The following is a 57,671-nucleotide window of genomic DNA, read 5'->3' as shown; positions in this document are numbered from 1 at the left end:
ATCGAGATCGCCCGATCCGCGCGCAGGTGATCCAGCCGCCGGCAGTCGAGGGCGGGTTTTCAATATCGTTGCGGTTCTTCTCCTCCCTGCCGCTGGAGGCAATCCGGCTCGGCTTCCTCTATGGAAAGGAGCGCAGCCTCGAATGTCTGCGGCGCGAACGAAACGCCGCGCTGCGCAATGTGGTTGCCTCCGGCGACATCGACGCCGCGCTGCGCTTCTGCGTCGAGAACAAGCTCAACATGATCGTTTCGGGCGGTACATCGACCGGCAAGACGGTCGCGGCGCGCAAGATCCTTTCACTGATCCCGCCCGAAGAGCGGATCATCACCATCGAGGAGGCGGCCGAGCTGCGCCCCGAGCAGCCCAATGCCGTGACGTTGATCGCGGACCGGGACACGGATGCCCGCGGTGCCGATGTGCTCTTGGCCTCAACGCTTCGCATGCGACCTGACCGGATCGTCCTAGGCGAAGTCCGCGGGCGCGAGGCGATGACGTTTCTCGAGGCAATCAACACCGGCCACGGTGGATCGCTGACTACGCTCCATGCCGAGACTCCACAACTTGCTGTTCGCCGCCTCGCCATCGCCGCCCTGAAAACCGATGTGCCGATGACCTATGCCGACATGATCGATTATATCGAGGGCTCAATCGACGTGATCATTCAGGCAGGCCGCCATGAAGGCGCGCGCGGAATCACCGAGTTCTTCCTGCCGGGTCAAACCACAGATTTGAACCTCGACACGGTCGACGGCAGAGGCAACAAGAGCCCCTCCGTTGCCGCTGAGTAAAAAAGGACCCCCCCAGATGCGAAAACCAATCCTCGCAGTTATGCTTGCCGCCCTTGCGGGCCCACTTGTGGCGCAGACTTCGCCTCCGATCTCAAACGATCTCACGGTCGATATGTCGCCTCAACAGTACCGGATCTGCAACGATCGTCCGGCGCGCCCGACTTGGATGGACGAAATCAATCCGCGGGAAGCCTACAAGGCGCTGACGTTGATGCGTCTCTACGAGTTGCGGTCATGGGAGGCGATCAACGAAAGTGGCGATTGCGGCTGTGATGTGCGCTTCCCGTCTTGGGATGCCGCTTCGACCGAGTACGAGGAACAGTTCGCGAGCAACACCCAAGCGGAGCACACTCAAGCCCAATTGGCCCTCCGCAACGAACAGAACCAGATCGCCCGCGCCGTCCAGGATATCTGCGAAGCGCAAGGCAACTGGTAATGAGCATCGTCAGCTGGATGGTTGGAACCGCCGACGGCTTCCTCGCCGATGCGGCCGAGTCCCAGTTCGGGGCCGTGGCGAGCAATACCGGCACGATCGTCCTGCTGATGGTCACGCTTTCGCTGATCGGCGTCTGCATCAACATGGCATTCCAGTTCCGCAGCATGGATGGGGCAAGTTTCTTCTGGTACCTGATCAAGCTGATGCTGATAGGGGTCTTCGCTTTCAACTGGGCCAACTTCAACGCTGTCGCAAATGCAGTCATTGGTGGGCTCGACTATGTGGCGGGCGCACTGATTTCATCAGTCGGGGGCGGCGGGGCGGGCGCTACCTATTTCGCAGCCGAATTCGACCGACTGATTACAGAGTTCAGCCAATACCTTAACGCTATCGGCAACAACCTCAACTGGATGACCGGAGCGATCCTCGGCGGCATTGGCCTGGTGCTCCTCAGCCTTCTCGGCTTCATGACCGGCATCGTACTCATCTTCGCCAAGATGATGCTGACACTCATGCTTGGCCTCGCTCCGATCATGATCGCACTGTCGCTCTTTGACGCGACCAAGGATTTCTTCCACAGATGGGTCTCGACGACAGTCAGCTATGCCTTCTACCCCATCGTAATCGCAGCAATGTTCTCTACCGTCGTCGGCATGGCGAATTCGCTGCTAGCCCAGCTCGGTGATCCGAACTCGGCAACCAACATCGGATCGCTCGTGCCGTTCTTCGTCATGGTTTTCCTGGCCAAAGGATTTGTAGCAGCAACACCCCTGATCGTTCGCGGCATCTCGGGAAACCTAATGGTGGTGGCGGCACCGGCGATCGTCAGCGGGTCCGCAGGGGTACTGCGAGGGCTGGCTAACACATCTGGTGTCCAGGGCAGGGCGCGGATAGGGGCGCTCACGACGGGTGAGGCGATTGGACGTGGAACTGTACACGCTCCTGCTGCGGTAAAGAGCGCCGCGGCGACGGCGAGCGCGCAGGTGGTCAGGATGGCCGAGAGGGCAAAGCGATTGGGAAGATAAGCATAGAGAGAATTGCTCTAGTTCTGTGCTTTGCGACGGCTATTCCCAGTCATCGTTTTCACCTCCAAAGTCGAAGTGATTTCGCGCGACAACTTTCGCCTGGATCGCCTTCATTCCCCATTTCCCACGCTTCTTATCGAAACTTGCAACAGCCACGCCTTCCACAAGATCGCCCGCCTGTACCCCTTCAGCAGTGATCATGTGAGGAGGAATGAAGATATCTCCAAGTGTGAACCCCAGCCCGCTCGGCGTCACGTTCGTTGCCTCGCGGAATGGGCGACAGACATCAGGAGAAGGTGATTGTTCGGTGGGTTCAATTTCGAGTATACGCGTGCGAAGGCCGTTCTTCGAATGGTGCTGGGAAAGACGAACTGCCACGGTGGTTCCAATCTCCACCTGCCCCGGGCAAAGTGAGATTGGGCAAGTTCCATCCACGCCGCGTGCTACGATGACGTGAAGCAGAGACTTTCCATGGTTGATGTGGTCGATGACACCAACCCGAAAGGGCATGATGTCCATGGGTGTGCCGTCTTCCCGGCGGCTGATCCGGTGAATTATTGTGCGCTTTGGCTCGGCCTTTGATGTCTCTAATTGCAACTTGATCGGCGTTCCTTCGGCCAACCTGCGGATGTCCGGATGGCTGTCGGGCAGGCTCAGCTCGAGTGCGAACGGATTCCCCTTCAAATAGATTCTGCGGCGCCTTCGAGGCTTCTGACCATCTCGCCCCTCGATCGCGAAAACGTCCCCGAGGCACGCATCGGTCCACGGGAGGTGCGAGAAAAGCAAAGCTTCCGCCGCATCGCTCAGGCTGCCATAGAAGGCGCGATCAGTCGTGTTTGGCGTCACCGCAGAAAGTCTTTCAACAAGACTCTGTGCTTCGCGGGGTATCGCGTATCCGGCGCGGGCGCGGTGTGCAATCATTCGCTCTGCCTCGAACCGGGCTTCGGCAGGGTGGCTTTCTCCCAACAGAGCGGCGAACTTGAGGCGGACCTTCCCTACGAAGTTATCGTCCTGTGAACAGCTCAGGGCCTTGGCATAGCACGAGCGCCGCAGATCGATATCGTTTGGCACCAGGTCACCGATCAGTTCCCAAGCCCAATACTCAGAAGCCTTCTCGCGCGCAAATTCGACGGCCAGCTTGAGCGCTTCATCAATACGCCCAATGCCCCGCAGTAGTTTCGTGAGATTGAACTTGAGCCAGATGTTATCCGGGAAGCGCTTCATCGCGGCCTGCACATGCGGCAAAATGAATTGGCAGTCATCCACGCGATCGCTCTGGGCTGCCTCGGCCGACGCGGCCTGGATCACCTGCTCGACGAGGGACGGGTAGGTCTTTCCGTCCTTTCCCTTCTGCCGGTCGAAGTCCTCGTCGTTGAACTGATCCGGGTTCCAGAGGCGAAGAAAAGGAAGAAGCTTGAGCTGTTCGCCCTTTGTCAGGCGCAACGCTTGCCGCAGCATGAGGCTGTGCAAAAGGTCGGGGCCGCCAATCGCTAGCTTCAGATAGGTGTTCAGGTTCCTCTTCACGCGCTGAACAACTGGCGGAGACAGTTTCTCGTCCTGCGTCTGTTCGAGTTCGACTTTGATTAGGCGGTAGAGTTCCCACCCCCACGCCTTCCGATCCTCTGGTGCCAGCTTTCCGTTCGCATCAAGGTCGGCGTAGATCCTTGCGGCCTCCTCGTGCTTTCCCTGCTTGCTCAGAATGCGAGCTGACTGCATGGCACGGCGGTCGGGGTTCGCGAGGTCCAGAGCCTTCGCGCGATGCTCCGCCAGCATTGCGTCTGAGGCCGGGACTTCGAAGCGCCGTAACTGGTCCAGATAGTCGGACAGCGCCACGTGATTACCATCGGCTGAATGCTGTTTCACGAGCGCAATCAAACACCATGCATAGGCGGCGCGGTCGTAGTCATCGGCCTCGGAATCAGCGATGCGCTCCAGTGAGAGTGCATGTGCAGCAGCAAGCTGGCCACCTTTCCTAAGTTCGGTGACCTCTTTGGAGCGATGGTTCCAATTTCCCGCCCCCAAACTCCTATTTGGCCGGCTCCCGCTAAAGATGCTCACGGGACGACCTCGTCGGTCAGAACGGTTCCGACATCATCCTGCAGCGCGATGAGTGATGGCTCAGGGTTCAGGGACGGATTGACAGGCATGAACTTGGTTAACTGGTTTTTACCGTTGTAAAAGATGTCTACCGTGACTGTGTCCAGACCGCGCGCGAGAGTGTAGCGCTGGCTCCATTGCTGCTCCTTGAAGTTGGCGACCGTAATGCCCTTCTTCGACAGCGCAGCAATCAACCGGTCATGGAAATCCCGCAGGAACGGGCGGTCAGGCGCGCCCACGCTGGCCGAGCTCAAAGTGCCGGTTCCTGGTTTCTGGCCCGACAATCCAGCGATGCGAGCCATGATTTCCTCCGCGAAGCCGTCAGGCCTCGGGCAGGTCACGCTAGAGACAGTCCAGTTTCCCTTGTAGCCGATGTCGATCCGAACAGCATCAGCACCTCGCTTTAAGAAATACGCCTCTCGATACTGGTGGTGAGCGACGTCCTCGATCTCGACCCCAGTGTCGGCCAGCCTGTTGCGGATTTCCGTTTGAAGCCAAGTGCGGAACAGGGATTGCGGGGACAAAGCCGGGGAGGGGGCCCCTCCATCTGGTTCAGGGGCCATCGCTCGCTGGTCGGGAGGGCCGGACTCCGGGCTTTGTGGGCCGGGTTGTCTGGTAGACGGCGTAACCCATCCGGTTCCCGCCGCTTTCAGCCTGATCTCCGGCGGATCGACAAGATACAGCTTGCTGCTGGTCCGGGTCATGGCCGTGTAGAGCCAGCGAAAATAGTCCGATGACCGCGGGTTCTGCCGGGTTGCGCAACTGACGATCACATGGCTCCACTCGCCGCCCTGCGCCTTGTGGCAGGTAATGGCATAGCCAAACCTGAGGCGAAGAGCGTTGAAATACGGATCCGAACGCAGGGCCAACTGGAATGCATCACGATCTTTGTTCCGGTCGATATGCTTGTGGCGCTTGAGGAAATCGACGTAGAGGGCGCGCTGCTGCGCAGATGCCAAGCTAGCATCGTCGCCGTGCAGAAAATCGTCGAGTATCTTTGCCTTCAGGATGAGATCGTCACCTTCCGATTGCGGCAGCGCAACCATGACGTCTCGAAAATTCAGCGCGACATTAATGGGTTCCGATACGTCGCTATTGCCGATCTTCTGAAGCAACTGCACAGACCGTCGCTCGACCGTCGCTTCAGCCGCGTCGATCTGCAGGATTTCACCATTGGCGACGTAATGAGGACCGCAAAAGCCATTGGCCGCAACAATCACGCTGTCACCGGCCGCCACTGTCGCCTTGCCCGGAAACAGTACTGCCCGGATCGCGCGGTTGAAATTGGCGGCTTCGGTATTCGAGTGGGTAACGATGATCGGCGCCTGGGGGCCGCGTCCTTCGCGGATCTTCATATAGAGAGGTGTGACACTGTCCTTGGGCAGTTGGATGACGTCATCGTCGAAAGAGAACGTCAGGCTGCTGAAGCGTCCACTGGTAACGCCTTCGCGCAGGGGCATGACATTGCGGATTACCGCGCTTTCAGCTTTCTGGCGGACGATTTCAGTCAACTCGTAGCTGGTTGCATCAAGCCCAAAGGTCTCACGCAGGTAATCCGCGTCCAGGGCAGGAGAGGTCGACATGCCGACCGGAGGCAGCTGCGCAGGATCGCCGATGAAGATGATCTTTCGGGCGTTGCCTGAATGCGTTGAACCCACGTGCTCGATCAGATCCCGCAACAGATGTCCGCTGCCAAACCGGAAGAATTCACTTTCGGAATACACGTTCGATACGAGCGACGCCTCGTCGATGATGGCAACGGCATCGACCGGGTCATCATTGTTCCGGACCTTGGCAATCATCTTGAAGGTGGCCGACCCATCGCCGTCATCTTCGGTCTGCTCGGTCATCTCGCTATAGTCGTAGATCAGGCTGTGGATCGTTCGCGCTGACTGCCCGGTTTTCTTTGTGATGACTTTGGCTGCCCGCCCTGTCGGGGCCGCAAGCGAGAACATCCGCCCTTGGGCAAGCAAGAACTCGGTCAGACCACCCGCAAGGAAGGTTTTCCCCGTTCCCGCATAGCCTTTCAGCAGAAATACCCGCTGGGTGTCGTCTGCGAGGAATCCATCGAGCGCCGAAATGCCCCTCTGCTGGTCGGCCGTGAGATCCTCTTCGAACATGTCCCACAACGAGATCCGCGTCTGCGGTGGCCCGACCAGGGTCTCTAGGCCAGCGTCGCGGTTTTGGACAATGTTCTCCCTCGCGTCGGCTGGGCACATGTCCTGCGAGGTCTCATGACATGCTGAAGGCGTTATGGACGCGGCACGTCCCCGCGCTTGCCAGTCAATATCCGGGCGCATTTCGAGGCAGAACCAAGCGGTCAGCGAGAGGGCGTCATCGAGCAGATCGCGGGCTTCAGCCACCGATACAGGACGCTTTCCGTGTGCGGCGATGTTTCCGAGTTTCCGGATGGTGTGCAAAAGCCCAAGAATCCGCCGATCCAGAAGATCATTATGCTGAAGCAGTTGCAGGCGGTCGAACTGCTTCTCTTCATCGTTCAATTGCAAACCATGGTGCCGAAAAAGGTGGCAAACCATTGCCTCCGAAAAGCTGCGTAGGCGGATGGTCGAAAAATCAGGGAGCTTGTCGGCATTCTGCTCTGCTTCGGTCGCTAGGGTATGCAGGTCCGGCCAGAGAGGCAGCAACACGCCAAAGCGCTCTGGATTTCCCGTCATATCCATGGTGTCCCCCTTTACTGGCAAACGGCATCTCTTGCGGAAATAGTCTCCAGGCTTCTGCGCTAGATCACCCTGGAATCGTATGCCTTTGAAATCGGGCCGAAATAGGGGGTAAGCATGACATTCCACCAGCTGAATTGGAGGCTAGACAAGCCTCGCTTTGAGGGCAACCTCTCGATCGTCGAAGAGCGGGACTTGCCGCGCGGCACTGGGGCTGCTGGGATGTGAACTGCGTTACCTGCATCATTAGAGCAGCCGCCCGCCAGATCCCAAATACATGCCATCCGATAAATAAATCGGCGCGCCCTCGGCAATGCACAGGTCGTCATATAGATCGCGAAGATCGCTGCAGCCGGCGGTGTGGTCGACCTCTGCCGGCTGCCCCAGATATCGGGCCATTTCATCGGCCAGTAGAGTAAGGGCTTCGAACAACTGATCCCTCGTGCCGGACAGGCAGATCTCGGCGAACCTGCGGCCTTTGCCATCGCTGTCGATGCAAAGGTCCACCTCGCCCCCGGCAAGGTTCTGGATCCCGACCTGCAGGGCGTTGATCAACGCTTCGCGGTCCCGGTAGATCGGCGGGGCGCCAAAATCGCTAGCGGTGGCCGTCTTGATGGCCCCGCCTTGGTGGCCGCCGATGCTGCCAATGGTCAGGCGGAGCAACGTGTGCTCTCCTGCTACGGCATAATACTGTTCGCGCGCATGGTAGAATTTTGTGGATTGATAGATAATAGCGGACATGTTGCATCCTTCGCTTGCATGGTCTTGAGATAAGCGCGCAGCGGTATCTTTCGTGGGCGTACCACTCACACGACGCGCATTCTGCGGTCCCTTGAAAAATCACATGTACTTGGTGTTCCGAAGGCAGGAATTGCTGCGGAACGGTCGTGATCGGCCTTTGCGCTGGTGATAACAGGTCACGACATTACCTGCGGCGTCGACAATCGCCCTCACCTTGGTCGCAGCTGCAATCATCTCCTCATCGAGGCCAGCGGCTGTCAGGTGCCGGACGGTCCGTCCTGACAAGATGTACTCCTCGCAATCATGCCGCGCCTTGACCCGTGTCCCATGCAGAAGGACAAGTTCGAGACTGTCGTGCCGAATACTCCGTTGGGCCATACGCGTTGCCGCGTGGTTGCTGAGGACGAAAGAGGCGTCTGCACACACAGCCATCATGCCCACTCCTCCTCGAACTGCTTTTTGAGCTTGGAGCGGTGACGCTGGAGTTCTTCAAAGCGGCGATAGATCGGATCTTCGAACGGGAAAACCAAGGCAATTTTGCCGCCTTCAGAGGCCGCAGCTTTGCGGCTCTGATACTCAGAAAGCGTATCTTCGTTGAGATGCAAATCTTCCTGGAACGGGTTCACCCAGCTTTGAACACGGTCATCATCCGTATACCGCTCAGGGTACCAACCTTCTTCATGGCAATGCTTCGCCACGAGGTCATCATACTCCGCGGCCAGTTCCGGATGGCGTTCGGAATAGAACGCGCGCCAGGCCTTCAGCTTCTTGAGACCTGCCTTCCGCTGATCCTCCATGCCCTGCTCATGCGCTTCCCGAATGGCCTTAGAAAACTCTTCAATCGAGAGGCCACCGCCCTTGGCTTCCTTGGCCTGATGCAAGACCGAGGACAGCCGAATGCGTCCTTTCGCGATGGCCTCAGCCAGCTGCGGTTGCCCCCCAGAGAGAGCCTCTACGAGCTCAATGTCCGATATAAATCCGGCCGCATTCGGGGCCTCTTCGGTCGCTGCCCCCACGAACCACTTTGTGTCGACATGGTCTGAAATCTGCGCCGACAGCCGAACGATTGCCTCGCTGAACAGATTCCGCGACGTTTCGGTGCCAGGGTGTAACGTCTCGATTCCGAAACATTTTTTGAGCTTGCTGGCTTGGTCCTCAAGGTGCCCCCCTTGCAGACGCGGATCGGAGAGGCCGTTTTCAAAGGCAAGGCGAGCTACTTCGTCGTCCTGCACCGGCACTTTCAGTGCATGTCCGGCCACAATCGAAAAGAGAACGGGTGCCAGTTCCATGATCTGCTTCTGGCTGACCCCATAACGCCAACGCATGAGTTCGTAGGCATTGTGGGACGCAGCAGAAACATGGGCCTGGATGGACACTTCTCCCAAGTCCACGTCGGCAAAGAACGGATCGAAATCCTGAGGCTTGCAGTTCAGAACGCGGGCAATCGCCTCCAGATCCTTGGGCTTGGGCGGATTGGTTCCCGCCAGCCAGCGACTCACTGTGCGCTTATGCTTCTTGATCGCCGCGGCGAGTTCGTCGCGCGATTTCCCCTCTGCTTTCAGCTTCTTCTTGAGAAGTTCTGCCTTGAACGCCATCGGTGCCTCCCTTGTGTCCATGACATCAAGGTAGGTGCCATTTTATCCTATGTAAATTTGGCATTTTCTGTCACACATCGGGGAAAGTTGGCTGATAATGCTCTCCTTTTCGACTGCATTTGTTTTGATATGACAAAATGAGTGCCATTTTTGCCGAGATGAATGCTCAAGTCGGCGCAACCAAATCAAGCAATGTACGTCAGCAATCGCTTAGATTGTATCTTGGCGGGCCGCATGCCTTCCTCACAAAATACGGCGGCGGCTTCGGTCGCTTTCACACCGATGGCCATGTCGAAAGCGATAACAACATTGTCGAATGCGTGTTCCGTCCGATCCCCTGAACCGCAAGAACAACGTCCTCGCATCACGCATATTCTGCAATGATGGCCCGTGTCGTCTGGACCGCAGCTACCAGTTCTGCTCTATCCGGCTCCTTGAGCCCCAGCCCCACCGGATCAAATGACAACTGCACTGGCCCACCTCCACTAGCTCCCGCGCGAGCTGCTCGACCCCGCGCGCGATTTGACCGCGAAGGCGTGGAACTCTGCGTATTCGATGCGGGCATCTCCGCCGTTGCCGGTGAGGTCGCTACCCCAGAACCATTTGCGCCTGCGGCCGCCCGCACTTCCTGCAGCTCTTGCTTCAGCTTCTCGACCGTCTCGCGAGTCTCGGACATCTGTCGGTCCCGCCGAAGGCCGTCCTCGTCCGGATATGGGAAGCTTCCCGATTGACCGGCGTGCAGAACCTTCAACACCGGGTCCTCGAAATACTTCACCCTTCTTGCGCGGATGGGCATCTGCGCGTCGATCACAAGGATGACCTCGTCGAGGTCCATGCGCCGGGCCTCATCCTCTGTCAGAAGCGGGGTATCTTCTGTCCTCTCCGAAACGCTGCGCCCCTCGAATGGATTGCGTCCAACAGCGCGGGAGCGGGTCACCACACGCTTGGTGGTCTTGCCGACGGCCTGGCTCAACTCCTCGATTGTCTTCTGCTCGGATGGGGTGAGGTAGAGCTTCACTCCGGCGCCGCCCTGAAGCGACCGGCGGGTGTTCTCACCATAGATCTCGTCCAGCGCCGGAATGGTCTGGGTGACAATGGCGAGGTTGCCGCCGAAGGAGCGCAGAGTTTTGATGCTCTCGGCGACGATCGGCATTTTGCCGAGCCGGTCGAACTCGTCGAGCAAGATCATGACCGGCCACGGCTCGTCATCGCCGGGTTCCCGCGCCTGCAGCGAGGCAATCAGGTCCGAAAAGAAGAGGCGGATCAGCGGGGCAAGCGGGCGGATCATCTCGGATTCGACCACAAGATAGATCGCATGTGGGCGGCGGCGGATATCCCGGAATGAGAAGTCAGAGGTCGCGGTGGCCGCGTCGATCGCGCGGTTGTCCCAAGTGTCGAGACCCGATGTCATCAGGAGGGAGAGGTAAGAAGTGAGGGTGTCGTTGTTGGTCGATGCCATACGCTCGAAGATCAGTTTGGCCGACTTGTTCTTCACCTCCTGCGAACGCTTCAGGTATTCCTTCTGCTTGTCGCCCCCCGAGGCTGTGATGCGGTAAATCTCGCCGATGGTCGGAACGCCGCGCTCGAAGGCCAGAAGACCGGCCGCTACGAAGAGGTCGATACCCCCGGCTAAAAGCCCGCTCAGCTTTTCATTGTCGGTCTGCAGGAAGAGCTTCGCGGTGAGTTTAAGCTCCATCTGCTGCCGGTCGGGGTTGGTCATGGCCGCGATGCGCGCCAGCGGATTATAGCGATGTGTCGGTCGGTCCCAGTCGGTCGGCGCGAAGCGGAAAACCTTGTCCCCCATGCTGGCGCGGAAGCGCGAGGTCTCGCGGAAGTTCTCACCTTTCACGTCGAGCACCACAGCCGAGCCCTTGTAGGTCAGAAGGTTCGGGATCACGAACCCTACGCCCTTGCCCCGGCCTGTAGGCGCCACGATCAGCGCGTGGGGGAAGGTTTTTGAGACTAGGAACGGGCGCTTGGATTTCGGGGAGCCGAGCTTGCCCAGAAGGAAGCCGCCGCCGGGCTTGGCAAAGAAACCGTTCCTCTTCATCTCGCTGCGAGTCTGCCAATGCGTCGTCCCGAAGCGGGTCAATGCATCCCCCAGAAGCGTGACGCTCAGCATCAGCGATGCCAGGCCGAAGCCGCCAAGGAAGAGGTTCACCCAGAGGAAGTCTTTTGGTGCGGACTGAGACAGACCCCGATATTCGCGGGCAAGCAGGGTGACGTCGAAACGCGTGGGAGAAAGCCCATAGCGGAACATGACAAAGCCGGTCGCCACGACATAGCCCATGGCGAGACCGACCAGCACGAGGCTCAACACTCCTAGGGCAATCTTGCCTTTATCCATGGGTGATCCCCTTCTCACCATGTGCCGCGGCGTGGCGCGCGCGCTGCGCCTCGATCTGCTCTTCGGCCAGAGCATCGAGAACGCGCTCCATGGCTGGGCCATGCGCGGTGACCTCGCTGCTTTGAAGATAGGTCTTGGCGAGTTCCAGCTGGCGCAGCGGATCCTCGGTGAATGTGTCCAGGACGTCCGCGTTACCGGCCCGCAGCGCGTCGATTGCGTCGGGGCTTAGTCGCTCGTTTATCTGCCGGACGATGTCCTGCTGCTCTGACTCGGAGAGCGGGCCCTCGACGTCGGCGTTTCGCACAAAGGCCATGACGGTTGGCGCTGTCTCTTCCAGATTCCGGCGCTCGGCGTAGTCTTGTCGCGCCTGGTCCTCGATCTCGAAACTGCGTTCGCTGATATAGGCACGCGACGCGCCGAGCGAACGAAGGTGATTGATTTCGCCCCTAACGGCCTGCCCGAACTCGTCATCCGGCATCTCCGTGCGATAGCGGGCGAGGGTGCGAAGCTCTTCGGTAATCGGACCGAGATGATCCGAAGGATCCCGCAAGGCGAGGTCCATGTCGCCAGCATGAAGCGTGCGGTCCTGCTCCGATACCGCATATTGCGGCGGCATTCGACTGTCAGTCATCTGTTCCCAAGCCATCGAGGCCAATTCGGCATGCTCCGGAGATCTCTGCGCATAGGCGTCGAACGCGACGCGGGCCTCTTCAACCTCCACGGCGCCGGCCCGCCTTACAGACGGGTCGTCGGAGAACGGGTGATCGAAATCCGTCCGGCGGAACTGCGCCACCAGCGCCCTGAACGCCTGCCGCTCCGATGGGGCAAAGATGTCGGACCCGTCTTGCGCGAGATCACTCCCAGGTGTCGTCAACCGCTTACCAAGCGCTGCCTCAGCGTCATCCACCTCGTCGACCTCGGTTGGCGCGCGCAGGACGCGTACATTGGTCAGAACATCGCCCAACCGAACATGCACAGCTTCCAGCCGGTCGAGCGCTTCTTCCCGGTCCGCAGGTTTCTCCAGATCGAGGTCGCTTGCTTTGGCAATCCCCTGCAGATCCTGTGCCAGCCACTGGCGTTCCAGTGCGGCATTGCCAGCCCCTTCCCGCAGGCGCGCGGCCACAGCCTCGGCATCGATGCCCGTGCCTTGCAACGCTTCGGCCAGCTTTGGTGCCACCTCTCCATCGTCAAGACGCGCGAGGTGATCTTCACTTGCGTTTGACCTTGCATAGATGCCGTCCCGGGACGGAGCATCGACCAGGGCGGCGGAGCGATCCCCGAGCGGGTTCAAATGCGCGACCGAGGCCAGAACGTCGGTCAGCTTGCGCTCGATCACCGGCCTCTCGGCCGCCGGCGCCCTGTCGATCGCCGCCTCGATCTGGCGAATGTTCTGAGAAAACTCGGTGATCAGCGTGTCGAACGCTGCATCGTCTTGGGACATGTAGATGGCTCCGTCAGATTGAATCTGACCGCCACTGGCAAGGATGGTGCTGGCCCTCTCGAGCGCCTCGGACACGTCTTCGAAATTCGAACGGGACGCCTCCGCCGCGAGCCCGCGATAGATCAAAGCGTTGTGCCGGACGGTTTCCAGAGCGGCCGCCAGGTCAGCGCCGGTTCTCTGGCGCTCGACAGGGGGACGGCCCTCGTCGCGGGCCTTGTAGATTTCATCGATCTCGGCGCGGTAGGTCGTGACGCCGCGATCCAGACGACGCGTCGCCTCAAGGCGGATCCCGTGTCCTCTGGCCGCTTCGACCATCGCCTCGCGAAAGGCGTCATAGTTGAAGTGATGATCCTTCCCGAGAAAGAACATTTCGCCATCCTTGCTGCGGCGGTTCAGAACGATATGCGCATGTGGATGCGCGCGATCTTGGTGTATTGCAGCAATATAGTCGAATTGCGAGCCCTCACCTTGAAAGAACTTCTCGCAGACTGCCTGGGTGATATCGCGCACCTCTTCACCCCTGGTCCCAACCGGGAATGCCATCAGCAGATGCGACGTATGGCCAAGCTTGGGGCTGTAGCGCTCGTTCCACTGGTTCTCGAACCGCCGCGCCACTCGGTTGATCTCGGCTTCTGAGAGCTGCTTCTTCCCGTCATGGGTGCCGCGGCTGTCGAGGATATGGGTCGACTTCGTCGTGAGATATGTGAGCTGCGCCCGTAGCTGCGCCCCGGTGTGACAGCCCCCTTTCGAGATAGCCTTGAAGATCGCTGGCGAATAGCCGCGCGCGGCCCGAACCATCTGCGCGCCCTTGGAAAGCCCCTGCCAGGATCCCGAAACTCGGCTCCAGCCGCGGTCAAATAGCGCCGGGTCGATGCCACGGACCCGGTCACTCCGCGCCATTCTCATTCCTCTCGGCGAGGCCCGCCAGGGCAGAGCTGATCTCAAGGTCCAGCACGCTGCGCCGCGCACGCGACATCTCCTGGACCTGGTCGGCCAGATCGAAGACCAGACCCGCAAGGGCGCGGACGTCACGGTGACTTGAGGCCGGGTAGGACAGTCTCTCGCCCCGCACCTTGGTCTCGTTCAGACGTCGCGCGATCTGGTTCACATTGTTGCCGACCCGGTTGAGCGCGGCGCCGAGGCTGCGCAACTCGTCGCACATCTCGTCGTCGGGCAGGAAGACACCTTCGGCCGCCAGCATCAGGCGGCGCATTGCATCCGAGCGGTGCGCAATCCCGCGCCGCAACAGCGCCGCGTCGAACCGGCGCAGGTCGTCGTCCGAGACCCGGATCCCCACAACCCGCGATCGGCTGCCGTTCGCTGTCTGACGCTCACCCCAGTGGTTCACCACGTTGTAGATCGTCTTCAGGCTGACATCGTAGCGCGCGGCCAATGACGCCGCGGAGACGCCGTTCCGGCGCTCCTGGGCGATGGTCGATCGCTCGATCTCTGACAGTCTGCTGCGGCGGGGCATTTTGAAGTTAACGTTCCTATTTCTTGCCAACTTCGTACAAGCCCGCCGACTCCCCAGGCAAGTGGAGTCGGCCATAAGGGCTTGTACTCAATGTAGAAAATCGCCCTGCAGGGGCGATTTCCCGTCCTTTGTCAAATGGATCGCGCGTCGCGCTCATTGCACCACGCGATGCGGTCTCCGCATCGCGCATCGCGTCTTTCGCGCCCCGTCTCTTGCACCCCGCAAGACGGGTTTTGCTGCGTGCTGACCGTCTCGCGTCACCCGCAGAACGACATACGCGAGACTGCCTCCCGTCGCCTGGAGCGCGCTATCCGTCACCTGCATTCCGTCCGCAGCACATCGCCAAGCGCATCCCGACATTTGGAGGGTGTGTCGTGCCCCACGACGAATGCTGAAGGCGCCACGGCAGACGTCGCACGGTCATCGCACAACGCCGCCCGCTGCATGCCAAAAGCGGGTCGCAGCCCGACTTCTGCTTGACCCCTCAGCCTCATGCGTTTAGCGACACTTTAGCATTATCGTTGCGTTTCACTATTTTTGCGGAGGATCAGAATGCCGAACGAAAATCTTGTGGTGATCGCAGCGATGGCCCGGAAAGGGGGCAGTGGAAAAACGACGCTTTCGCGCGCCTTGATCAGCGCTGCGATCGCCGCCGGACGCAGAGTGATGTTGATCGACACGGACAGCACGAGAGTACTCGGGGCCTGGCATGCTCGGGCGCAAGCCGGTGGGCTGAGTTCGCCGCTTCTCTGCTCGGCCACCGTCGAAAGCGTGGCGGGTGTCGAGGATCAGATCGATCAGGTCTACACGGCAGGCACAGCAGACTTCATCTTCATCGATACCGCAGGGGTCGGTGCCGAATGGTCAGACGGCATCGCGGTGCTTGCGGACCACATCGTGACGCCCGTCATGCTGTCGACGTCTGATTTCGATGTCGGAGTGCAGACTGCCGATTGGTTTGAGAAGCTGAAATCCCGTGTTGACGACCCCTCTAGCCTTCCGCGCCACCACGTCGTCCTCAACATGGTCGACCCGAAAACGACCCGTGCTGACGCCGCCCTGATTGAAGAGGCGCTCACCCGTTTTCCGGTGATTGAGACCGTCATGATGCGACGGAACACTTACAAGGAGTTGGACCAGAAGGGGCTTCTCCACGCCTTGGCGCTGGAAAAGCAATCCGATCCAAACCCTCTGATGCGTCCACATGTACGTCATGTCGTCGAGGCTCTTGAGGAGGCGACGGACATTCTCAACAACATTCTTGCTGCGTGAGGACAGTCGATTGCGCAAGAAGATCCCGACCATCACCAGGCCCGACCCAGCCTACGCCGCGACCCTGCAACAGGGTGACCGCGAGGTTCCCGGGAAGGAAGATGAGGCACAAGTCACAGCAACAAAGACAGGCACCCCAGTCGCTGACGTTGGCGCTGATCGGCACGAGTCGGAGCGTGCGCCGGAAAGTGCCGTGGCGCTGCACCAAGTCACCGCGGAAAGCTCTGACCCGCATACCAGCCTGAGAGCTCCCGTATCGGCGCGCGCTTTGAGCCCGACCCGGAAGATCGACATCAGGGTCAACGCACTCGAACGACAGGAAGCAGCGCTGGAAACTTGTGGTGTTGAGCCTGCACATGTGGTGCGTGCCGCCCTGCGCCGTGCAGTCAAAGGCTGGCAACTGTCGCCGGTCTTCGCCCCAGTCGCGGAGGAGCGACGCACTCGCAACACGCAGTGGCAGGCCCGTACATCTCTAGCAGTCGATGCGGCCAGCCTGGGTGTCCTCCTCCGAGACCACGACCCCCTCGACGTCTTGAGTAAATGGGCCCTGATCCGCGGCCAAGTGGAACCACGCATATGGGGCGAGATCGACAAGATCTTGGAAGAAATTGCTGCTCGTGCTGCATCGCCGCATGAGCAGCACACACCGCAAGAGACCTATCTGAAAAGATAACTTGCATTTCGCCGGTGGATTTTCGCCCAACGGCGGAAGCTCGCCTTGCAGTTGCGGAAAACGTGGCGCTAATGAGCGTCATATAGATTTTCAGACCTCAGTAGTGACGAGTTGCGAGGTCCATTTAGGAGGAACGCATTATGAATACGAAGCCCCGCCTGACTGGCGAACCGATCATGCGCATCCTCTGCAAGACATCTGAAAATCTGGTTGGCTACCTTTACCAATGGAACAATGGCGACGTGCAGCCTGCCTGGTTCGACCGCGCCATGGCGAACGTTCGCTATGAACCATTCATTCAAGCGCCGGAACAGAACCCAGTCGATCCGAAGACCCCCAGACCGCGGCAGCAAGATCTGACGCACCTTGAAAAGGCCTAGCTCAAGGCCTCGCGTCGGTTTGTGGGTCACCCCATCCCGCAGGTCCTTTGAGCGATAGAGTTGACTTCTATGCCTCAGAAGTGGTCTAGATATGAGTTATAGAAAGGATGTCTATAACTCATGGCTTGGAACTGGACGCTGCCCGATTGGCCGGATTTCCGGTATGACGCCTCCGCTCTGGAGCCGTTTGAGCAGACGTTCCTGCTGTCGTCCGGAGAAATCCTCGGCGCGGTCCATCATGTCAGCCAGCCGGAACGCGAGCAACTCCGCATCGAACTGCTCAGCGAGGAAGCGATGCAGACGAGCGCCATCGAGGGTGAAATCCTCGATCGGCTCAGTGTCCAGTCTTCGCTGCGCCGCCATCTGGGCCTCGATCCGGACAGCTACCCTGCCAAACCGCGCGAACAGGGCGTCGCGGAAATGATGGTCGACGTCTATTCCAGTTTTGCAGAGCCGCTGACCCATGAGACATTGTACCGCTGGCATCGGATGCTCCTGTCCCATGACCGTCGGTTGGAAACCATCGGGGCCTACCGACACCACGCCGAGGCGATGCAAATCGTTTCCGGCCGCCTTGACCGGCCCACGATCCATTTCGAAGCGCCGCCCTCGGAGCGGGTCATGCCCGAGATGGAGCGATACGCGGATTGGTTCAACAAGACCGGGCCGGGGGGAGCAGAGCCGCTTCCAGCGCTGACGCGCGCAGGGCTAAGCCACCTCTATTTCGAGAGTATCCACCCATTCGAAGACGGCAACGGCCGCTTGGGTCGCGCCCTCGCTGAAAAGTCGCTGGCGCAGAACATTGGCCAGCCGACCCTCATCTCGCTCGCCTTCACCATCGAGAAGGAGCGCAAGGGATACTACGATCAGCTCGAGCAGCATCAAAAAACACTCGACGTGACCGATTGGCTCGTCTGGTTCGCAGAAGTTGTCTTGAAGGCCCAACAGGCAACACTCGACCGCGTCGGCTTCTTCATCAGCAAGGCACACTTCTACGATCGTCACAGAGACCACTTGAACGAACGCCAGGCCAAGGCCATCGCTCGAATATTTCGGGAAGGCCCTGGCGGTTTCAAAGGCGGCCTCAGCGCCGACAACGTAACCGCCCGATTTGAACCGCCTGCTCGTGTGTCCTGGAGATTGCTAAGAGACGTCCATAAAGACGTCTTTAATGACGTCTCCTACAGGGAGGGAGGCAGCTGTGCGGGGCGAAATTCTTGGCTTGGAGCGTCGGCGCCGCTGGAGTGACGACGAGAAGTTGGCGATTGTGCTTTCGGTCGGGGTGAACGGCGCGACCGTGTCGCAGGTCGCACAGCGCCACGAGATCAGGCGGCAGCAGATCTATGCCTGGCGATACGAGCTGAGGAGGAAGGGGCTTCTGACGCCAGACGACGCGACGCTATTCCTGCCCGTCGATATTACGTCGCCGCCGGAACCGCCGGAAGCGTGCGCCCCTGAAGCGAGCTTGGCGTTGATTGAGGTGGTTCTGCGCAATGGTCGCAGCTTGCGGGTCGATGCCCATGTGGATGCGGCGGTGCTGACCCGTTTGATCCAGGCGGTGGAGGCGGCATGATCGGCCCGGGCACCGGCATTCGCGTTTACCTGGCCTGCGGTCACACTGATATGCGCAAAGGTATCGCGGGGCTTTCAGCGATCGCGCAGGATGTCTTGAGGCAGCGGCCATCGAACGGTGCCGTGTTCGCGTTTCGAGGGCGCCGCGGCGACAGGGTGAAGCTTCTGTATTGGGATGGCCAGGGCTTTTGCCTGTATTACAAAGTCCTGGAGAAGGGTCGTTTCCCATGGCCTGCGGCGACGGATGGCAGCGTGCGTCTGACCGCCGCTCAATTGGCCATGCTCTGGGAGGGGATCGACTGGCGCAGGCCGGATTGGGGCGCGCCACCAGCCCGGACGGGCTGATTTATCTCTCTGGAATTGTTTGTTTTTATGGCGTCCGATCTGGGAGAATGGTATCCACCACCATGTCCGTAGAAGCCACGCCTCTCCCCAATGATCCCGCCGTTCTGAAGGCGATGATCGCCGCGTTGCAGGCGGAAAACCAAAAGATGTCCGCCAGTTTGCGGGCGCATGATCTGCTGGTTCAGGCGCTGCGCGTCCGGATTGCCAGATTGCAGAAGCAGAAATTCGGCTCCAGTTCGGAAAAGATCGAGCGGGAGATCGAGCAACTGGAACTGGCGCTGGAGGACCTGCAGGTTGCGCTCGCCGAGGCGGATGAACTGCCGCCGGAGGGCGATGATGAGCCGGAGACGGACAACCAGACCCCGGAACCAGCCGAACCGCGGGAGTCGAGGCGCCGCCGTCCGAAGGTGTCGCAGGACACGCCGCGCGAACGCCGCGAGCTTGACCCCGGCGACAGTTGCCCGGATTGCGGGGGCGATCTGCGTGTGGTCGGGGAGGATGTCAGCGAGCTGATCGACATGATTGCAGCCCAGCTGAAGGTCATCGAGATCGCGCGTATCAAGAAATCCTGCCGGCGCTGCGAGCGTATGGTTCAAAGCCCGGCACCCAGCCGTCCGATCCCACGGAGCATGGCGGGCCCGAACCTTCTGGCTTATGTGCTGACCTCGAAGTTCGACGACCACGTGCCGTTGTATCGTCAGAACGAGATCTTCGCCCGCATGGGGGCAGACATCCCTGACACGACCCTGGTCGACTGGTGCGGCGGGGCAATGAAGACGCTGGCGCCGCTGATCGAGAAGATCGAGGCCGAGATCATGGCCAGCAATCTTCTGCACGCAGATGACACGCCCATCCGGGTTCTCGATCGCGGCCGCCGCGACAAGGGGCTCGGAAAGGGCGTCAAGAAAGGCCGGATCTGGGCCTATGTCCGGGATCAGCGCCCATGGGCGGGCACGGCCCCGCCGGGTGCGGTCTATCACTTTGCCCCGGACTGGAAGGAAGAGCATGTCCTCGCCCATCTTAGCGAGACCAGCGGCATTCTCCAGGCTGATGGCTACAAGGGGTATGCCAAGCTCTATGCCGCGGACCTGGACGGCAAGAGCCAGTTCCGGGAGGCCGCGTGCTGGGCGCATCTTCGCCGCGACTTTCACGATGTCTGGACCGCGACGAAATCCGCAATCGCGCGCGAGGCGCTCGACCGTATCGGCAAGCTCTACGACATCGAACGGGAAATCAGCGGCAAGCCTGCCGAACTGCGGCTGGCCGTGCGCCAAAAGGAAAGCAAGCCCAAGGTTGATGCGTTCCGGGACTGGGCCGAAAGGCAGCTCACCCGTATTCCCGGTAAGAGTGATCTGGCCAAGGCGTTCCGCTACGGGCTGAGCCGCTGGGCTTCATTCACGCTGTTTCTGGAGGACGGGCGCGTGGCCATCGACAACAATCCCGCCGAGCGCGCGCTGCGGCCCATTGGCGTTGGCAGGCGGAACTGGCTATTCGCGGGTTCGGATACCGGCGGTGAAACGCTCGCCCGCGCCATGACCGTCATCGAGACGGCAAAGATGAACGGCCTCGATCCGCAGGCCTACCTCGCAGATGTCTTGGACCGTATCCACGATCACATGGTCAACCGGCTGGCCGAATTACTCCCTTGGAACTGGAAGCCGGCAGATCAGAAACGCAGCGAGGCTGCGTGATGGCAGCGACGACCTACGTCTGCTCCATCGCCCATGTCGCCAGCCTGCTGGGCGAGGATCCTGGACTTCTCGAGGCCATCGTCAGCAACGACGACAACCTCTCCTACGGCAACATCGTCAGCGTCCACATCGGACGGGACGACTACATTACGGCGCTGACCGACGAGGGCATCGACGAATTGCGCGACATGCTGGCATCAGCACGAGTGTCCGTTGAGGCATGGCACAGCTTCCTCGAAGACTTCGTCGCTGAGCCCGACATCATCGCCCGCGTCAACAATCAACCGCTGCGGTAAAAATCGGGCGCTTACCCGACAACTATCTCAAGATCACCGGAACCTCACGCGCTACCGCAACCCGCGATCTGCAGGACCTAGTCGAGAAAGGTGCGCTCAGCCGAACTGGAGAACGACGCCATACGAGGTACTGGTTGAACCTGAATCCACGGGCGTCGAACCAACTACAATGATTTGCGTAGAAGTGAGGCAGCGCCATAGGCGTTGCCTATTCTCTGAGCGAGACAGATTGGTTTCCGGCACTATCCGCGCGCAGGTCAAGATCAGACGCAGATGAGAGGACAAAGCCAAGATTGTCGCCAAGGCCAAAGGGATAAATCACAGGTTGGGCCTCTAACGTTCCGAGTCCGACAGGACGACCTACAGCTTCCAAAACGGCGGTTGTCATCCAACGAACGAGGTCCGACCCCTCCAACGCACAGGCTTTCTTCCGGGTTAACGTTTTGCCGTTGTCGCTTCGATCAAGCAGCGCCCAGTCTATCTGAGACTGAAGGACCATATTGGTCATCCTTCTGGTCCCCTCACGTTCGCCATAGATTTCTGCCATCCGACGATGCACTTCAGCGGTCGTGCAGTCGCCTTGAAGCGAGGTCAATCTGCCAACGATCTCGGCCACTTTGGCGAAGAAGGGATATGTCACGATAGCCATGCCCCATGTCAGGGCCGCCGGCGAGGTAGAGGGTGCCGATTGGAACAGTTCCACGCCGCGTTGAGCAAAAGGCTCCAGATCCTTTCGCGGCTCCAACCAAAGGCGGTTTAGTACGGTTCTGGTCTTCTTCCTAGCCGCAGGCCCTGAATGGGCTTCGTCCAACAGAGCATCGAGCTCGCTGATGTCAGCGAGACCGGCCCTGACTTCCAGCGCTTTTTTCGCCCACTCGAGGCGGATGAAGCGGTCAAATCCTATCTGAGGTGCTGTCGCTCGCATGTTCTTCTTTCTTCATTCTTATCTTCACAAACGGCACAACCAGTTCCTCTAACGCCATTCCTCCGTGAGCAACGATCTTGTTCCCTCTTGGCACAAACGCGCCGCGTTCATTCGCGTAAACTGGCAAGAAGTCGGACGGAAGCCCTGGACCGCCAAACTGAAATGCATCGATATCGGGCGGAACGGATGCAGCAAGGTCCGCGCTGCGATAGGCCCTGACGCGCTCACCCTTCATCTCGGAGACAACGCCCTGGCTGAGCCGTCCAATGCCGTCGGCATCAACATTGCCATGGTCCGCAGTCAGGTAAATATGATAGCCGTGCTGAGCAAGCATGAGAAACAGCTTTTCAATGAAGCCGGTATCGCACCACTCGCGAATTTGGCCAGCAATCCCGCGTTTCCCAAGCATTGCTCCATGGACAATTTCATCGACCATATCAACGACAAGGCCCGCGACCTTGGTCGTCGGCTTTGAAAGTACGTCCTCGAGTAGAGCCAATTGGTCGGAACGTTTTAGCCCCTTTTGGTAAACGACCCCTGGCTTCCGGAGGCCGTTTTCTTGCCAGAACTTCGTCCAGAGAGACGGCTCTTGTGCCGTCGAATCCATTGAGCCTTGAAACTCCCGTGGCTTGAGGCCCGAAAAGAGTGCCTGGCGAGAGATTGACGTCAGCGTCGGCAGCCACGCAAAGCAGCCGCCCTCGTCGGCGGAAAAGTCGGGAAGCTTGGTCGACAGGTGGTCCCTGATCTGGGCCCACTGGTCCAATGCCAAACCATCAAAGACCAGAAGAGCAATTCGATCTTCGCCAAAGCCCCTGCGCATCGCGAGATAGCGCGGCACGTGATGTACCATCACCGGCGCTTTTGCGACGGGTAGGGAGGGCAAGTCTGCGAAATGCTGAAACACCCAATCCTTGAGGCGGGCATCGGCCTCTCTTTGCAAGCTCTGGAGCTGCCCCTGCAGGTTACCTGCGTCCGCCGCTTTCAGTTCGTTGAAGCGGTAGATGAGTTCTCCAAGGCGGCGCGCCGCCTCTACCCAATCTCGATGCGACGCCCCCTCCGAGGGTAGACTCGCTGCGTTCCTTTTCGCTCCCTCCGACACCAAATGCGCAAGTGCCTGAGGGTCATAGATCAGACCAACCTGTATCCAATCGGGAAGGTGCTCAGGACGGACACTTGCCTCAATAGGCTGAAGGGCTCCCTCGAGGAACATGGTATCTATGATCACCCTTACGTCGGGGTGATCAAAGGGCACGTCATACGCATGGCCTTCGACCGGCACCTGATCCCTGCCGCGGGCATCAGGTTCAACGCCATATTTTGCGACGAAACGCGCCCAAGATTCCTGTATTGCGCGGAGCATAAAGGGTTTTGAGGCGAGCAGTTCACTAATCGGAAGACTTCCAAGAGATGTGTCCCGAAGAACGGTTGCGACATGGTCTGCAAATAGGCTGGGAAGGCCAGCCCCGCGATAGTGAAGCCGCAGAGCTTCTCGCCAGAAATCCTCCGGTCGATTCAGCAGATAAGGGCTAAGCCTGAAGATGTGCGTGAGGACAAAATTCTTGGTCTCAGCCTCACCGAGCAGCTGCGTCACATGCTTCTGGTAGGCTTGGAACAGCCCTTCATGGTGTTCAGAGTCGAGCTTGCGGACGACACCATAATTCAGGTTGGGAAAAAGATCAGCCAAGCTCAGGCTGACTTGTCGTGCTGCCCTGATGTAGTCCCAAGGGATGGAATTGATGTCCGCGCCCCGCCACTGCAGGATGAGCGCCTTCGCGGTACCTTTCTGACCCACATCCCATGCGGATCGATAACGCTCTTCATACTCGGTTCTAAACGAAACAGAATCTTCGAACGGGAGAACCTCAAATTCGCGTTCGCGAAGCCCAAGCAGAATGGTCTCATCCAAGAGCAGGCCATCCGGATCCAAGGCGATCCAGAAGCGAGACAGATCTGCGGGAAACTCCCGCAGGATACGATCAGCCCAAATACTCATCGTGCACCAGCCACCGTTTCGCCAATTCGCAACACGAGGAGGGCATTGAGATCGGGCGAGTAAGATGCCGCAGCATCGAGCTGCGCCATACGAGCTTCGTGTTCTTTCTGCAGCCGCTTCCGTCGATAATCACGAACAGTCTGAAGCCCCACTCTGCCAATCGCCTGGTGGCGAGCTTCGAAAGCATAGAGTGCGCGTTCGCGTTCTTCCTCGATCCGAGCCTTGTGCTCTGTCACAAGATCGGAGAACACCCGCTCTCCTTGCGTGACCGCAGCCCTTTTCGATCTCTCGAACCAGTCGCGCGGCGCCTCGATCTGAGGCGCAGCAATCGGCTCGATCTGCTCCGTCAGAAGCACGTCCCAAATGCGTTTTGCCGTCGGTTGGAAGGCGCGCCCTTCATCATTGACGAAAACGGATAGGAAGCGGCGGCGGCTGAAATCGTCAGCTGCCAGACTGACTTCCCAAAGCGACCAAACGCCTTTCACACTATCAGGCAGGCCTGTTATGCGGACGGCCGAGACGGGTTGACCGGCGATGCAACGCGGAAGATCGGCAATCAAAGCCTGCGCTCTTGGATCTTCCAGCGTGACCCACTCTACTTCGGGCCGATCTCCCGCGGTGCGCGCATCAAAACACACCGAAGATGACTCTGTGCCATCGGCCCACCGTATCCGCCAGGTATCGCCTTCCTTCTTGGCTTCACCCCCCCGCGCAGGGAGGCCAGTTGTGATTGCCCGCTCCAGCCAAAACTGTGCCGGATGGTCTCGCCACTTGCGCGCATCATCGGCTTCTAGTTCATGGCCGTCGGCGAGCAGATCACTATTCTTCCGGTTCTCTGCCAACGAGGATCGAAGCTGCGTCAGAACGGCATCGCATTCTGTTTCGATCGATGCCGGGTCTTGGATCCCCTGTACAAAGAGTTCGTCGAACAGTGGCTCCGCCTCGACCGAATCCATCACATCGGCAACTTTGTCCACGCCGAATTCCTCGGCGATCACAGCGAGCTTTGTTTCGAGAACTTCGCGAACCCGATGCTCGACGGTGTCTTCGAGTACGAAATTGATAGCTCGCACAATATGCGGTTGCCCAATGCGATCCACGCGCCCAATACGCTGCTCGACCCTCATCGGGTTCCACGGCATGTCGAAGTTGATGATGACATGGCAGAATTGAAGATTGAGGCCCTCGCCGCCAGCGTCCGTCGAGATCAGGATACGCACATCTTTCGAGAATGCCCGCTGCGCGCGGCCACGCGCCTCAAGGTCCATGCTCCCATTGAGCGTTGCAACCGAGAACCCCCTGCTTTCGAGAAATTCCGCGAGCATGGCCTGGGTCGGAACAAACTCGGTGAAAACCAGAACCTTGAGTTCAGGATCGTTTTCCTCCTGCTGAATCTTGTAGATCTGCTCGAGTAGTGCTTCGGCTTTTGCGTCTGTTCCTTGCGCCTCTGTCTCACGAGCGAGGAACAAGAGTGCCTCAACATCTTTTCGCTCGTCATCCAAGGCATCGAAGGCCACGGCGATATCGATCTGGTCATCACCCGTTAGCTCATGCCAGTCTCCGACACCTTCGGTGGAAAAGAGCTGAAGCTGTCGCTGGTCGTCGTCCAGAGCGAGGAGGCGCTTTTCCAAGGTTGCACGGATAGCTGCAGTGCTGGACGTCACCAAACGCTGCATAAGGATCATCAAGAAGCCGATGTGCCGCTGCTTTGATGCCATGGCTTGGTTATAGCCGTGGCGAACATACTCAGTGATCGCTTCGTACAACCCTTGCTGTGCTTTGTGCCGGTCAAGCCAGGCGACAGCCTGAATGCGGGTCATTCGTGGCTTGAACAGAGGCTTGCCTTCAGCATCAATCGCAAGCCTCTTCTCTGTTCTAACAACGAACGGGCGCACGCGATCGCTCGAGACGCTGTTCTCATCGGGGAAAGAGTCCCGATCCAGCAGCTGCATCAGACGGTGGAATTGATCCGTTTTCCCTTGGTGCGGCGTTGCCGACAAAAGCAGAAGGTACGGAGCAGCTTCGGCAAGTGCCGCGCCCAACTTGTAGCGCGCAACCTGATCCGTGCTGCCTCCCATTCGGTGAGCCTCGTCGATGATCACAAGGTCCCAGTTGGCCGAAATTAGGTCTTCGAACCGTTCACGATTGTAGGTGCTGAGTTGCTCCGCGCTCCATCCGCGCCGCCCTTCGAGCGGTTTCACCGAATCCAGCGAACAGATCGCCTGATCGTGAAGTCGCCAGAGATTCTCCTCATCATCTCGGAACTGACGATATGCCGAAAGCTCTGACGGCTCGATGAACTGAAAGTTCTCACCAAAGTGCAGGCGCATCTCGGCCTGCCATTGCCGCACAAGACCCTTGGGCGCGACGACAAGGATCCGCTTGGCCATGCCGCGAAGCTTCAACTCCCGAAGGATCAGACCGGCTTCGATGGTCTTGCCGAGCCCCACCTCATCCGCAAGCAAATAACGAATCCGATCCCGGCTCATGGCGCGGTTCAGGGCGTAGAGCTGATGCGGCAAAGGAACGACGCTCGACTGGATCGGCGCCAGAAGCAGATTGTCTTCCAGCGCATCCAGGAGCTTTGCCGCGGCGGCCGTGTGCAGGATCTGGTCGACTGTCGTTCGGACAGCGTCGAGTGGTCCTAGCTCCCGAGACCTGGCACGGACAACGGCATCCTTGCCCGGGAGCCAGACGCGGTATGCGGTTTCGCCCCACATCTCCTCCCGGTCCACGACGCGGCAGGGTGCGGCATGTCGTTCATGCCAGCACCACGCGCCAATGCCAAAGTCTTGGGAGGCATGCGTCACGCATCAGCCTCCGTACGGGTCAGCGCCTGGTCGTACCAGAGCAGGAGCTTTTCATCCTCTTGCAGCGTCTCGTCCGGAAGCTTCTCGGCTATGCCAATGATCGTCTTGTAGTCCTTCGCAGCCCAGGCCGTCTTGAAACCAGCGCGCAACACCTCGAGGCGCGACTCCTTGAGCTGGCGCTTGTTCGCGGTCTTGTAGGCTTCGAACTCCTTCAGCAGAGACCTTTCGCGTTTTTGTTCCAGATCCTTCGCCTTGTTCGGATCAGGCACATACCAGCGGTCCTTTGCCTTGGCCTTCAGGCGCGGGTCTTCCTTCTCAAGACCCCGGAGGTCCTTGAAGTTGGTCGAGAGATAGCTGTGGATCTGGCTCGGCACGTCGCCGTTCCCATCAAAGCGTAGGAAGTTGTCTTCCAGCAAAGCCGAAAGCTCAGGCTTCTCTTCGTGCTTCTTCCATCCAGCGCCAACCAGGGTCGTGAACTCAGGATGCACTTCTTGGTAGGTGGAGGGTCGTTTGCGCAAGAAATCCGTCAGCCAATCGATCGCCGACCGCTCATCGGAAACGAATAGCTCCATCTGAGGAGCCTGTGCAGACTGGGCGCGCTTTCGGTCGTATTCCGCAACCTGCTCCGGAAGGAAAACCATACCATCTCGAAGAACAAAACGCTGTTGCAGGTCCGACTGAAACTCTTGGCTGGAAAGTGGGACCAACGCATTGTGCCGAATGAACCACGCAATCATTCTATCAAATAGGATTCGAGGATCTCGTTCTGTGACATAGTCCAGAACACCGCCCTTGGCCCGAGTAACCGGAAGCTGTTTCAGGTGGTTCTGCACAAAATCCCACGCTGTATCAGTGGTAGCGCCTGCTCTCCTGAATCGCTCTTCCAATCCGCCGTTCGGTTTGTAGGCTGAAATAATCAGATCTTGCTTCACCGATGTGGGGTTTGTCACAGCATTGAAGCTACCTTGCTTCTTGTTGAGCGCCGAGACGTTCGCCACGACCAAACCCGCTTCCTGAATAGCATTTTGAATGGAATTCCATACGCTTGCCTGCGTGTTTGAAAATTCAATCGTTGCCCAACGCCCTGGCTTTAGTATGCGAAAAACTTCCCCAAAACACCTGGCCATCAAGCGACGATAATCATCCAGCTGCTTTCCTTGCGTCTTGTTCTCTATGGCTTCGGCATCATCGGCAGTGAAAACCTTTAGCCATCCCTCCCAAAGAGAATTGAGTTCCGAGTACATCAAATTCGAACCAAAAGGCGGATCAATAAAGACATAGTCAATGGATGCGTCTGGGATTCCATCGAGTGCGGTGGACGACTGGGTAGTCACGATAGTTGGCGATTTTCTGAACCAAGCTTTGCTGTAGGCCTTTAGTCGGTCCCGAGCTTGATCCATTACATTCATTTCTACAGAAAGTGACGGCACATATAGCGTTCCGTTGATAACACCGACTGTAGCGCCGCCTTCGCCTTTCTTTGCTCCACCCAGGCGACTAGCAGCGATTCTGTGCATTCTGGTTGCTCTTGGTGTTAACGCGCTAAAAGGCGCCCAATGCGTCAGACCATGCGAACGGTAGAAAGAAAGGATCGTTAGTGATCTACCCGTATAAAAATGATGAGTATGCGTAATGCCTAGTTTAATTGGTTCGCCAGTCTTATCACCCTTCTTCAACGGAAATGCTGGATACCAATGCTCCGGTTTGGAGCCAGCGATCTTTTTTGCCAGTGCAATATCAACGGAATCCGCCTGCTTCTCATACCGACGACCGCCATAAGTGTATGAAATAAAGGCAGGCAACTGCACGCGATGCTTTACATCCGTGCTCAGCGCGCTGTCATGGCTCGTTTCCATCTTTGGTTCAAGATTGCGTTTCCCCAAATCGCTGTCACAATGCGGGCATTGAAATTGGTCGAGGACCTTTCCGTTCTCCCGATCGACCGCCACATCCCAAAAGATAATGTCACCAGCGCACTCAGGGCACACGAACATGTCTGACCAGACAATGTAGTTTATTCGCCCACAAGTCCCTGCACTGGACAAGTCAGGGTTTTCTTCGCTTCCCAAAATCGCAGTTGCGGCTTCGATTTCTCCGGACTCAGGTTGATGCAAGGTCTGAAACATCCACCCAAATTTTTCTTCAGCTTGAGCAAGGAGCGGCTCCACGCTTCTCGAGAAGTAATCCGGATCACAGTCCCGATTATAGTTATAGGATATGAAGGTTGCGGCAGGCGATAGGTCGTTTACTATAGCCCTGCGCGCACCAAGTTTTGACACTTCCTTCCATACGCGCCCCCCTACATCACTCTCTTGGGCATAGATTGTGCCTTTTTCGTCAACTCGATAACCAAGAGACTGAACTACAGATCGATCTGCGCATAGTTGAGCCGCGGCTCCCGTCATCCCTGTGCCACAGAAGCCGTCAAAAACGACGTCCCCTGGCTGTGTGTAATTGAGTAGGTAGCGAACAATGGCCCTTGGTGGGACCTTAGTATGATAGCTATGAGCGTTGTAAATCGCGTCATTCCGCCCCTCATTCACATCAGCAGCAAAGGGACCGCGAGAATAGACTTCGTCCGGGTTGTATTGCGTTCCGTACGATCGCACGAAGTCGCCTAGCCAAGGGTTAGGGCACGCCGTGTAGAAGGGTGGATCAGATAGCGCGAGGATCGCGTCATCAGATCCTTCCGGAAAGCCCTCTTGAGCACGGAACTCCGGCTCTTTCAGCTTCTCGGCCAAGAGCTTCAGGAAGTGCTCCCGACGCGCGTCATCGCTGGGGAACGTCATGCCCAGGCATTCGACCGGTCCGCCGTTCGTGCCGCCATCCATCTTCAGTTGTTCAGTCATCGGTTCGTCTCATCTCAATATCGGTTGGCGGAAGTTCACTCGACCACGAAGCGCAGCTTGGTGGTGTCCTTGCCCTTGCAGCGGTCGGTCAGGAATGCCTCGAACCGCTTGCGCAGGTCTTCGGGCGTCGCGGGCGATCCGCCCTGAAGCAGGGCCTGCCGGATGTCGCTGCCCGACACGACGACCTTGTCGAGGCCGGACAGCGCCTCTTGCACGGCGCTGATGAACTCGGGCGTGACGGGATCGGGCAATGACTTGCTGTCGACAAAGCCGGTGACGATCTTGCGCGACCCTTCCTTCAGAAGTTCAAAGTTGGACTGGATGATCGGATCCTCGAGGTTGTCGAGAAGCGTCTGCACCCACCCGTCAAGCAGCTGATCGAGCTCGTCATCGAGCTGCTTGAGCACATTGGCCGCGGGCAGCATGTCGCCCTGCTCATTCGCCGGGCGGAAGTTGCAGTGCGGGCAAACCGGACTGGCCGCCAGTTCGGAGTCGATCAAAGAGGCGCAACTCTTCAACTTGTCGAGCTTCTCCTCGAACGTGGTGAGCTGGCTTGTCGGCATCAGCGAGATATTCGCCAGAGCCCGCATGGCGACGAGCCGAGAGTCCTTGCGCAGCGCGGTCTTCGTCTTGTCTTCGGACACTCCGAGACGCGCCTTGCTGTGCAGGCTGACATACGCCGTCACATAGTCCTTTTTGAGCTTGGCCAGCGTCTGCCGGTGCTCGGATCCATTCTGTCCAGTTCGGCTCGCCGACAATGCATCGAGGACCTGCTTGCGCGTGTCCTGAGCCTGCTTCACCCAAGTGTGGTCAGACGGCAGCACCATCTCGGCCTGGCCAAGATAGCTTGCCGTGTTCCCGAGTTCGCCGATCAGGCTGATGAGCCCTTCCACGGAGTTCAGAACCTCAAGATTCTTTTTCTGGGCTGCGATATCGTCAGACCCAATGCGCAGATTCTTGAGCTTGCCGACCGTGTTGTAGGGCGACAGGCTTTCCGAGAAGGCCTTGAGTTCGTCGAGCTTCGATCTCCAGTCGCGGATTTCTTCCTCGCGCAGGAGAGGCTGGCCCCAAAAGCTAAGCCGGTTCGCCATGTCGGTGGAAGCTGCAAGCACACGTTTTGTGAGCTTGCTGACTTCCTCCTGAAGCGCCTTGACTGGCTCGTCCGAGCCTTGAGTGGCTTGCTGCGCCAGACCCGGCGGCAACTCCAGCATCTCGAAGAGTGACCGGAGCACGGCAACGTTGATCTCCTTAGGCGCTTCAACATGCTTGAACTGCTTCAACTCATCGAGCGGACGATCCGCGAGAAGCCCGATCTTGCCGGAGTCAATTTTGTCCCCGGTAATCGCGAGGACAATGTCACCGGAATAGACCAGTGACCCAAGCACCGTGACCAATAGGTCAGTCTCGAGCCGGTATTTGTCAGGACTGAAGTACTCGATATCCGCATTTCCAACGAGCAACTCACTGCGGTTAAGCACTTGCCCATGACCTTTGGCCTTCAGCCGCGCGAGAACCTCCTGAGCGTATCGAGATTGAACCGGATCGATGCGATCACCATCGAGCATTTCGAGGCCATCCAGGACGATCACAGCGTCTTTCGTACGGTTGCTCCCCGTGAGAGCACGAAGCGCATTTCCAATGAGCTGCTTTCGGTTGGACTCCGTCACGAGCGCCGAGAATGTTGGGTATTCGGGCGAAACATCGGCGAACCGGCTGCTTAGCGCGATCCCCGCGATCACGTTGACGACGTCGCGGAAGTTGATGCGCTCGTCCGGCCCCAAGCGCGCTTTGTCCCTGAGTGAAATACCTTTGGTCCAGTCACGAAGTGTCTTGGACTTGCCTTGGAACGTGACCTCGAATGCCTCCAGCTGTTTTTCCTGCAGCCATTTGCTCATTTCGCGCAGCGCATCGCGAGCGCGGTCGAGATACACGCCTTTCGCGCCACCACTTGCCGTGGAGGCCAGTTCCTGGGCGGCGGCGTAGAAGCTCAGCAATCGCTTGATGGTTTCGTCTGGTGATTTCAGACGGAAGAAGACCTCGTCGGGCTTCTGCTCATCACGGAAACGCGGGGGATCGAAGGGCTGGATGAAGTACAAATAGAAATCCCGCTCTGGCTGAGCGGTCGGCCGGTCGTTCGGCGCGCCAAAGAACAGATAGCCAATCCGTTCGACGCGACGCTCCTGCCACTCGATCTGGTATTGCCAAATCTGGTGTCCCGTCACGTAGCTGGACTCGTCCGTGCGCTCCATGAGTTGGCGAATGGCGCCGTAGTAAGCGCGATCGAGCGCATCGTCCGAAAGAGCCTCGGCCCGCTTCTCGATTTGCGCGTCGTAATCGACGTCCTTTTTCAGGTCGAGATAGTATTGCTCGGTGTCTGGCGCCTTGGAGATGAACTGACCGTTTACCGTCTTGAGGGTCTCTCGAAGCGTGGTCTGGACCGCGGTGAGTAGGTCGTCAGACGGGTCGCCACCCATGTCTTCAATACCCGGTTGAAACAGGCAAAGCGTGTCGCGCAGTTCCTCGGCCGTCGGTCCGACCGGCACATAGATGTCCCCGCCCGTCGTCAGGCGGTGGACCGAAAGGCCGTCAATGATGCGAAGCGCCATCGGCTTGTAGGCCGGCCGAGTGAACGCCTTGGAGACCCTCTCCGCAAGCACTTCTGAGACCTTGAGCACTGGCCCGATATTCGGATCTGAGCGCAAGACGGAGTTTGTTGCGACAGTGTCCCAAAACTTGTCGAAGCCGATTAGACCAGGCCGATCTGAAGGGACTTCATCGTCAAGGATTGCCTGGATCTGATCACGCAAGGTCACCAACGCGCCCCGCTTCTCGGTGAAGACCAGGCGCTCAAACGTCCCGATGTAGTCTGGGTGTACTGGGAACAAACGCACATACTCGTCCATCCGCTCATTCATTGAGCCATAGAATTTCGAGAATGGAGCAAGGTAAGCGCGGATCTTGTCCTGCTGGTCCGCGGACTTCTTCAAGAGACGTTCCGCGACAACGAAACTGACATCTTGTCTTGCCAGCAAAACCTGAGTGAAGCGGTCCTTCACCCTCCGCAGGCTATCCGCCACATGTTGAAAGCGGCTGCTATCGAAGATCGCTTCCTGAACGCCTGCAACGAAACGGAACCGGAGATGTTTGGTAACCTCTCCGATCTCGCGGAGGAAGGACAAGTCGAGTACCAGTTCGTGGTCTTTTCGCGACCGCAGGTATTCGAGAAACTCATCGACAACGAGGAGAACACCTTGATCAGGGTGCACCTCCGCAAAAGCCGACATCATCTCCTCGAACGCAGCCTTGTTATTGATAACTTTGTCGGCAGGCGGGAACGCATATGTCACGCCGTGCTTTTCCAGGAACACCTCAAGCTGTTGGGTGATGATGTCGCGCAATGACATCTGACTCGAGATCTCAATCCGATGCACTTTGAAGCGGCCCGCAATTGTCTTTGCAGCCTCGGCCACTTTGGGGTGCTGGATCATCGGCAGATATGCCTCATCTTCAGCGACAAGTGACAGCACCGACATCAAGTGCGACTTACCAGTGCCGTAGTTCCCGACCACCAAGACGCCTTTGTGGTCCACAGCCTCATCGAAGGAGAGCTGCGGGATCATGAGCTTGGCGATGCGGTCGGCCATGTCATCCGAGATGACATAGGTGGACACAAGCTTCTTGGCTTCATCAGGACGATCTGCATCGAGAAGCTGAATAACCGATTCAATGGGCTCAAATTGAATGAGATCGCCGTAACGCATTGCCATCTCGAGATTTCCTTTCAATTTACTCTGAACGGAACCACGCCATCACAGCTGTAGTCCTGATATTCTGGATGTCCTGTCGTTGCATACGACAGCCTGTTGTCTGTGAGCGTCCCCGGCCAAGCCGCAACAACGCGTCGCGCCTGAGAATGCCGCCGGAGCAAATCGAGCGGACTTAGCTTCAACTCCTGATCGAACAGGAGTTCGAGATTGTCCATGAGGAGAAGCCCTTCCCGCGAAAACTCATCCGCCAACCCTTTCAGAAGGTCGGCTGCTTGAAGGTGTCTCCTAGGGCTCGGGATTGTCAGCAGTTCTCGCCCGAGGGCGGCTCCAATGTTGAGGATGTGCAGCTTTCGACGTCCAGCCAGTTGGCGAAGCAAGTCGCTTTTCCCGGAATTTGGCGCGCCTATCAGCAGCAATAGTTTGCTGTTCACCACAGCAAGATCGTCAACAACGCGTTCAAGTGCCTCGATCATCCGTTTACGCCTCCGCTCACAGGCGCCGAGACCCTCAGTGTCGAGTGCCCGATTTCGGGGGCGTTCATCAGGACAATCTGTTGGTCTTGCGGGCGCCGGGCGGCGGGATCTGTATCCAATCCCAAGCGCCTCAGCGCGTAATAGAGCAGCGCGCGGCGCACCTTTATCTTCGCGCTGCCGCCACGCATCCCGTAGTCGAGGGCAATGACCTTGGCCTGCGTTTCTGACAGTTCGGGATGAGGGGCCACTTCGAGGACGACTTCTGAATTCCAGTCGAGATCATCATCGGCCGATGTCCCGCTTTCGCGTGAGCCACGAATCTCAATCATCCGGGAAAGAAGGAAATCCTTGAAACACTTGTCGGTTAGACAAAACGCGCGGGCGTGCCAGCGAAATCCATCGAAGGCAATCGCGTGAGGCGCAATCCACCGCCACCGCGGATCTGGGCTGGAAAGGGACTGGTATCGTATCTCTATCTCTTCGGATCGCCTGATCGCTCCCACAACGGACCGTAGCGTCACGGGGTCAACACCACGGACCGGCGTCGGCGCAGAGGCAAAGGACGGAAGATTAGCGATCCAAGAGTCATCACGGTCAAGAATGTTTTCGGCCACGGACCGTAGCTGTGCTAGATAGCGACTGGCATCGGGTTCCAGAAATTGTGGTTGGAATGCACTGCCTCGCACATAAGTCCGCGCACTCTTGTCGTAGACCATGTTCGCCGGAGCAAAGCCGATGTAGCGATTCAAGTCAGTGGACGCTTGGTTGACCGAGACACCGAACTGATCCATGAGGTCACTCCGGTTTACATGCCCCTCCCAGAACAAGCGGAACTCTATGAACTCGAGACGTTGCTCGACTCCCCATCGAAGTTCTGACCTGTCGCTATCCACCCTGGCCTCCCGGTATCCCAATGCGCATTGTAACTATGCGCGCCCATTTTCTGGGCCTGCGACAACCTTAGGGAGTGACACCGAGATTATCAATCGAATTTCAAGGCGTTGCCTTGGAAGTCGACCATTCAGGCGTAGATACCCCAGGGACTGGCATTGGACTATCAAACCACAAAGGATCAGCTAGCTAGAACGCAAGTATCCTCGGCGATGCTTCGTCGCTGCGAGCTTCAATAGGGCGGTCACAGCATGCCCCTCGTCCGGGTGCTGTTCGATTAGCATCTGCCCTCGAAACCCGATACGGCCCCATTCCCGCACAAGGCATGCGCCGCCAAACAGGTCCGGCTGAACGCTCATTCGATAGAAGCGCCGCATGTTGAGAGACGGGTCGATCCGCTTGAGATCGACCGTTGTCGGGAACACTTCCATTTGCTGCGAAATGTCGAACATGTTGTTGGCGCCTCTCTCCAGACCACAATATCAAGCGCTCTTCGACGTTTCCACAATGTTCTGTCCCGGATTGAAGTCGGGGGCTCACGCCCCCTTCTCGAACTTCATGACCGGGATGCCGAGCTTCTTGGCCTTGTCGGCGAGGTTTTCCTGGATACCGGTTCCGGGGAAGCGCTCGTTGAACTCGAGGTGGATGGTGCGAGCGCTCGCGTCGAAGCAGAATTCACCGTATGCCCCGTCGTTGTTTTCCCAACCGCCATGGGTGTCGGAGAGCAAGTCGTAGGCCAGTTGCTCCACGACATCTTCGAGCGAAAGCGCCCGCATCTCGACCTCCGGGTCGTCCCAGGTCAATGCGGTATAGGCGATCTCGGTCTTGGAGAAAGCAACCCCGGTCTCGCCAGCGTAGGCTTGGATGCTTTCAACCTGGCCGCTATCGCCATAGCCGTCGAAGCTCACGGTCACATGGGTGATGCCCGCGGCAGTCAGGCCATCGAAGAGGCGCTCCTTGTTGGCCGGACGCAAAGCTGCGATCCGCGCGTCGCGCTCGGCCTGCCGGGCCAGCACGGCGGTGAAATCAATCCTGGACGGCGCCATCGGCGCGGCCAGGGTGGGTTCGATCTTGGACATTGGAAACTCCGAAATGAGGGAAAGGATCTGAACCCCGTCTCTCTCTCTCTCGTCCTCCTAGGCTCACATCCTCCCCTGCCCTTCTCTGACTCTCGGGCGTCACGCCGCGATCTGCAGGGCGCGAGACGCGAAGACACGCCAGAGCGGATCGACAAGACGGGCATCGAGAACGTCGGCGTGGTGCCGCAGCCGGCGCGCGAGGCCATGTTCATGCCACTCGGCCGCCCGCATGGCCTGCGCACGGGTCTGGCTGGCTTCGGACACGACGGCGCGGGCTTCGGTGGCATCCGAGACCGGGTGGCACCATGCGACCCCGCCATCATTGGTAGCCCCGCCCAGAACGAGGCGGCCCTCCCGGTCGAGGATTGCCAGGAGACGCGGAGCGTCTTCAGGTATAATTTCTTCGGCGTGAACGATTGCCCCCTGCATGGCCTCGGCCAGCGTGGTGAATCGCTCCAGTACCTTGGGGTGTGCCTGCCCGGACATGAGCGCCGCGGGAGCATGGCAAGCCGTCGTGAGCGCAAACCACAAGTCTTGATCTGTAAAATCGGTCAGGAGGCTCGGCGGCAAACCTGTCTTCTGTGTTTCCGGCTGAGTTTGGAGAGGAAGGTCGAACATGGGCATATCTCCGACGGTGCAGAGAGCCTCTCTCCCCGCTTCAAACCGTCAAAGACCAAACCGCCCCTCGGACTCTCTGTCGCTGATCGGGTCGATCATTTCGGCGTTGGTAAATCGCTCCATCGAACCCGCAAGTAGCGCCCTTCACGCTTTGGGAGATCTTTTCGGTCGATCATCCGACCCGAGACCTGAAAATCCTCGTTGATCTTTACAACCAAGAGCTTGTTGAAATGCCCATTGGTATCGACCACAACCACATCCTTTGTCTTGAATGGCGTAATGGTTTTGACCTCGACATGATCATTGCCAATTCTTCCGTCAGCACCCTGGGCGTAGGTCTTGTTCAGCTTGATACCGTACGTGATAGCACCGAACAGCTCACCGATGTCACCGTAGACAGAGAGATGAAGGCCGGTCTCGAGGTGGTAGCTTTCCGCGAGGGACAGGAGATCCTCAAAATATGGGATCATAGACCGGATCGCGTTCGGGTATTTAGCGCCCCACTCCTTGTAGCGAAGCTGCTCGTCGATTTCCGACCAGGTAACCCATTCGCCGTCATCATAAAATGCACGATCTGACCAATCGATTTCTTCCATGCGCGTACTTCCAATACCTAAACATGTCGGGCACGGTAGCAGATCGATTAAACAGGAACGAGACCGGAGGCGATATCGCCTCCGGTCGCCACCTCAACCAACGCGGTCGAGAAGCTTCTTGGCGCGCCCTTCCATATCAAGGCGGGCATCCTCGGTCTCGAAGGACTTAACCTGCTCGGCGCGGTGGTTGGTCAAACCGTATTGCAGGTTGATCCCCGCCAGTGGCGCGGGCAGCTGCCGTAGGTAAGAGGCCGGAGCGCCGACAATGCTGGCGAGCTGGCCGAAGGCCCAATGGGTGGGTGCAACTGGTTCATCCCCCTTCGGCAGGACCAGGTGCAATCGCTCTGCACTGTCGCGCGCAGCCTCGACACGGATGTCGGCGGAATGCACCACCCGGCTGCGGCTGCGCTCGGAGCGACTCTTCACATTGGCCCAGAGATCGTCGAGCGAGAGATACCGCTCGTCATCCGGCCGGTTAAACCATTCGGACGACACCCGCCCGTTCCGCTCGCCCCGACTTACATCCACTTTCCAGCCACCAGCCCGCGCCGGCTGAACCGGATCCAGAACTTCCACAACACCCATCGGCATTTCTCCGTGACAGGCGCCGGGAGCCACTCTCCCAGCCTTCAACCTGTCACCGGGAAACCGACACTCCTTTTACTCTCGAAAGATGCTTAGAAGGCAGAAATGCGGACAATCGTAGTTCCGGGCAATCATCAGCCGTCGTCGTCTTTTCTGGAAACCCGTCCAAGTCTTGATAGCATACGTGCCCACTCATCTACATCGGTGGAGAGCCGACCCGCGGGTTCGGGACGTGGCTTGTGGTTTTTGGCTGATTGCGAAACCGAATTGCCAGACAGGGTTCCAGATGAACGTGGGCGCTTCTTGGCGCGTGCATGTGGTTGCGGCTTCCGAGCCTTTTGAGGTTTATTACCTGCGGTTCGTTTCTTTTGCCTAACCGGTTTTTCTTGGGAGACGCCGGATAGGGCAATCAGAAAAAAGGCAAGGCGAGGAGTCCAAGGCGAACCATCAGCAGTCACACGGCCTGTTTCATTCAAATAGTGAGAAACAAGTTTGGGCCCCACGATCCCCTTCTTGGCGAAATCTTCGAGTACAGAACGTAGTGTTCCTGACACTTTGGCAGTTCCGCCGCTTCCTGACCCAAAGTGCCTCCTCTCGGATGGCAAAATCTCTGAAACATCACCGGGAATTATGCTAGGGTCGATATCCTTTTCCAGCGCTTCGAAGTCGACCAGCCGGTCCCCGTTGACAACGGTAGTATCTTCAAGTGACTGCGGGTGGAGAAATGAGAACGTCTCTCTACGGCGACTGACGAGGTCACCTTCAACCAAAAGCGGCTGGTCACAGTAGATGAAAAAACGATATTTCTGATGATTTTGGCTTGAAAGGTCTTCAACGTGAACTTCCATCCCGAAGTCGGCAAAGTGGACTTCAACCACCACCGCAAGCTTCCAGGAATCTCGTCTCGTTTTCCGACCTACAGGTAGTATTCTCTGGTCGATCTTTTGTTCGGCACTGAGAATATCTTTGATTTCAGCAACTGGTCTTCTGGAGGGGCGAGCACGCACAGAGCCAGAGGCGGGGCGCCCGTTGTCCGTGCAAGGGTGCTTTGCCCAAGGTTTTCCGAGTTCATCAAAGAAGACGCGACTACCGTGTTCATTAGCATAAAAATAGACGGGCTGACCGCAGACGGGGCAGGATGCATTGGGATTAACGAAGCAGCGAGAGTAGCTTGTTGCGCCGTAGCCTTTCAGCGTCTGCGTCGCTTGGTGCTTTTCATACTCGGAATAGACCGGCCGAAGTGGCTTTGTTACTGGCGCAGCGTTGGCGCCTCCACCGTTTCGGTTGCCGCCGCCAACGCACCACCCGCATGTGCACCAAGGGTAATGATTGTGTCCGGTCAATTTAGCACCAATATTCCAATACTAGTTGCAGTGAATTGTCTCAATAACGCACATTTCTGTAGTCCTCTTCCCCAGTTTCTATCAGCTTCGAATCTTCTATCAAGGCGACGTAGCCTTCCACCAAGTCTAATGTTTGGTTTGGGCTGAGAAGCGGACGAATGCGCGTGCAGTTACATCCGTCCCGGTGAGGGCACTTTGTGCTCTAAGCCGCTTCGCGGCAATCCCGCAAACCCGGCAGTCTAACCCGCCGGGCCCTAGGGGGAGACCCCGTTCCTCAGAACGGGATCTCATCGTCGCGGTCGACCAGCTCGGGGTTTTCGTTCTCGGCCGACTTCGGGCGGCTCAGGAAGTCGACCTTCTCGGCGATGATTTCGCAGCCGTAGCGGTCGTTCCCCATGCTGTCGATCCACTTGGTGTAGTGGATGCGACCGTGGACGAGGACCTTCATGCCCTTTTCGGAGTGCTCCGCGACCGTCTTGCCGAGACCGTTGAAGCAGGTGATGCGGTGCCATTCGGTGTCCATGACCCGGTAGCCGTTCTCGTCGCGCATCACACGGCCTTCCGAGAGGCGGGGGCGCGAGGTGGCGAGGCTGAAGTTGGTGATCTTGGTGCCGCTCTGGGTGGTGCGGACTTCGGGGGTCTGACCGATGTTGCCGGCGAGGATGACGATGTTCTGCATGATAAGCTCCTGTGTTTCCTGTCTTCGGGACCGTCCCTTCGACAAGACCCTGAAAAAGCCCGTCGGGTGACGCGTGCACGGTGGACAGCATGGACACCGGACACCCCCAGAGGACCGGGGTGGAGCGGGCAGGACGCCAAAGGCGGCCAACACGGCCCGGACTGACGCGGGGTTGCGCGCAGGAGACCGAACGGGATTAGGGGATTGTCAGTCGAAGGGATGGCCCAGGAGACGGGAGATACGGGGGAGCCCGTGCCAGACCATGACCCCTTGGCAATCGAGACTGCTATACCCCAAGTCCTGCACGCCGCTAGCGGCCAAAGTGGCGATAACCAGTCCTCGTCCCACTGCCCTTGCCTGCTGGGAAATGCAGGGCCCTGCCGCGACATGCTAGCGATACCGGAACATCCAGGACCCGGCACGCATCAATGGCTGATTACGATCTCGAGGCACTGTCGCTCGGCGAGCTGACGAAAATTCAGGAGGACGTCGCCAAGGCGATCTCCACATTCGAGGATCGTCAGAAGGCGGAGGCCCGCGCCAAGGTGGAAGCTTTCGCCCAACCCTCTGAGCGAGAGCGCCGAAGTCATCTTACGAGCGCACCGCAGCGATGGGGCAGAAGAGCCATTTGCCGTCGGTCGTGCGAGGAGCAATGTCAGGCTTGGTGCAAGCGCAGGCGACGGTTTGCCTACCGATGCAACTGCGCCGCAAATATCCTCGATAGCTGCAGCGATGGTTTCAAGACACGCACCGAACCGCCTCCCCTTCATCGCGAAGGATAATCCGGCCACGTTCGATCACTCTGGCGTCGCGCCCGACTCTTCAGGGCCATGCGCCGCGGCATTGGCGCCCGTGGTTGGCTGTCGGCGAAAACCGTGACGAAAACCTGTTCCGCAATTGGTATTTTGGCATATTTACATCAAGTTACCTCTTTGGCACGCTCTGTCTGCGGTCGACGACCGAGGCAACGCGGGAGCGAACATTGGATTTCACCACCAGAGGAACTAATCCGCAATTTCTCCCTGATGGCATCGAAATCTTCCTTGTTGATCATCTGCGGAAGATTTTCCGAGAGGATGAACGAGAACTCGAATCTCTTAGCAAGCGCCTGGAGCAGGCACGACAAGATGCCGAACGACTGAAGTCAAAGGCGACAGACGCCGCCGATTTGCGGCTCCTGAAACTTCAAGCCTGCCTGGACAGAGCCAACACCACCTGCGACCACGTCGCGGCGGAGCTAGGGAGCTTCGAGGGCAACCGGGAAAAGTGCCAAGACTTGATTTTAAGGGCGCGCGAGGGGAGGTGGTCGGAGACAGAAAACGCAAAAGCGAAGGAATTTGCCGACGATGCGCTGTCCGGTCTGAAGCAGGAGATCGCGCGAGTCGAGACGCAGATCGAGGATTTACGGAAACGACGTGACGAGACGTCACAAGAGACACAGGTCCTGACGGAAGCGAATAACGCTGCCGAGCAGCAATTGTTTCTCTTGCTAGGAGGGGGGGCTCCACCGGCATTTCATGAAGCTTTGAGAAAGCGCGAGACATATCTCGAAGCGGAATTTCAGGCGGAATCAGAAAAAAATGTGGATCTATTGAGGACGCGTGAAAACGAGATTTTGACTGCGGAAGTCGATTTGAATCGGCTGAACGGCGAGATGGAGGACGCTCGTACACGAGCCTCGCAATTGGCCTTGGCTGGGTGGATCGAGTGGACCGCACGTAATCTGGATCCGCGCAACTTTTTCTGGCGTAGTGAAGATTCCATTCGAAAGGACATCAACACCCGACGGCAGGAATTGGACACTGCAAGCGCGGATGTAGAGCGTATTAGGAAAGAGTTGGCAGACCTGCGTGCCACGTACGAGACTGAGCTTGAGGCGCTGCCGGAATCTGTGCGCGGAAAGCTGATCGACGAAACCAAAGCGAATTTGAGTGATATCTCAAACAAGCTCGCGAACATCGAGCGGATGGTCCACGAAATCAAATCCGAACTGGAAGCGCACGAATCTGAACTTTCGAAATACCGAAAGGAATTTGAGGTCGAGCATCAGCGGCATGTGACGGCTCGCTTGGATAACATGCTCTGTCACGCACAAACTGCCCTCGACGAAAACGAAAAAGAGATAGACGACGCGGCCGGGCATCTGCAACGCGCAGAACAGAGCCGAGCGCGCCTTTTGAGTATGATCGACGGGCGACGTGCAAGGCTGGAAGCCGCACTTGCTGATTGCGATGGTCGGGCCAGAGCGCATCTCGAACCTCTCCAGCGCGCCGAGGCTCGTTTGCGTCGCCGGCTTCAGGATCGTGCGCAAAAGGCCGGAATGGTTCATGACCCGAAGACTGGCACGTTCCGGGAGCAGGAGGTTCCTCAACTCGAGACTGCTGTTGCCCGAGCGACCTATCGACGGCGCGGCGAGGGATTGTCCTCTCTTGCGACCTTGCCGGTCTTGCTCCAGCGCCGCGAGCAAACAGGCTATGTGAGCAAGGATGATGAAAGACTTGCGACGGTCTTTGCAGCCATTCGTGACGAAGTGGAGCCAAGTGAAGCCGAGCGCCCCGAATTCATCGACCGTTTCTGCGACATTGTCTTTGGCGATGACGAGGAGGAACGGCCGTTTTTCGTCTCCCTGGTGTCAAAGAAGGATGACCAGCTGCTTGTTCTGGTTCGACCTGCAGAAGTGCTGCCGCAACTGCAAAGCTGCTTGCCTGAGGCAATGTCGGTTTGCCTGCTTTGCCGGCTCGATTACGGTTCCAGAAATACACCGGACAACACGACGCTTCTAGTTCTGGACGCTGCGGTAGTTCCGGATTGCGCGCCGCGCCCGTTTGAGGCAGTCGCTTCATTTTTGCGCTATACATCGCGACGCTCGTTGCCAGCAGCGGCACCTGCACTTGATGAGATCCTAGAGCAAGCGCTAGCTCTACCAGACATGCTGGAGGAAGAGCTCCAGGATCGGTTGACTGACTGGCAAGGCTATCTGGACTGGGCCAACCGCGAGATTTCGCGCAAGGCGCCTTGGGCAGCATTGGGACCCGGCGAGTGGGAAGACAATGCCTGGAATGGTGTTGTCATTTGTGAAGGTGCTGCGGCGGTCCGCCATATTTCCGGTGCCCGCCTGCCGAAGGACACACGCCGCAGTGTTGAGCTCTATCCATTGGAAGAACCCTGGAAGCAGGGTGATCGTAAGGGCCGCAACATCCGTTATCGCTGTACTGATTTCAAGGTAATCGGACCCGCTACACTCAGGCAGGATTTCTTGAAGGATTGCCCATGGCCTGACCCCAAAGCCATTCAGGTCCAGCTGAAATTTTCGCGCAAGGCTGATGTGGCTGCGTTGGCCAAGATGGCCGAAAGCACATCGCTTGGATTGAGAGATTTGAGCGAAGCAGCCGGCTCAAAGACGCAACTTAATCGTTACGGGTCAGCCCTGACGCAATTGCAGTTCGGGGCGAGCGGTCGGCGGCAAGCCAACCGCTTGCCCGCTGCCCCCTATTTGATGGCGTCGCTTTTCAACGTGGCGCTGGCGGCAAAACCATCAGACAGGCCTGATCGGCTTTTGAATGAGCAGATCGCCCAGATGTACCGCCTTAACGAGGATCAAAAAGCTGCCGTCGGCGTCATGCTGGCCGCGCCCGAAATCGCCTATGTTCAGGGCCCGCCGGGAACCGGAAAGACCACGATGATCGCTGCGGCTTGCGCGCACTTCGTCCGGTCGGGGCATCGCGTGCTGATTGCCTCGCAGACCAACCTTGCGGTCGAGAACGCCCTTGATCGCCTGAGGGATGACCCCGAGGTTCGACAGCTTTGGCTAAGCAAAAACGACGGAGAGGAAAGGAAATCGACAGCTGTCGCCGAGTGGTATGGGATGGCCGCAGAACATGTGAAACAGAAGGTGAGCGGGCCGCTCAAGTCGCTGACAGCAGAGATCAAGCAACTGCAGATCTGGCTCGGGCGCGCCCAAAAGCTGGACGATGACCGAAGGGTTTCCGATGCGGACATTGCGGCGCGCAAGGATACGCTCAAGCGAGCCAATGCACGGTTGGACGAGGTGAAAACGCTCCAGAAGGTGGCGTCAGAAACTAACAGGCGTGCGGCATGGTGGGCCATGGCTCGCAACGCGCTTGCGAATTTGGAGGATTGGGATCCCTCCTGCTTTTGGCCTGAGCTCGCGCCAGATGTGTCCGAGCTTCTAGCAATGATTGTTGAGCAGGAGGGAGGTAGGGCGCATCTTGAGGTCTCGGCGCCAGCTCTGCATCGCCAGGTGCAAGAACGGATCCGCGGCATCCAGTCGAGGTTGAGGGACGAAGGGGATCAAGTTGGACGAGAGAGCGCCGAGGGCGCAAGACAGCGGATACTCCATGCGTGGCCGGATAATGTGTCGCCCTTAGCGGAAGGATCCGGCGACGACGAGGCGAGCGCAAAAACCGAAGCAGTGGCCGGTCGCGCGCGTCTGCTTGCACAGCAGGCCCTGGACGATGCACGCATCCGTGGCGATACGGTCAATGAACAGTGTGTGAAACTGTTGTCGGAGGCGAGTGAATTTCTCGATCTTCCGGCCGAATCGTCGCCGTCAGACCTTTCAGCCGCAATTGCCCGGATCGAGGGCATTCTGGACTTGCAAGCAAGCCGCCTCGCAGAAGCCAATCCACTTGAGGATTGGTTGCCTTTGCTGGATCAATGGGTTGGCGACCTGAAGCAGCAGGCAAACAAACCCTCCGCCACGGATCGCATGGGCGAACGCTACGTCCGCAGCGCCAATGTTATCGGCATCACGTGCAACGCCGACTTCAGGATCCTTTCGGACAACGGATTTTCCAGCTTTGATGTGGTGATCGTTGACGAGGTCAGCAAGGCGACTCCGCTGGAGTTGCTACGCCCGATGCTTCTTGCACCCAAGACGATCCTTGTTGGTGATCACCGGCAGCTTCCTCCGACGTTCGAGTTTGCGTCTTTCTCGAACCCGGACACGTCTCCCACGGACGACGAGGATGCGGATGCTTTGGAGCGTGAGGCAGAATTGCTTCGTAAATACGAGCGTTTGACGACGGCATCGCTGTTCCGCGACGGCTTTGCCGAAATAGACCCCCGTAGTAGGGCAGCCCTGAACACCCAATACCGCATGCATCCGCAGATCATGTCGCTGATCAATCGTTTCTACGATGGGCGATTGCAATCCGGACTGACCGATCCGGATGGGCTGGATACCAGCGCCAGATGGTCATGGAGGACACATGGCCTAAACCTGAACTCTCGAACCGGCGGACAATATCTTACAGAGAGTCTTCATGCGCTGTGGATCGACAGTTCGGAAGATGAAGCCGGAAAGGTTGCCTATGAGGACAGCGACGGGACCGGCATCGGAAACAAGCTTGAGGCACGGCTCGTTGCCCAAGTCGTCGAGGACCTCGTCAATACCTGCGAACGGGAACATCGCACCAAGACCATCGCCGTCGCCACTTTCTACAACCGCCAGAAAAGGTTGATCCGCAAAGAACTCGAGTCCAGGCTCGGCCAGCGTTTCAAGGGCCTACAAATAGACGTCGAGACGGTCGACCGATTCCAGGGGAAGGAGGCGGACATCGTGATCGTGAGCATGGTTCGCAACAGATCTCGGCGTTTGGGCAAGAACTCCAATCCGGCGAAATTCGAAAGGATCAATGTGGCGTTCTCGCGGGCGCGCGATCTCTTGGTGGTGATCGGAGCGCGAAAGACCTTCGAGCGATTTGAGGTTGCGATCGAACCTGTTGACGGTGGCGCGCCGCGACGCACCCCCGTCTATGGGCAGATCATCGGTGACATCAAGGAACTTGGCGGTCTCTGGCAGGCCAAAGATATCCTTGGGCCAAAACCGCTGCGCTCCAAGAGGAATAACCCATGAGGCTAGGAGAGGTATCTGTGTGGTTTCCGGTCCTGCACCTTCGTGCAAAGGTAACCTATCGCCTCCTTCCGGAACTCACTCCACTGCACCGGGCTCTGGAAGAGGCAGTGGTTCGGTTTTCGCAAAGCGACAACACCTTGGCCAAAGCACCGATCGGAAGCTTGTTTCGGGAGGTTTTTGGCGTGTCGGGCGCAAGGGAAATCTTGCCCGATGTGCTCGGCGATCTTATCGAACGCGGGCGCGTTCATCGGGTCGCAGAGCACGAAATCGACCCGTCCTTGCTCCGCCTTGTCGATCTTGCGCCCGGGCCAGAGGAGCCGAATGGTGCATGTGCGGCGGAGCCGTCAGAGCAAGCCCAAAAATCGGCACAGGATCGAACAATCGAGCGGTTCTTTGATCCGGTGCTAGAAGAAATCGTTCAGGCCGGTGTTCTGCTGCCCGAGCCCGTGGAGGGGAGCTGTTTCCGTATCCCTGTCGATCCTTTCGCGACCGATCCTCCTCGGCATTGGATCGACGGCGAACTCAGGGCTGAATTGCAGGACGACATGCAAGTATACAATGCAACCTGCGAGAAGATTGGTCATCGATGGCGACGCAGCGACGCGATGCTTGTCCTCAATGACGGCGAGCTTTCCTTCGAATGCAGCGACCCGCGCGAGAGCGAGTACCTACGCGGTCTTCCACAAACGGTGCGGCGTTCCTGGTTGTTGCCGGACCGCCAGGACGGATCGAACCACTCCAGCCTTGACGATGATGCCGAGGTCTCGCTCCATTGCCGTTTGCCCGAGGGGCTCGATGGGCTGACATTGGTTCGTGGCTTGCCCGAGACTATATCAACTGAGTTGGATTTTCCGTCATTGGCCGTCCTGGCCAAGCTCGATCCCGTGGCGGGGGTAACCGCGCCGACCTTCATTTCGCCGCCGGCCCGGGGGCAAGCCATGCGGGTGGCTTATCCGCGCGAAGACAATCCAGGTGTCGCGGGTGTCTTTCTGGCGAGGGAGGGGCGCGAATACCTTAGGTTGCCCATCATATGGGAAGGATTGCACGCTGAAATCGGGGTGTTCCGCAGGACAGGTGGCTTTGCGCAGAGCGGTTCGGAATGGAGCGAATTGGTCGCTGCCCTTGAAAGCGAATGCCGGTTTTCAGAAGCGCCGGAGATATTTGTGCTGCCTGCATTTTGGCTGAAGCCGTCAGAGTTTTGGATGGGGCTCATTGATCGGGTCAGGCATGAGCCGGGGTCGCAAACGTGGATGCAAAGGATTGTTGACGCGTTGGAAATTCTGCCGCGCCCTATCATTGAAGGGCTGGTCGAAACCTTGGCGAGTGAACCCTCACTGGCTCAATTCCGACGTTCACAGCCTGAACTCGGCAGACTCGACCCTACGGCAACGGAACTTGCTTCCGAAATTAATGAGCAATCTCGGGAGGTGGGGCATATTCCGCCCGAATGCAACAGGGTCATCGCATTTGATACCTCTGCTATTCTTGAGTTCGGCGACCTCGCCGATCACCTCTTGCCGACAGATTTTTTTGTTTTTCCGCAAACGGTTGCGGACGAAATCGAAAGGAAGAAAACACAGCGAGACGACTTCCGATGGAAAAGTCGGAAGAATTTGCGCGCAATTTCGACACTTCCGAAAAATCAATGGACGGCACCTTTCCCTGATGTGAGCCACCTAAAGTCAGGCGACAAACGAAATGCAGATGGAGAGATTATTGCAGTCCTGATTCCGTACCGTCAGCCAGATCGCAAAATAATTCTCGTCTCCCAGGACCTGGATTTCGTGCCGAGGTGCAAATCATACGATATCGATGTGATGACGGCAGAAGTTTTCATAGCCGAATCAAAGACACGGCGGAGGGACATCCAGAAATGAGCTTTGTGGCAGATAGGCGTTGGCGAATAGAAGATCAAAAGCGAAGAGAGATGTATCTCGACCGCATCCGGGACACTACAGCGCGATATGCCGAACGAAATCTCGAACGCCTTGATGCCTTGGCTGAACAAGGTTTGGATGTTTTCGTTGCAAAAGATTACGGCGATTGCCGCAGGGCGCTTGCGCGGGTCGAACAGTTGCTAAGCAGAGACCCGGAACAAGCGCGGGATGAAAACATCCGCTTGTCCGGTATGATGCGTGGCTTGAACGGCCGCGCCCGTGAGAACCGTCGCGCCGCTCAGGCCGCCGAGAGAGAAGCGGCAGCCGCAGCCGCCGAGGCCGAGCGAGAAACCGCGCGGGAGCGCCTGGCGGGCGAACGCGATGCGCGGACCGAAAGAAACGCGCAGGAGCTGGCTGCACAGAGTAATTTGCTCGATATGCTTCGCAAAGCGCGTGCGTCCTTGCCGGGCGCAATCGAGCGGGACCTCTGCCAGCAGGATCTGATGGCGCTTCGCCGCGAGATTGAGAGCGCGCCAATCGACCTTGCGGTTTATGAGCGTCGGCGTTCAGAGCTGGCAAGCCGCCTTGATGCAGTAATGGCGGGCGCCCGAGAAAAGGCCGAAACTCTCAAACACGCCAAGCAACGCGAAGACGACCGACGCGAGAAGGAAGTCCTGCTGGAGGACGCGATGGCGGTCTATGCGCAATTGGGCGACGATCTGGCCCAAGCAGCGATCAGTGGCTTGCGACCGAACCTGACCGATGAGGAGCTTACGCTGCAAGACTTGGGTGAAAGGCTTTCTGCGATCCGCCAAGCGGCCGATGAACGCGCCCTGCAGGAGGCCGCGCGACGGCACGTGGTTTCTGGTCTTTTGCGAGAACTGCGCAACGCGGGGTTTGTCGTTACCAACCCGAAGCTCGAAGCGGGCGAGGCCGCCGCCGTGGTGATCAAAGCACAGCGACCCTCTGGCGCGCAGGCGGCTTTTCGCGTCAATCTGGACGGGATGACTTACAAATTCGATCACTATCAAGGGCAGGCTTGCCTCGATGACGCTGACAAGGTCTTACCTCGGCTGCAGGATATCTACGGGATCGAACTCGAGGAAGAGAAGGTTTCGTGGCGCAATCCGGACATGATCGGAAAATCGGCCAAGCAGTTGCCGGACGGTTCGGAGGAGCGCAGGAAATGAAACCGGTTCATCGTCCTGTATGGTTGCGTAGCTTGGAAACGCATGCGGGCCTGGTGTCTTGCCTTGTCGTTCACGGCGAAGTTTACGATCTGCGCCGCAATCCTTGGACGACAGAGTATCAGCGCATACCCGAAATGGTCGCCGCGGCCCTTCGCGAGGGCGCCTTCAAGTCCGTGATCGAATGGGATCCCGTAACAGGGGTCCACGGCCGCGATGCGGCGAAATGGGAGACCCTAGCCAGCTCGGCAGGGCCGACCGACGCTCGGGGCGCGACATATGCTGTTGCCCCAGATGCCCGTTTTGACAGTGCGGAACCTTCGCCGGTTACTGTGGAAGATTTCGTCGCCATCGTGCTCAGGGTACTGTCCGACAAGACCGCGCAGCCGACGGCCTTTGTCGCCAATCTGGCGAACTTTGCGTTCTCATTCGGCCAGAATCCATCACAGAGTGAACGAGACCTACTTGCGCAACTTGCCAAGGCCATTGTCGGCGCGGCGCACCCAGAGGACGCAGGGCCAAAGAACCTGTTGGTTCTGATCACTCCCGCCGCCCACGCGCTTCCCTTGTCGATGCTACCGGGACCGGCGCATCTGCGCGAGGTCGTCGTGCCGCTGCCGGACCGGCAGGAGCGGTCCACGATACTTGGAGACCGGCTTCATCAATGGCGGCTAAAGAACCGACCCAAGGTCGGTCAGGCGGGATATGAGGACCTGATTGATGCGCTCGACGGGATGTCGTGCCAGGATATTCTGAATATCGAAGGATTGTCCGTCCGATGCGCTGAAACCGAAGAGTTGACGGCCGACAGTCTGTTGAGCCTCTATCGTCATGGTATTCAGACCAGTGCGTGGGAGGCACTCAGCCGCGATAAGCTTCTCTCGATGCCGGCCATGTTGGAAGAGCGCGTCAAAGGCCAAACTCACGCGATCGAGAAAGTCACCGCTGTCACCATTCGAGCCTTTACCGGCCTTTCAGGCTTGCAGCATTCTAGGCGGCAACGAATGCCGAAAGGTTCTCTTTTCTTCGTCGGTCCCACCGGGGTCGGTAAGACGGAACTGGCAAAATCTCTCGCGGAGTTCCTCTTTGGGGACGAAGAGGCGTTCATTCGTTTCGACATGTCAGAGTTCAACCATGAACACAGCGATCAAAGACTCATCGGCGCGCCGCCGGGATATGTCGGCTATGAAGAGGGTGGGCAGTTGACGAATGCCATCCGAAAGCGTCCTTTTTGCGTCCTCCTGTTCGACGAAATCGAGAAGGCCCATGTACGAATTCTCGACAAGTTTCTGCAAATTCTGGAGGATGGCCGCCTTACCGACGGACGTGGTCAAACCGTGAGCTTCTCGGAAGCAATCATAATATTCACCTCAAACATTGGTGCAGCCGAGATAGCTCCGACATTGACCGACGAAGAGACGAGGAAGGCTTTCAACAGCAGCGTGCGGGATCATTTCGTTAGAGAAATGGGGCGACCTGAACTTTTGAACCGAATTGGTGACAATATCGTCGCGTTCAACTTTGTTCGTGACAGGGGCTTTCTGGCTGAAATCATGCGGAGCAAACTTGGCTCGCTTCGCGCGCAGCTCCAAGACAAATATGGAATTCGGGCCGTCCGGATCGCTGAGGAACGTGTATTTCTTGAGAAGGTTGCAGGCGAAATCGACCCCACCATGGGCGGACGCGGAGCCATCACCGCATTGACGAAATGGGTGATCGACCCGATTTCCACTTTTCTTTTCAACGAGGTGCCGGATCGGGCCATGTGTATCGGCCAGACGCTTGTTATCGAGTTGGCTGACGAAGATTTGCCTCGTGTGACACTTGAGGCGTCATGACCCGCTATTTGAACATTGCTTCCCGTATACCCTGCACGTCCGTCGAAGGGCCTGGCCTACGCTATGCGCTTTGGGTTCAGGGCTGCGACATCGATTGTCCCGGATGCTGCAATCCGGATTTGTTGCCGTTCGTGCGCAGGCAGACCATTCTTTCATCGCGAATCGTGGACGAGATAGAGCAGGCCCGCGACCACTACGGCATTGAAGGGGTCACTTTCCTTGGAGGTGAGCCGTCCTATCAAGCGCAAGGGCTGGCGGAAGTCGCCTCCTCCTGCCAGAGACTTGGAATATCCGTAATGGTATTCACCGGCTTCAGGCTGGAACAACTTCGTCGGCGAAATCTGCCGGGAGTTGATGCGTTGCTTGACCACTCTGATATCGTGGTCGACGGCCCCTTCGTTTCTGCACTGCCGGATCAGAGGCGAAATTGGGTAGGTTCCTCGAACCAGAGGTTCCACTACATGACTTCAAGATACGAGCGCTCGATTGAGACGTCATCTTTTGATCGCCCGGCTGTCGAAGTGCGTGTGGGGTTGGACGACCAATTGCGAATGAATGGATTTCCAATGATCCATTCTGCGGAGCTTCCCTTCAAGCCGAGTTGAGACGGAGACAGGTGTATATCGGGCATAGGCGGTCACTCCGCCGTCGATATGCCCGGGGGTCGCACCTGCGCCGCGCCCGCGATCGAAGGAAGTGAGGCCGAAGCCTCACCCGAAGGGATCGTATTCCGAGACGATCACGACCTCGTCTCCGTCGATTTCATCGGCGGGGACGGCGCCATAGGTTCCATCACCTGCCTGGAAGACGACGATCGAGACCATGAGGGTGGCGGCGAGGGAAGCGGCGAAGGCGTGAGCATCTTTGCGGGACATTTGTTTGGCTCCTGTCTTGGAGGCGGAGGACCATCCCCCGCGCGACAGAACCCCGCAGGCCCGAAGACTGGCTGACATCACCGGGTGCGTTCGGCTCGTCCGAATCCACCCGGCGGCACGGGCATGCCCGTAGTCCGGCCCCTTGCGGGTTGATCTCGAAGACGGGATTCGGGGCAAGGAAGGGAATGGCGAGCGGGGGATGGTGCGACCGCTGACTGGAGCCGGGTGTCCCGCTGATGCTATCGCCGCCAGCCTCCCGGCAGACATTTGGTACCAGACCAAGTTCCGTGTTGGATTGGACCCTATGGTGCCCTGCGATTTCGCGGGACAGGGTCGTGATGGGTGAGAGGCCCGCGCTTTGACGGGCCCCTTGGGTTCTACGTAGGCTCAGGCGGCAAGCTCCGCGCCCCCTGCCCTAGCAGCGCCTTCTTCGCCGACAATCTCCAGCCGCGCGTTGCGATAGCCTTCTCTGGCGATCCAGAGTTCGGCAGCCGTGACAGACTCGGCCAGGTGGAGCAACTCCGAGCAACCGCCGAAATCCAGCAGGACGCGCACCTGTCCGGGCTTCGGCACTTCTGCCATCTCGAAGGTCAACGCACTGTCAGCCGAATGCGTTCGCATGATGGTGACGAGGATGACCCCGTCCGAGGAGAAGTTCCCCTCGTGCAGCGTGAACGAAGCCGGTGCGATCCAGGTCGGATAGGGTCGCTGCGGCTCCTTCTTGACGAGACGGCCGACGCCGTTCGAGCGTTCCCAGGCCGCGAGCTTCTTCGTGAACCGCGCAGGCGGTTTCGGACTGTTGTCGGTGTAGCGAATGAGCGCCCCCAGGGGCGCGGTGTCGAGAATGGTGGTTGCAGACATGATTCCTCATCCTGAATGCACAAAATTGCATTCATCTTATTGATATTATTATATTTTATGTGATTGAGGGCGAGTTTCCCCGCCCTCTGATGGTCCAGATCACTCCGCGGCCATCATCGATGCTTCATTGCTCGGCAGGTCAGCGGTGAGGAAGGCGGGAAGGTCGACATCTTCGGCCTGCTCGGAGCCGGGAACGGGCTCAGACACCCCCTGCCCGTCTTCGGCATCGAGCGCCGCCAGGTCGTGACGGCGAAGAACCTCCGGCAACCAGCCGCTGCCTTTCAGCAGACGCTCGGCTTCGGTCGCCATCTCGCCCTTCTTCAAATGTTCGAGGAGTTGCGCCGTCCCCTCCCCTTTCGCCTCTCGCACGGCCTCGAGGATCCGGGCCTTGGGCACACGGTTCAGATAAGTATCGACCGTCGGCTCCCAGCCTGCCTCGACCATGTCGAGTTCGACCGCCTGTGCGACCAAGTCGGACTGTGTCATCCGCTTGGTCAAACCGCCGGCGGAGATACCGGCACCATAAGGGTTCACCTTCTCATGGAGCGCGTTGATCCCGAAGCTGAGGCAATGCGCGAGTAGCGACAGCCGGCTCCCTTGATCAAGGGAAGTCAGGTAGTCCCAGAGCGCGGCATCGTTGCCGAGCGGCAAGTCGGCCTCCCACTCCGCGTGGCGGTCGTCCACCAGCTTGGCCACCACGCTGTCCTTCAGATCGCTCGCCAGCGCGGACATGTAGACATGACGCACCGAAGCCTCGAGGCAGCTGCCGGCCGAACTGGACGTCCGGAAGGTGTCATTGACGAGCTTCAGGAGCAGCAGCGTCAACGCGACGTCAGGTGAGCGACCGACAGCTTCGCGCAGTGCCAATGTCCGGTGCGCCGTCAACTCCATGATCAGCCGCTCGGGCAAGGGCTTCAACGCACCATCGTCCTCGTCGTCGGGCATGTTCGCGCCAAGCACTTGACCGGCAGAGGTGATCACCGTGCCATGGCCGATACCATCCACTTTGCTCCCCGTTGAAAGCTCAACGCCCTGCCCGTCTGCCGCCTGTTCACCGCTGTGGACGTCGGCATCTTGCCGAGGTTCATCCTCGGGCCGGACAAAGCCCCGATAAACTGCAAGCTCGCCATAGCGATCAAGCGTCACGAAGGCCCCTGCCCTCGCGATCTCCTCCGCGTCGAAGATCAGCGGCCTGGCCTCGAGCTTCTCCATCGCGACTTCCAACTCGCCAAGACGCGCGTCGATCTCTTCGGGGAATTCATCCTGGCCCTCGTATTCCTCTTCGAGCGCTCGGTATTCGGCAAGCAGCTTGGCATGGGCCGCGCCTTCGTCACCCGTCATCGGCGCCGGGTCTCCGCTCAGCCGCCGTCATCGCCCTGGAAAAGGTCATGCAACATGGTGCCACCAGCCGTCTCGTACGCCTCGACCCCGACAAAGACGGCCCGACGGTCAGAGGCGCGCACCGAGGTTTCCGTCAGCATGCGCCGGATCTGATAGGGCTCCTTGTTCCACGACGACTTGATCGCCTCCCAGACCTGAATCTGACGCTCGTGGTCCGGATTGACCGTGAAGGCCATCAACTGCTCCAGCGTCATCTCGTCCTCGGCATAGAGCTCGAGCAGGGCAGGGGCCACGGCGGCGAGTTTCAGGCGCTGTTTGACCACCTGCGGCGTGACGAAGAAGGCGGCTGCAATCTCTTCGTCGCCCTGACCCTTCTCCCGCAGTGCCACGAAGGCCCAGAACTGATCGAGCGGATGCAGGGAAGCGCGCTGCATGTTCTCAGCGAGCGAGTCATCTTCGGCGAGGATCGTGGACCTGGCATCCCGTACGATGCAGGGAATGGGCGTCGTCTTGGCCAAGCGTTTCTGCTTCACGAGGATAGACAGGGCCTGGAAGCGCCGACCGCCAGCGGGGATTTCGAACTTACCGGTCTCGGACCCATCATCCGCCAGAACGGGCCGGACGCTCAGGCTCTGCAGCAACCCGCGGCGGGCGATGTCTTCGGCCAGTTCTTTAACCGAGATGCCGGCCTTGATGCGCCGGACGTTGGCCTGGCTCAGGACGAGCTTGTCGAAGGGAATGTCCCGGGAGGGGGACAGGGTGACTTTCTGGGCAGATTTCGCCATCAGATCTTCTCCACGACGGGCGCTGGAAGCCACTCTTCCGATCTCACTTCCCGTCACCCCTTTCACAGCCCATCTCTACCTCTCAACATGTCCACCGCGGTGGACATCACGTAGTAGCTGCCCCAGAACGAGAAAGCCTCTCCAACAACAGTGATGGGTTGAAGTCAGTTTCTCTGCGACCGAGCGTGATGCTGTGGAAATACGCTCCAAAGTCTCGGATGCGATTGCTCATCTGGAGAATTATGAAGATGGCGCATGATGCTTTTTGAGAGCCTATCTTCCTAGCAGCCTTTTCGAAGGTGCTTTCGTGGATTCCCATCATTGGAGCGAGCGTTCTCGCGTGGCTTTCGACATCGTGCCAGTTCCTAAGTGAGTTCGTCGCAAACGATGTAGCCTGGTCACAAACGGTTGTGAGCGTTTGCAGGGGAAGTGTTTCGCTGTCGGTCCCGCTTTCTAAATCTTTTTGTTCTTTTTTAGACTTAGAATGGTGGCGGACAGTTTGCCCGTCATTGGCGGGCAGTTTCATTGTTTCTGGTGCGTCCACCGCGGTGGACATCTGTTTGCATTGAGCTTCCAGTTCGCCGAGCAAAGTATGATACTCCGCGATGGAGAGCTTCCTCCGAAGAACTCGGCGTACCTGATGAGTGAGTTCGTTCTCGGGGTCAGCTTCGTCGATCTGAGCAAGTTTGGTTAGGATTTGCTTTCGCAAAAACACGCGATCCCGACGAGCGTTTTCCATCGCTTGGGCTGTCGCAAGTAGTTCGCCGGCACGCTCGAGCAACGGAGCCAGCGACAAGCCATAGCTAATGGACTGACCTTCGGAGGACTTCACTCGGTATCTTTTGCGATTTGGGCTGTCGTGGCGCTTCATGAAACCGAGTTCAACAAAGCGATCGATGTGCCTACGGAGGGTTCGTTCATCGATCCCGCCAACTCGACGGCAGATCTCGTCGTTGGAAGCGAAGACTGTGTCTCCATGCCCAGGCTTGAGAAAGCTCAGCATCGCTTGGAGCGTTTGAACATGTCCTGGACGGAGACCGAACAGGCTGCGAGTATCTCTGAGCGCGCGGAAGACTGCCCAGATGTCGGTTTCAGGTGTTGACGTGGCGGGGGTGCCCTTGCCGACGCCAAAGGTCTGAACGGAAAGCTTTGTGAATGCCATGTTTGTTGAACGACGACCGTTGCGGCCCACAACTTCCCCGGCTTTTCCCGCTGTTTTTGGCGAGAAAAGGCAACAAAAAGACGTCCACCGAATCGGTGACTCTTGACCGGTATGTCGGAGATTGCTACATCACAGGTGCTAATCAGATGAAGAGGGCTCTCCGGGGGAAACCTTGGGGGGCTCTTTTCTTTTTGGTCTTCGCCTTTCTCCTCTGCTCGTGTTTTTGGTTATGACCGGGGATCAGCTCCCCGAGCCTCTCTCATTCTGCCATTGTTCAAAAAGCTGTCGCAGCGTGGTTTCCGCGCGCTCTTCGAGCCATTGGCCGAATTCCGGGTTGTCCTTGCGGGTGATCTTGATAGCGATCGACTTGCCATCGACTGAAAGTGTGCCGACAGGGCTACCACTATCGTCCTTTACCACGGTCGTTTGGCCACGGGCGCTTTGGTCGGCTGCGCCACGCGACTTTCTGGAGCAAGCGACATAGACGGCTTGAAACTTGTCCGAGCTTGGAGTGGTGTCAGGCAGAGAGGCAAGTGTCTCACGCGCAATGTCAACAAGCGGAACCTTCCCTGAAAGTGCAGCAAGATCACCCCATTGCCGTCGACCTACGCCATGAGCCGGGCCGATAAGCCGGACAAGTTCGTCAGGCAGCTGCTCGATGACTACACGATGGTTCGACACACCTTGCCGGGAGAGGCCTAGGGCGTCCTGAATGACGCCAGGCTGGTAACCGGCCTGTTGCATCTCTTTGATAAAAATAGATTTTTCAATGAAGGACGGATCCAGCCGCAGGTTGTTCTCCTGACCTTGCGCGATCAGAGAAGCATCATCATCGAGCGTTCGAACGATCGCTTTGACGGTTCCACCAACTCTTCGAATGGCTGCAAGTCTGCGACGCCCGTAGATGATGCGGTATCGATCCGGTTGGTCAGAGGGGCGAACCATGATCGGCACTTGCTGACCATGCTTGCGAATGCTTTCGGCGAGATCTTCAATGCTACTATCTTCTAGGATCAGGCGATCCCGGAGACCATCCATATCGATCCGGTCGGGCTCGATATCTCGGATTGAGTTGGCAGTGATTTCCCGGAGAGAATCCCGCAATCCGCCAACCGAGCCAGGTAGCTTCGAGGATTTGACCGGGGCAGGGGAGGGGGCTGCAGACTCTTTCTCGTCTTTCGGTGGTTGGTTGAAGATATTTCGAGCCATCAGCGACGCCCCCATGCCATTTGGATTGTCTGCTCCAGCTCATCGGCAACGCTGTTCACGCTGGTCAAAGCTCGATCAATGGTCTTCCGAATGAGCTGGCTCGGGTCTACCTCATAGATGGTTTGCTGAGTCATGCCGGCGTCAGAAATGGCTGTCGACTTCAGCATCGGTTCAGTCATGACTTGGCCCGCAAGGATTGAGCGCAGGTACCCGGCCATTTGCGTTTGTGGTCCGTCCGACGGCTCGTAGCGTGTGATCAGGAACTTTACGAAGTCCCAAGTGACATGTCGTCCAATCGCATCTTCGACGGCTTTGACCGTTTCCGAAGCGAGTTTGAGGAACTGGCTCATCGAAGCGATGTCGAGCATGCCGGGGACGACCGTCACGAGTAAGCCCGTGGACGCTGCCAATGCTGTCAATGTCAGGAAGCCCAACTGCGGAGGGCAATCGATCAGCACGATGTCATAGTCTGAGTCGACTTCCTCTAGCGCCAGAGCAAGACGCTCTGCGAAAATCGGCTGAACCCTGCGCGCAAGGGCATTCGCTGTCTCGGTTTCGTACTCGGACAACATCAAGCCGGCCGGGACCATGTCGAGCTTGTGGAAGTATGTTTTCTGGATGACATCCGAGAGTGGAACCTGATCATCGTATCTCAATGCGTCGTAGATTGTGCCGCCTTCGGCAAATTCGAGCTCAGGCCGGAAGCCGAAAAATGTCGTCAAACTGGCTTGCGGGTCGAGGTCCAGCACAAGCACGCGGTAGCCACGCAGGGCATACCTGTGTGCCAAATGGATCGTCGCTGTTGTCTTCGAGCTGCCGCCTTTGAAATTCACGACCGAAATGACCTGAAGACGGTCACCGTCTCGGCGGCCAGGTCTGTACGCGTCAGCATTTTTGCCTGTCCGCGCCAAAATGTTGCGGAGGTCGTCAACTTCTTCGGCCGTGTAGAACCTATGACCGCGACCGTCAGTGTGAACTTCTGGGAAGCTGCCATCTTTGTGGCGGTTGCGCAGGTTCGACGTACTAACGCGCAGCAACTCGGCGACCTCGGTCGAGCTGAAGCGGCGCAAGGACTTGCGTTCTTCTGGCTCGAACGCAACTTTCATCTGCCGGTCAAGCGACTCAGCAAGACTGTCTGCGAATGCTCCGATGTCGGAAGAGCCTATGCCTTGCGCGTAGCCCGTATTTCGATCATCCAT

At 58.3% G+C, this 57,671-nt stretch carries 44 protein-coding genes and 3 pseudogenes (1 of these 47 running past the window's edge); 19 read left to right on the top strand and 28 right to left on the bottom strand.

The genetic code is table 11. The features are described from left to right. The 3 genes in view from OKQ63_RS25120 to OKQ63_RS25110 are tightly spaced (at most 16 nt apart) and all read left to right on the top strand, a layout consistent with a single transcriptional unit that may run on beyond the window. Window positions 1–788, top strand: partial view of an ATPase, T2SS/T4P/T4SS family gene (locus OKQ63_RS25120; RefSeq protein WP_264214636.1) — the 3' portion only. 247 nt of this gene lie to the left of the window's left edge; the window shows 788 of its 1,035 coding nt (coding positions 248–1,035); the start codon falls outside the window, past its left edge; its stop codon occupies window positions 786–788. Between the two features lie 16 nt (window positions 789–804). Further along, complete coding sequence (locus tag OKQ63_RS25115; RefSeq protein ID WP_264214635.1) at window positions 805–1,224, top strand: hypothetical protein; 420 nt, start codon at window positions 805–807, stop codon at window positions 1,222–1,224. Beyond that, entirely contained in the window at window positions 1,224–2,249 is a 1,026-nt protein-coding gene (locus OKQ63_RS25110) for a TrbL/VirB6 family protein (protein ID WP_264214634.1), read from the top strand. Before OKQ63_RS25115 ends, OKQ63_RS25110 begins: the two co-directional genes overlap by 1 nt. Window positions 2,250–2,288: 39 nt before the next feature. Here the strand turns inward: OKQ63_RS25110 and OKQ63_RS25105 are convergent, their stop codons facing one another. The 5 genes from OKQ63_RS25105 to OKQ63_RS25085 form a co-directional block, all read right to left on the bottom strand. Beyond that, a complete protein-coding gene (locus tag OKQ63_RS25105; RefSeq protein ID WP_264214633.1) occupies window positions 2,289–4,307 on the bottom strand; it encodes a DUF7017 domain-containing protein in 2,019 nt (672 codons plus the stop codon). Continuing rightward, window positions 4,304–7,027 carry an ATP-dependent DNA helicase gene (locus OKQ63_RS25100; protein WP_264214691.1) on the bottom strand — a complete coding sequence of 908 codons (2,724 nt, stop codon included), beginning with the start codon at window positions 7,025–7,027 and terminating at the stop codon, window positions 4,304–4,306. The genes OKQ63_RS25105 and OKQ63_RS25100 overlap by 4 nt, the downstream gene beginning before the upstream one ends. A gap of 243 nt (window positions 7,028–7,270) precedes the next feature. Continuing rightward, a complete protein-coding gene (locus OKQ63_RS25095) occupies window positions 7,271–7,765 on the bottom strand; it encodes a hypothetical protein (RefSeq protein WP_264214690.1) in 495 nt (164 codons plus the stop codon). 99 nt (window positions 7,766–7,864) lie between these two features. Further along, window positions 7,865–8,050 (bottom strand): hypothetical protein, encoded by a 186-nt coding sequence (locus OKQ63_RS25090; RefSeq protein WP_254656661.1) that lies wholly within the window; start codon window positions 8,048–8,050, stop codon window positions 7,865–7,867. Between the two features lie 146 nt (window positions 8,051–8,196). Continuing rightward, window positions 8,197–9,360, bottom strand: a complete 1,164-nt coding sequence (locus tag OKQ63_RS25085) for a helix-turn-helix domain-containing protein (RefSeq protein WP_264214689.1) — start codon at window positions 9,358–9,360, stop codon at window positions 8,197–8,199. 137 nt (window positions 9,361–9,497) lie between these two features. Here OKQ63_RS25085 and OKQ63_RS25080 point away from each other — a divergent pair, with 137 nt between their 5' ends. Beyond that, on the top strand, window positions 9,498–9,701 hold the full coding sequence (locus OKQ63_RS25080) for a hypothetical protein (protein WP_264214688.1): 204 nt from the start codon (window positions 9,498–9,500) through the stop codon (window positions 9,699–9,701). A gap of 23 nt (window positions 9,702–9,724) precedes the next feature. On the opposite strand, the gene OKQ63_RS25075 is transcribed toward OKQ63_RS25080, so the two are convergent. From OKQ63_RS25075 to mobC, 3 genes are read right to left on the bottom strand one after another with little or no spacing between them, the layout of a single operon-like run. Beyond that, entirely contained in the window at window positions 9,725–11,707 is a 1,983-nt protein-coding gene (locus OKQ63_RS25075; RefSeq protein WP_264214687.1) for a type IV secretory system conjugative DNA transfer family protein, read from the bottom strand. Continuing rightward, a complete protein-coding gene (locus OKQ63_RS25070; RefSeq protein WP_264214686.1) occupies window positions 11,700–14,048 on the bottom strand; it encodes a relaxase/mobilization nuclease domain-containing protein in 2,349 nt (782 codons plus the stop codon). The genes OKQ63_RS25075 and OKQ63_RS25070 overlap by 8 nt, the downstream gene beginning before the upstream one ends. Continuing rightward, a complete protein-coding gene (gene mobC / locus OKQ63_RS25065) occupies window positions 14,035–14,652 on the bottom strand; it encodes a plasmid mobilization relaxosome protein MobC (RefSeq protein WP_264214685.1) in 618 nt (205 codons plus the stop codon). Before mobC ends, OKQ63_RS25070 begins: the two co-directional genes overlap by 14 nt. A 522-nt stretch (window positions 14,653–15,174) precedes the next feature. Between mobC and OKQ63_RS25060 the strand changes: the two genes are divergently transcribed. From OKQ63_RS25060 to OKQ63_RS25020, 9 genes and pseudogenes are all read left to right on the top strand, one after another. Then, on the top strand, window positions 15,175–15,894 hold the full coding sequence (locus OKQ63_RS25060; protein ID WP_264214684.1) for a nucleotide-binding protein: 720 nt from the start codon (window positions 15,175–15,177) through the stop codon (window positions 15,892–15,894). A 10-nt stretch (window positions 15,895–15,904) separates the two neighbouring features. Continuing rightward, window positions 15,905–16,567, top strand: coding sequence for a hypothetical protein (locus OKQ63_RS25055; RefSeq protein ID WP_264214683.1), 663 nt, complete (start codon window positions 15,905–15,907; stop codon window positions 16,565–16,567). Between the two features lie 140 nt (window positions 16,568–16,707). After that, on the top strand, window positions 16,708–16,947 hold the full coding sequence (locus OKQ63_RS25050; RefSeq protein WP_264214682.1) for a hypothetical protein: 240 nt from the start codon (window positions 16,708–16,710) through the stop codon (window positions 16,945–16,947). Between the two features lie 120 nt (window positions 16,948–17,067). Continuing rightward, the gene (locus OKQ63_RS25045) at window positions 17,068–18,195 is read left to right on the top strand and encodes a Fic family protein (RefSeq protein ID WP_264214681.1); all 1,128 of its coding nucleotides are present in this window, start codon (window positions 17,068–17,070) and stop codon (window positions 18,193–18,195) included. Window positions 18,196–18,214: 19 nt separating this feature from the next. Further along, window positions 18,215–18,520, top strand: coding sequence for an IS66-like element accessory protein TnpA (tnpA, locus tag OKQ63_RS25040; protein WP_264213929.1), 306 nt, complete (start codon window positions 18,215–18,217; stop codon window positions 18,518–18,520). Next, window positions 18,517–18,864 (top strand): IS66 family insertion sequence element accessory protein TnpB, encoded by a 348-nt coding sequence (tnpB, locus tag OKQ63_RS25035; protein ID WP_141889229.1) that lies wholly within the window; start codon window positions 18,517–18,519, stop codon window positions 18,862–18,864. Before tnpA ends, tnpB begins: the two co-directional genes overlap by 4 nt. 62 nt (window positions 18,865–18,926) lie before the next feature. After that, complete coding sequence (gene tnpC / locus OKQ63_RS25030; RefSeq protein ID WP_264213928.1) at window positions 18,927–20,555, top strand: IS66 family transposase; 1,629 nt, start codon at window positions 18,927–18,929, stop codon at window positions 20,553–20,555. Beyond that, a complete protein-coding gene (locus tag OKQ63_RS25025) occupies window positions 20,555–20,851 on the top strand; it encodes a hypothetical protein (RefSeq protein ID WP_264210717.1) in 297 nt (98 codons plus the stop codon). The genes tnpC and OKQ63_RS25025 overlap by 1 nt, the downstream gene beginning before the upstream one ends. 5 nt (window positions 20,852–20,856) lie before the next feature. Beyond that, window positions 20,857–21,024, top strand: a pseudogene (locus OKQ63_RS25020) (DUF4172 domain-containing protein); the annotation flags it as partial. A 35-nt stretch (window positions 21,025–21,059) separates the two neighbouring features. Here the strand turns inward: OKQ63_RS25020 and OKQ63_RS25015 are convergent. The 14 genes and pseudogenes from OKQ63_RS25015 to OKQ63_RS24950 form a co-directional block, all read right to left on the bottom strand. After that, window positions 21,060–21,776: a hypothetical protein gene (locus OKQ63_RS25015; RefSeq protein WP_264214680.1), complete on the bottom strand. Its 717-nt coding sequence runs from the start codon at window positions 21,774–21,776 to the stop codon at window positions 21,060–21,062. Beyond that, window positions 21,745–23,769 carry a BREX-3 system phosphatase PglZ gene (pglZ, locus tag OKQ63_RS25010; protein ID WP_264214679.1) on the bottom strand — a complete coding sequence of 675 codons (2,025 nt, stop codon included), beginning with the start codon at window positions 23,767–23,769 and terminating at the stop codon, window positions 21,745–21,747. Before pglZ ends, OKQ63_RS25015 begins: the two co-directional genes overlap by 32 nt. Beyond that, window positions 23,766–26,579, bottom strand: a complete 2,814-nt coding sequence (locus tag OKQ63_RS25005) for a DEAD/DEAH box helicase (protein WP_434086084.1) — start codon at window positions 26,577–26,579, stop codon at window positions 23,766–23,768. Before OKQ63_RS25005 ends, pglZ begins: the two co-directional genes overlap by 4 nt. Further along, complete coding sequence (locus tag OKQ63_RS25000) at window positions 26,576–29,428, bottom strand: site-specific DNA-methyltransferase (RefSeq protein WP_264214678.1); 2,853 nt, start codon at window positions 29,426–29,428, stop codon at window positions 26,576–26,578. The genes OKQ63_RS25005 and OKQ63_RS25000 overlap by 4 nt, the downstream gene beginning before the upstream one ends. Window positions 29,429–29,463: 35 nt before the next feature. Then, window positions 29,464–33,189 carry a DUF6079 family protein gene (locus OKQ63_RS24995; RefSeq protein ID WP_264214692.1) on the bottom strand — a complete coding sequence of 1,242 codons (3,726 nt, stop codon included), beginning with the start codon at window positions 33,187–33,189 and terminating at the stop codon, window positions 29,464–29,466. A 20-nt stretch (window positions 33,190–33,209) separates the two neighbouring features. Beyond that, window positions 33,210–33,668 carry a BREX-3 system P-loop-containing protein BrxF gene (brxF, locus tag OKQ63_RS24990; RefSeq protein WP_038069156.1) on the bottom strand — a complete coding sequence of 153 codons (459 nt, stop codon included), beginning with the start codon at window positions 33,666–33,668 and terminating at the stop codon, window positions 33,210–33,212. Then, the gene (locus tag OKQ63_RS24985) at window positions 33,665–34,561 is read right to left on the bottom strand and encodes a WYL domain-containing protein (RefSeq protein WP_264214677.1); all 897 of its coding nucleotides are present in this window, start codon (window positions 34,559–34,561) and stop codon (window positions 33,665–33,667) included. The genes brxF and OKQ63_RS24985 overlap by 4 nt, the downstream gene beginning before the upstream one ends. Before the next feature lie 183 nt (window positions 34,562–34,744). Continuing rightward, window positions 34,745–35,011, bottom strand: a complete 267-nt coding sequence (locus tag OKQ63_RS24980; RefSeq protein WP_074855038.1) for a WGR domain-containing protein — start codon at window positions 35,009–35,011, stop codon at window positions 34,745–34,747. Window positions 35,012–35,095: 84 nt separating this feature from the next. Next, window positions 35,096–35,638 carry a DUF6878 family protein gene (locus OKQ63_RS24975; RefSeq protein WP_264214676.1) on the bottom strand — a complete coding sequence of 181 codons (543 nt, stop codon included), beginning with the start codon at window positions 35,636–35,638 and terminating at the stop codon, window positions 35,096–35,098. A gap of 99 nt (window positions 35,639–35,737) precedes the next feature. Beyond that, on the bottom strand, window positions 35,738–36,256 hold the full coding sequence (locus tag OKQ63_RS24970) for a DNA repair protein RadC (protein WP_264214675.1): 519 nt from the start codon (window positions 36,254–36,256) through the stop codon (window positions 35,738–35,740). A 95-nt stretch (window positions 36,257–36,351) separates the two neighbouring features. Further along, a complete protein-coding gene (locus OKQ63_RS24965) occupies window positions 36,352–36,852 on the bottom strand; it encodes a hypothetical protein (protein WP_264214674.1) in 501 nt (166 codons plus the stop codon). 132 nt (window positions 36,853–36,984) lie between these two features. Continuing rightward, window positions 36,985–37,437, bottom strand: a pseudogene (locus OKQ63_RS24960) (DUF932 domain-containing protein); the annotation flags it as partial. Window positions 37,438–37,571: 134 nt separating this feature from the next. Further along, entirely contained in the window at window positions 37,572–38,780 is a 1,209-nt protein-coding gene (locus OKQ63_RS24955; RefSeq protein WP_264214673.1) for a hypothetical protein, read from the bottom strand. Between the two features lie 274 nt (window positions 38,781–39,054). Continuing rightward, window positions 39,055–39,459, bottom strand: a complete 405-nt coding sequence (locus tag OKQ63_RS24950) for a single-stranded DNA-binding protein (RefSeq protein ID WP_264214672.1) — start codon at window positions 39,457–39,459, stop codon at window positions 39,055–39,057. Window positions 39,460–39,887: 428 nt separating this feature from the next. Between OKQ63_RS24950 and OKQ63_RS24945 the strand changes: the two genes are divergently transcribed. The 6 genes from OKQ63_RS24945 to OKQ63_RS24920 all read left to right on the top strand — a co-directional run bounded on the left by OKQ63_RS24945 (window position 39,888) and on the right by OKQ63_RS24920 (window position 50,844). Continuing rightward, window positions 39,888–40,241, top strand: a complete 354-nt coding sequence (locus OKQ63_RS24945; RefSeq protein ID WP_264214671.1) for a hypothetical protein — start codon at window positions 39,888–39,890, stop codon at window positions 40,239–40,241. Between the two features lie 200 nt (window positions 40,242–40,441). Next, the gene (locus tag OKQ63_RS24940) at window positions 40,442–45,337 is read left to right on the top strand and encodes an AAA domain-containing protein (RefSeq protein ID WP_264214670.1); all 4,896 of its coding nucleotides are present in this window, start codon (window positions 40,442–40,444) and stop codon (window positions 45,335–45,337) included. Between the two features lie 17 nt (window positions 45,338–45,354). Continuing rightward, window positions 45,355–47,214: a PIN domain-containing protein gene (locus tag OKQ63_RS24935; RefSeq protein ID WP_264214669.1), complete on the top strand. Its 1,860-nt coding sequence runs from the start codon at window positions 45,355–45,357 to the stop codon at window positions 47,212–47,214. Window positions 47,215–47,264: 50 nt separating this feature from the next. Continuing rightward, window positions 47,265–48,404 (top strand): coiled-coil domain-containing protein, encoded by a 1,140-nt coding sequence (locus OKQ63_RS24930; RefSeq protein ID WP_264214668.1) that lies wholly within the window; start codon window positions 47,265–47,267, stop codon window positions 48,402–48,404. Then, window positions 48,401–50,239, top strand: a complete 1,839-nt coding sequence (locus OKQ63_RS24925) for an AAA family ATPase (RefSeq protein WP_264214667.1) — start codon at window positions 48,401–48,403, stop codon at window positions 50,237–50,239. The genes OKQ63_RS24930 and OKQ63_RS24925 overlap by 4 nt, the downstream gene beginning before the upstream one ends. Further along, the gene (locus OKQ63_RS24920; RefSeq protein ID WP_264214666.1) at window positions 50,236–50,844 is read left to right on the top strand and encodes a 4Fe-4S single cluster domain-containing protein; all 609 of its coding nucleotides are present in this window, start codon (window positions 50,236–50,238) and stop codon (window positions 50,842–50,844) included. Before OKQ63_RS24925 ends, OKQ63_RS24920 begins: the two co-directional genes overlap by 4 nt. A gap of 105 nt (window positions 50,845–50,949) precedes the next feature. Here OKQ63_RS24920 and OKQ63_RS24915 read toward each other — a convergent pair whose 3' ends face one another. From OKQ63_RS24915 to repA, 6 genes and pseudogenes are all read right to left on the bottom strand, one after another. Beyond that, window positions 50,950–51,114, bottom strand: coding sequence for a hypothetical protein (locus OKQ63_RS24915; RefSeq protein WP_009574204.1), 165 nt, complete (start codon window positions 51,112–51,114; stop codon window positions 50,950–50,952). A gap of 387 nt (window positions 51,115–51,501) precedes the next feature. Then, complete coding sequence (locus tag OKQ63_RS24910; protein WP_264214665.1) at window positions 51,502–51,975, bottom strand: UCP036055 family protein; 474 nt, start codon at window positions 51,973–51,975, stop codon at window positions 51,502–51,504. Window positions 51,976–52,074: 99 nt separating this feature from the next. Then, window positions 52,075–54,101, bottom strand: a pseudogene (locus OKQ63_RS24905) (ParB/RepB/Spo0J family partition protein). A 106-nt stretch (window positions 54,102–54,207) separates the two neighbouring features. Further along, window positions 54,208–55,263 (bottom strand): plasmid replication protein RepC, encoded by a 1,056-nt coding sequence (gene repC, locus OKQ63_RS24900; RefSeq protein ID WP_264214664.1) that lies wholly within the window; start codon window positions 55,261–55,263, stop codon window positions 54,208–54,210. 240 nt (window positions 55,264–55,503) lie between these two features. Continuing rightward, complete coding sequence (repB, locus tag OKQ63_RS24895; protein WP_264214663.1) at window positions 55,504–56,472, bottom strand: plasmid partitioning protein RepB; 969 nt, start codon at window positions 56,470–56,472, stop codon at window positions 55,504–55,506. Further along, window positions 56,472–57,671 carry a plasmid partitioning protein RepA gene (gene repA, locus OKQ63_RS24890; protein ID WP_264214662.1) on the bottom strand — a complete coding sequence of 400 codons (1,200 nt, stop codon included), beginning with the start codon at window positions 57,669–57,671 and terminating at the stop codon, window positions 56,472–56,474. Before repA ends, repB begins: the two co-directional genes overlap by 1 nt.

Source organism: Leisingera thetidis, from assembly GCF_025857195.1.
In the GTDB taxonomy this organism is placed as follows: domain Bacteria; phylum Pseudomonadota; class Alphaproteobacteria; order Rhodobacterales; family Rhodobacteraceae; genus Leisingera; species Leisingera thetidis.
The sequence above is the reverse complement of the archived record's forward strand: the minus strand, read 5'-3'. Positions and strand labels throughout refer to the sequence as shown.

Coding starts and splice junctions, on each gene's coding strand:
- OKQ63_RS25115 (WP_264214635.1), top strand. CDS start 805: ATGCGAAAACCAATCCTCGCAGTTATGCTTGCCGCCCTTGCGGGCCCA.
- OKQ63_RS25110 (WP_264214634.1), top strand. CDS start 1,224: ATGAGCATCGTCAGCTGGATGGTTGGAACCGCCGACGGCTTCCTCGCC.
- OKQ63_RS25100 (WP_264214691.1), bottom strand. CDS start 7,027: ATGGATATGACGGGAAATCCAGAGCGCTTTGGCGTGTTGCTGCCTCTC.
- OKQ63_RS25095 (WP_264214690.1), bottom strand. CDS start 7,765: ATGTCCGCTATTATCTATCAATCCACAAAATTCTACCATGCGCGCGAA.
- OKQ63_RS25085 (WP_264214689.1), bottom strand. CDS start 9,360: ATGGCGTTCAAGGCAGAACTTCTCAAGAAGAAGCTGAAAGCAGAGGGG.
- OKQ63_RS25080 (WP_264214688.1), top strand. CDS start 9,498: ATGAGTGCCATTTTTGCCGAGATGAATGCTCAAGTCGGCGCAACCAAA.
- OKQ63_RS25075 (WP_264214687.1), bottom strand. CDS start 11,707: ATGGATAAAGGCAAGATTGCCCTAGGAGTGTTGAGCCTCGTGCTGGTC.
- OKQ63_RS25070 (WP_264214686.1), bottom strand. CDS start 14,048: ATGGCGCGGAGTGACCGGGTCCGTGGCATCGACCCGGCGCTATTTGAC.
- OKQ63_RS25060 (WP_264214684.1), top strand. CDS start 15,175: ATGCCGAACGAAAATCTTGTGGTGATCGCAGCGATGGCCCGGAAAGGG.
- OKQ63_RS25050 (WP_264214682.1), top strand. CDS start 16,708: ATGAATACGAAGCCCCGCCTGACTGGCGAACCGATCATGCGCATCCTC.
- OKQ63_RS25045 (WP_264214681.1), top strand. CDS start 17,068: ATGGCTTGGAACTGGACGCTGCCCGATTGGCCGGATTTCCGGTATGAC.
- tnpB (WP_141889229.1), top strand. CDS start 18,517: ATGATCGGCCCGGGCACCGGCATTCGCGTTTACCTGGCCTGCGGTCAC.
- tnpC (WP_264213928.1), top strand. CDS start 18,927: ATGTCCGTAGAAGCCACGCCTCTCCCCAATGATCCCGCCGTTCTGAAG.
- OKQ63_RS25025 (WP_264210717.1), top strand. CDS start 20,555: ATGGCAGCGACGACCTACGTCTGCTCCATCGCCCATGTCGCCAGCCTG.
- OKQ63_RS25015 (WP_264214680.1), bottom strand. CDS start 21,776: ATGCGAGCGACAGCACCTCAGATAGGATTTGACCGCTTCATCCGCCTC.
- pglZ (WP_264214679.1), bottom strand. CDS start 23,769: ATGAGTATTTGGGCTGATCGTATCCTGCGGGAGTTTCCCGCAGATCTG.
- OKQ63_RS25000 (WP_264214678.1), bottom strand. CDS start 29,428: ATGACTGAACAACTGAAGATGGATGGCGGCACGAACGGCGGACCGGTC.
- OKQ63_RS24995 (WP_264214692.1), bottom strand. CDS start 33,189: ATGCGTTACGGCGATCTCATTCAATTTGAGCCCATTGAATCGGTTATT.
- brxF (WP_038069156.1), bottom strand. CDS start 33,668: ATGATCGAGGCACTTGAACGCGTTGTTGACGATCTTGCTGTGGTGAAC.
- OKQ63_RS24980 (WP_074855038.1), bottom strand. CDS start 35,011: ATGTTCGACATTTCGCAGCAAATGGAAGTGTTCCCGACAACGGTCGAT.
- OKQ63_RS24975 (WP_264214676.1), bottom strand. CDS start 35,638: ATGTCCAAGATCGAACCCACCCTGGCCGCGCCGATGGCGCCGTCCAGG.
- OKQ63_RS24970 (WP_264214675.1), bottom strand. CDS start 36,256: ATGTTCGACCTTCCTCTCCAAACTCAGCCGGAAACACAGAAGACAGGT.
- OKQ63_RS24965 (WP_264214674.1), bottom strand. CDS start 36,852: ATGGAAGAAATCGATTGGTCAGATCGTGCATTTTATGATGACGGCGAA.
- OKQ63_RS24950 (WP_264214672.1), bottom strand. CDS start 39,459: ATGCAGAACATCGTCATCCTCGCCGGCAACATCGGTCAGACCCCCGAA.
- OKQ63_RS24945 (WP_264214671.1), top strand. CDS start 39,888: ATGGCTGATTACGATCTCGAGGCACTGTCGCTCGGCGAGCTGACGAAA.
- OKQ63_RS24930 (WP_264214668.1), top strand. CDS start 47,265: ATGTATCTCGACCGCATCCGGGACACTACAGCGCGATATGCCGAACGA.
- OKQ63_RS24925 (WP_264214667.1), top strand. CDS start 48,401: ATGAAACCGGTTCATCGTCCTGTATGGTTGCGTAGCTTGGAAACGCAT.
- OKQ63_RS24920 (WP_264214666.1), top strand. CDS start 50,236: ATGACCCGCTATTTGAACATTGCTTCCCGTATACCCTGCACGTCCGTC.
- OKQ63_RS24915 (WP_009574204.1), bottom strand. CDS start 51,114: ATGTCCCGCAAAGATGCTCACGCCTTCGCCGCTTCCCTCGCCGCCACC.
- OKQ63_RS24910 (WP_264214665.1), bottom strand. CDS start 51,975: ATGTCTGCAACCACCATTCTCGACACCGCGCCCCTGGGGGCGCTCATT.
- repC (WP_264214664.1), bottom strand. CDS start 55,263: ATGGCATTCACAAAGCTTTCCGTTCAGACCTTTGGCGTCGGCAAGGGC.
- repB (WP_264214663.1), bottom strand. CDS start 56,472: ATGGCTCGAAATATCTTCAACCAACCACCGAAAGACGAGAAAGAGTCT.
- repA (WP_264214662.1), bottom strand. CDS start 57,671: ATGGATGATCGAAATACGGGCTACGCGCAAGGCATAGGCTCTTCCGAC.